Source organism: Dickeya oryzae (assembly GCF_009372235.1).
Classification (GTDB): domain Bacteria; phylum Pseudomonadota; class Gammaproteobacteria; order Enterobacterales; family Enterobacteriaceae; genus Dickeya; species Dickeya oryzae.
This window is the reverse complement of record NZ_ML762923.1, coordinates 1-53,801: the sequence shown is the minus strand read 5'-3', so window position 1 is coordinate 53,801 and position 53,801 is coordinate 1. Positions and strand designations below refer to the sequence as shown.

At 53.2% G+C, this 53,801-nt stretch carries 47 protein-coding genes and 5 tRNA genes; 20 read left to right on the top strand and 32 right to left on the bottom strand.

Features of this window, described 5'->3' with window-relative positions; genetic code table 11:
- The 20 genes from FAZ14_RS09135 to sdhC all read right to left on the bottom strand — a co-directional run bounded on the left by FAZ14_RS09135 (position 1) and on the right by sdhC (position 19,628).
- Positions 1-76 (bottom strand) — tRNA-Lys (locus tag FAZ14_RS09135).
- A 173-nt stretch (positions 77-249) separates the two neighbouring features.
- Positions 250-1,062, bottom strand: coding sequence for a cell division protein CpoB (cpoB, locus tag FAZ14_RS09130; RefSeq protein ID WP_016941931.1), 813 nt, complete (start codon positions 1,060-1,062; stop codon positions 250-252).
- Positions 1,063-1,071: 9 nt separating this feature from the next.
- Complete coding sequence (gene pal, locus FAZ14_RS09125; RefSeq protein ID WP_016941932.1) at positions 1,072-1,578, bottom strand: peptidoglycan-associated lipoprotein Pal; 507 nt, start codon at positions 1,576-1,578, stop codon at positions 1,072-1,074.
- A 39-nt stretch (positions 1,579-1,617) separates the two neighbouring features.
- Positions 1,618-2,904, bottom strand: a complete 1,287-nt coding sequence (tolB, locus tag FAZ14_RS09120; protein WP_016941933.1) for a Tol-Pal system beta propeller repeat protein TolB — start codon at positions 2,902-2,904, stop codon at positions 1,618-1,620.
- A 130-nt stretch (positions 2,905-3,034) separates the two neighbouring features.
- Entirely contained in the window at positions 3,035-4,234 is a 1,200-nt protein-coding gene (gene tolA, locus FAZ14_RS09115) for a cell envelope integrity protein TolA (protein ID WP_016941934.1), read from the bottom strand.
- Between the two features lie 77 nt (positions 4,235-4,311).
- A complete protein-coding gene (gene tolR / locus FAZ14_RS09110; protein WP_012883918.1) occupies positions 4,312-4,737 on the bottom strand; it encodes a colicin uptake protein TolR in 426 nt (141 codons plus the stop codon).
- Positions 4,738-4,749: 12 nt separating this feature from the next.
- Entirely contained in the window at positions 4,750-5,436 is a 687-nt protein-coding gene (gene tolQ, locus FAZ14_RS09105; RefSeq protein WP_012770580.1) for a Tol-Pal system protein TolQ, read from the bottom strand.
- Positions 5,433-5,837 (bottom strand): tol-pal system-associated acyl-CoA thioesterase, encoded by a 405-nt coding sequence (gene ybgC, locus FAZ14_RS09100; protein ID WP_012883917.1) that lies wholly within the window; start codon positions 5,835-5,837, stop codon positions 5,433-5,435. The genes tolQ and ybgC overlap by 4 nt, the downstream gene beginning before the upstream one ends.
- Before the next feature lie 134 nt (positions 5,838-5,971).
- On the bottom strand, positions 5,972-6,262 hold the full coding sequence (gene ybgE, locus FAZ14_RS09095; protein ID WP_016941935.1) for a cyd operon protein YbgE: 291 nt from the start codon (positions 6,260-6,262) through the stop codon (positions 5,972-5,974).
- Positions 6,262-6,375: a cytochrome bd-I oxidase subunit CydX gene (gene cydX, locus FAZ14_RS09090; protein ID WP_012883915.1), complete on the bottom strand. Its 114-nt coding sequence runs from the start codon at positions 6,373-6,375 to the stop codon at positions 6,262-6,264. The genes ybgE and cydX overlap by 1 nt, the downstream gene beginning before the upstream one ends.
- Before the next feature lie 16 nt (positions 6,376-6,391).
- Positions 6,392-7,531, bottom strand: a complete 1,140-nt coding sequence (cydB, locus tag FAZ14_RS09085; RefSeq protein WP_012883914.1) for a cytochrome d ubiquinol oxidase subunit II — start codon at positions 7,529-7,531, stop codon at positions 6,392-6,394.
- Between the two features lie 12 nt (positions 7,532-7,543).
- Positions 7,544-9,109, bottom strand: coding sequence for a cytochrome ubiquinol oxidase subunit I (gene cydA / locus FAZ14_RS09080; RefSeq protein WP_012883913.1), 1,566 nt, complete (start codon positions 9,107-9,109; stop codon positions 7,544-7,546).
- 825 nt (positions 9,110-9,934) lie between these two features.
- On the bottom strand, positions 9,935-10,807 hold the full coding sequence (gene sucD / locus FAZ14_RS09075) for a succinate--CoA ligase subunit alpha (RefSeq protein WP_038925203.1): 873 nt from the start codon (positions 10,805-10,807) through the stop codon (positions 9,935-9,937).
- On the bottom strand, positions 10,807-11,973 hold the full coding sequence (gene sucC / locus FAZ14_RS09070; protein WP_012883910.1) for an ADP-forming succinate--CoA ligase subunit beta: 1,167 nt from the start codon (positions 11,971-11,973) through the stop codon (positions 10,807-10,809). The genes sucD and sucC overlap by 1 nt, the downstream gene beginning before the upstream one ends.
- A gap of 138 nt (positions 11,974-12,111) precedes the next feature.
- Complete coding sequence (gene odhB, locus FAZ14_RS09065; RefSeq protein ID WP_016941938.1) at positions 12,112-13,332, bottom strand: 2-oxoglutarate dehydrogenase complex dihydrolipoyllysine-residue succinyltransferase; 1,221 nt, start codon at positions 13,330-13,332, stop codon at positions 12,112-12,114.
- Positions 13,333-13,349: 17 nt separating this feature from the next.
- Positions 13,350-16,157, bottom strand: a complete 2,808-nt coding sequence (sucA, locus tag FAZ14_RS09060) for a 2-oxoglutarate dehydrogenase E1 component (RefSeq protein WP_016941939.1) — start codon at positions 16,155-16,157, stop codon at positions 13,350-13,352.
- Between the two features lie 239 nt (positions 16,158-16,396).
- On the bottom strand, positions 16,397-17,113 hold the full coding sequence (locus FAZ14_RS09055; protein ID WP_038925202.1) for a succinate dehydrogenase iron-sulfur subunit: 717 nt from the start codon (positions 17,111-17,113) through the stop codon (positions 16,397-16,399).
- 18 nt (positions 17,114-17,131) lie between these two features.
- Positions 17,132-18,898, bottom strand: coding sequence for a succinate dehydrogenase flavoprotein subunit (gene sdhA / locus FAZ14_RS09050; protein ID WP_016941941.1), 1,767 nt, complete (start codon positions 18,896-18,898; stop codon positions 17,132-17,134).
- Positions 18,898-19,245, bottom strand: coding sequence for a succinate dehydrogenase membrane anchor subunit (sdhD, locus tag FAZ14_RS09045; RefSeq protein ID WP_012883905.1), 348 nt, complete (start codon positions 19,243-19,245; stop codon positions 18,898-18,900). The genes sdhA and sdhD overlap by 1 nt, the downstream gene beginning before the upstream one ends.
- Entirely contained in the window at positions 19,239-19,628 is a 390-nt protein-coding gene (gene sdhC, locus FAZ14_RS09040) for a succinate dehydrogenase cytochrome b556 subunit (RefSeq protein ID WP_020477041.1), read from the bottom strand. The genes sdhD and sdhC overlap by 7 nt, the downstream gene beginning before the upstream one ends.
- 677 nt (positions 19,629-20,305) lie before the next feature.
- Here sdhC and FAZ14_RS09035 point away from each other — a divergent pair.
- Entirely contained in the window at positions 20,306-21,592 is a 1,287-nt protein-coding gene (locus tag FAZ14_RS09035; protein ID WP_016941943.1) for a citrate synthase, read from the top strand.
- A 73-nt stretch (positions 21,593-21,665) separates the two neighbouring features.
- On the opposite strand, the gene pxpA is transcribed toward FAZ14_RS09035, so the two are convergent.
- The 7 genes from pxpA to FAZ14_RS09000 all read right to left on the bottom strand — a co-directional run bounded on the left by pxpA (position 21,666) and on the right by FAZ14_RS09000 (position 27,842).
- A complete protein-coding gene (pxpA, locus tag FAZ14_RS09030; RefSeq protein ID WP_016941944.1) occupies positions 21,666-22,403 on the bottom strand; it encodes a 5-oxoprolinase subunit PxpA in 738 nt (245 codons plus the stop codon).
- The gene (pxpC, locus tag FAZ14_RS09025; RefSeq protein ID WP_153508415.1) at positions 22,393-23,322 is read right to left on the bottom strand and encodes a 5-oxoprolinase subunit PxpC; all 930 of its coding nucleotides are present in this window, start codon (positions 23,320-23,322) and stop codon (positions 22,393-22,395) included. Before pxpC ends, pxpA begins: the two co-directional genes overlap by 11 nt.
- Complete coding sequence (gene pxpB, locus FAZ14_RS09020) at positions 23,316-23,975, bottom strand: 5-oxoprolinase subunit PxpB (protein WP_016941946.1); 660 nt, start codon at positions 23,973-23,975, stop codon at positions 23,316-23,318. Before pxpB ends, pxpC begins: the two co-directional genes overlap by 7 nt.
- A 62-nt stretch (positions 23,976-24,037) precedes the next feature.
- Complete coding sequence (locus FAZ14_RS09015) at positions 24,038-24,781, bottom strand: type 2 GTP cyclohydrolase I (protein WP_153508414.1); 744 nt, start codon at positions 24,779-24,781, stop codon at positions 24,038-24,040.
- A 14-nt stretch (positions 24,782-24,795) separates the two neighbouring features.
- Positions 24,796-26,241 (bottom strand): deoxyribodipyrimidine photo-lyase, encoded by a 1,446-nt coding sequence (gene phrB, locus FAZ14_RS09010; protein ID WP_153508413.1) that lies wholly within the window; start codon positions 26,239-26,241, stop codon positions 24,796-24,798.
- 163 nt (positions 26,242-26,404) lie between these two features.
- Entirely contained in the window at positions 26,405-27,364 is a 960-nt protein-coding gene (locus FAZ14_RS09005; RefSeq protein ID WP_038925197.1) for a YbgA family protein, read from the bottom strand.
- Positions 27,365-27,635: 271 nt separating this feature from the next.
- Entirely contained in the window at positions 27,636-27,842 is a 207-nt protein-coding gene (locus tag FAZ14_RS09000; RefSeq protein WP_016941950.1) for a DUF2517 family protein, read from the bottom strand.
- A 332-nt stretch (positions 27,843-28,174) separates the two neighbouring features.
- Here FAZ14_RS09000 and kdpF point away from each other — a divergent pair, with 332 nt between their 5' ends.
- The 7 genes from kdpF (at position 28,175) to FAZ14_RS08965 (ending at position 36,700) form a co-directional block, all read left to right on the top strand.
- The gene (gene kdpF, locus FAZ14_RS20465; protein WP_420890248.1) at positions 28,175-28,342 is read left to right on the top strand and encodes a K(+)-transporting ATPase subunit F; all 168 of its coding nucleotides are present in this window, start codon (positions 28,175-28,177) and stop codon (positions 28,340-28,342) included.
- Positions 28,342-30,027 carry a potassium-transporting ATPase subunit KdpA gene (gene kdpA, locus FAZ14_RS08990; RefSeq protein ID WP_016941952.1) on the top strand — a complete coding sequence of 562 codons (1,686 nt, stop codon included), beginning with the start codon at positions 28,342-28,344 and terminating at the stop codon, positions 30,025-30,027. Before kdpF ends, kdpA begins: the two co-directional genes overlap by 1 nt.
- 14 nt (positions 30,028-30,041) lie before the next feature.
- A complete protein-coding gene (gene kdpB, locus FAZ14_RS08985) occupies positions 30,042-32,108 on the top strand; it encodes a potassium-transporting ATPase subunit KdpB (RefSeq protein WP_038925195.1) in 2,067 nt (688 codons plus the stop codon).
- 15 nt (positions 32,109-32,123) lie between these two features.
- Positions 32,124-32,699 (top strand): potassium-transporting ATPase subunit KdpC, encoded by a 576-nt coding sequence (gene kdpC, locus FAZ14_RS08980; protein WP_153508412.1) that lies wholly within the window; start codon positions 32,124-32,126, stop codon positions 32,697-32,699.
- Positions 32,700-32,749: 50 nt separating this feature from the next.
- Positions 32,750-35,479 carry a two-component system sensor histidine kinase KdpD gene (gene kdpD, locus FAZ14_RS08975; protein ID WP_153508411.1) on the top strand — a complete coding sequence of 910 codons (2,730 nt, stop codon included), beginning with the start codon at positions 32,750-32,752 and terminating at the stop codon, positions 35,477-35,479.
- Complete coding sequence (kdpE, locus tag FAZ14_RS08970; protein WP_029456409.1) at positions 35,476-36,165, top strand: two-component system response regulator KdpE; 690 nt, start codon at positions 35,476-35,478, stop codon at positions 36,163-36,165. Before kdpD ends, kdpE begins: the two co-directional genes overlap by 4 nt.
- A 106-nt stretch (positions 36,166-36,271) precedes the next feature.
- Positions 36,272-36,700, top strand: a complete 429-nt coding sequence (locus FAZ14_RS08965) for an EamA family transporter (protein WP_153508410.1) — start codon at positions 36,272-36,274, stop codon at positions 36,698-36,700.
- A 63-nt stretch (positions 36,701-36,763) separates the two neighbouring features.
- Here the strand turns inward: FAZ14_RS08965 and pgm are convergent, their stop codons facing one another.
- Together pgm and seqA are read right to left on the bottom strand one after the other, a co-directional pair.
- Positions 36,764-38,407 (bottom strand): phosphoglucomutase (alpha-D-glucose-1,6-bisphosphate-dependent), encoded by a 1,644-nt coding sequence (gene pgm / locus FAZ14_RS08960; protein ID WP_153508409.1) that lies wholly within the window; start codon positions 38,405-38,407, stop codon positions 36,764-36,766.
- A 25-nt stretch (positions 38,408-38,432) separates the two neighbouring features.
- Complete coding sequence (gene seqA, locus FAZ14_RS08955; RefSeq protein WP_153508408.1) at positions 38,433-38,969, bottom strand: replication initiation negative regulator SeqA; 537 nt, start codon at positions 38,967-38,969, stop codon at positions 38,433-38,435.
- A gap of 268 nt (positions 38,970-39,237) precedes the next feature.
- On the opposite strand from seqA, the gene ybfF reads away from it, so the two are divergent.
- The gene (gene ybfF / locus FAZ14_RS08950) at positions 39,238-40,008 is read left to right on the top strand and encodes an esterase (protein WP_153508407.1); all 771 of its coding nucleotides are present in this window, start codon (positions 39,238-39,240) and stop codon (positions 40,006-40,008) included.
- Positions 40,009-40,293: 285 nt separating this feature from the next.
- On the top strand, positions 40,294-40,575 hold the full coding sequence (ybfE, locus tag FAZ14_RS08945) for a LexA regulated protein (protein WP_012883886.1): 282 nt from the start codon (positions 40,294-40,296) through the stop codon (positions 40,573-40,575).
- A gap of 81 nt (positions 40,576-40,656) precedes the next feature.
- Here ybfE and FAZ14_RS08940 read toward each other — a convergent pair whose 3' ends face one another.
- Positions 40,657-42,345, bottom strand: a complete 1,689-nt coding sequence (locus FAZ14_RS08940; protein ID WP_153508406.1) for a methyl-accepting chemotaxis protein — start codon at positions 42,343-42,345, stop codon at positions 40,657-40,659.
- 422 nt (positions 42,346-42,767) lie between these two features.
- Here FAZ14_RS08940 and fldA point away from each other — a divergent pair, with 422 nt between their 5' ends.
- Positions 42,768-43,295 carry a flavodoxin FldA gene (gene fldA / locus FAZ14_RS08935; protein WP_153508405.1) on the top strand — a complete coding sequence of 176 codons (528 nt, stop codon included), beginning with the start codon at positions 42,768-42,770 and terminating at the stop codon, positions 43,293-43,295.
- A 532-nt stretch (positions 43,296-43,827) separates the two neighbouring features.
- Positions 43,828-44,274 (top strand): ferric iron uptake transcriptional regulator, encoded by a 447-nt coding sequence (gene fur / locus FAZ14_RS08930; RefSeq protein WP_012770614.1) that lies wholly within the window; start codon positions 43,828-43,830, stop codon positions 44,272-44,274.
- Positions 44,275-44,356: 82 nt separating this feature from the next.
- On the opposite strand, the gene glnS is transcribed toward fur, so the two are convergent.
- Both glnS and nagE read right to left on the bottom strand, forming a co-directional pair.
- Positions 44,357-46,015, bottom strand: a complete 1,659-nt coding sequence (glnS, locus tag FAZ14_RS08925) for a glutamine--tRNA ligase (RefSeq protein WP_016941966.1) — start codon at positions 46,013-46,015, stop codon at positions 44,357-44,359.
- A gap of 167 nt (positions 46,016-46,182) precedes the next feature.
- On the bottom strand, positions 46,183-47,655 hold the full coding sequence (gene nagE, locus FAZ14_RS08920) for an N-acetylglucosamine-specific PTS transporter subunit IIBC (protein ID WP_016941967.1): 1,473 nt from the start codon (positions 47,653-47,655) through the stop codon (positions 46,183-46,185).
- A 327-nt stretch (positions 47,656-47,982) separates the two neighbouring features.
- On the opposite strand from nagE, the gene nagB reads away from it, so the two are divergent.
- The 8 genes from nagB to FAZ14_RS08880 all read left to right on the top strand — a co-directional run bounded on the left by nagB (position 47,983) and on the right by FAZ14_RS08880 (position 53,800).
- Complete coding sequence (gene nagB, locus FAZ14_RS08915; RefSeq protein ID WP_016941968.1) at positions 47,983-48,783, top strand: glucosamine-6-phosphate deaminase; 801 nt, start codon at positions 47,983-47,985, stop codon at positions 48,781-48,783.
- Between the two features lie 22 nt (positions 48,784-48,805).
- Positions 48,806-49,957 (top strand): N-acetylglucosamine-6-phosphate deacetylase, encoded by a 1,152-nt coding sequence (gene nagA / locus FAZ14_RS08910; RefSeq protein WP_016941969.1) that lies wholly within the window; start codon positions 48,806-48,808, stop codon positions 49,955-49,957.
- Between the two features lie 29 nt (positions 49,958-49,986).
- Positions 49,987-51,210 carry a DNA-binding transcriptional regulator NagC gene (gene nagC / locus FAZ14_RS08905; RefSeq protein WP_016941970.1) on the top strand — a complete coding sequence of 408 codons (1,224 nt, stop codon included), beginning with the start codon at positions 49,987-49,989 and terminating at the stop codon, positions 51,208-51,210.
- Positions 51,211-51,504: 294 nt separating this feature from the next.
- Complete coding sequence (asnB, locus tag FAZ14_RS08900; protein WP_016941971.1) at positions 51,505-53,169, top strand: asparagine synthase B; 1,665 nt, start codon at positions 51,505-51,507, stop codon at positions 53,167-53,169.
- A 218-nt stretch (positions 53,170-53,387) separates the two neighbouring features.
- Positions 53,388-53,464, top strand: a tRNA-Met gene (locus FAZ14_RS08895).
- Positions 53,465-53,474: 10 nt separating this feature from the next.
- Positions 53,475-53,559 (top strand) — tRNA-Leu (locus FAZ14_RS08890).
- Positions 53,560-53,612: 53 nt separating this feature from the next.
- Positions 53,613-53,687 (top strand) — tRNA-Gln (locus tag FAZ14_RS08885).
- A gap of 38 nt (positions 53,688-53,725) precedes the next feature.
- A tRNA-Gln gene (locus FAZ14_RS08880) sits at positions 53,726-53,800 on the top strand.
- Position 53,801: the final 1 nt, after the last annotated feature.

The window sequence follows — 53,801 nt, the reverse complement described above, 5'->3', positions numbered from 1 at the left end:
TGGTGGGTCGTGCAGGATTCGAACCTGCGACCAATTGATTAAAAGTCAACTGCTCTACCGACTGAGCTAACGACCCAAACATTCTGCTGCTTTTAGCGATTCAGCATCGCCTTGGCAACGGCGGCATATATTACTAATATAATTTTTCTGTGCAACACATTTTCAGAAAAAAAAGCTCAACTGCTTATCCCTTGAACTCCCCAGCGCAAAAACCACGCATATCGCGCAGTTTTTGTGCCAGAAAGGGAATCACAAACTATCCAAACGCTTCTGAGCTTGTTTTGCACCATCAGTATTGGGGTAGTTTTTTATCACCTGTTGGTAGACTGCCTTGGCTTTATCAGTCTGACCTTTTTCCTGCATGATGAGGCCAACTTTGAACATGGCTTCCGGTGCTTTCGGTGATTTAGGGTAGTTTTTGACAACATTAGCGAAGTAATACGCCGAGTCGTCTTTTTTACCCTTGTTGTAGAACAACTGTCCTAACCAGTAATTCGCATTCGGCTGGTAGGTTGAATCAGGATATCGCTTCACGAAATTCTGAAACGCAGCAATCGCCTGATCATACTGTTTCTTTTCCAGCACCAATGAGGCAGCGGCATTGTAATCGGTATTTGCATCACCCGTCATAGCAGGTGCTGCGGAACTCGTACCGGTATTACTTGCGGCTCCCGCATCGCTGGCTGCCGCTGGTGCAGAGGCCGCAGCATTAGCTGCCGATGAGGCACCAGAAGAGGCTTGACCACCACTCTGAGAACCCAGGCTGTCAATTTGCTGATAGATCTGCTTTTGACGCTCGACGACCTGATTCAGCTGATATTGATTTTCCTGAATTTGGCCGCGCAAGCCATCGATATCGCGCTGAGTGTCGGCGAGTTGTTGCTGAAGTTGGGTTAATAACTGACTATGAGCGTTGGAGATACGCTCCAGCTGAGTGACTCGATCTTCTACCGAGCCTGAGCCGACATTACTGATTGGCGCCTGGGCAGTAGCGACCCAAGGGGCCGCTACGCCAACCAGTAACGACAGACTCAACATGTGATGTCTGAAGTTACTGCTCATGCGATTCTCTTAGTATACCAGAACGGCACGACGGTTCTTGGACCATGCAGCTTCGTCATGACCCAGAACAGCAGGTTTCTCTTTACCGTAAGAAACCACGGAGATCTGATCGGCAGACACGCCTTTACCCTGCAGATACATCTGCACAGCGTTAGCACGACGCTCGCCCAGAGCGATGTTGTATTCCGGCGTACCACGTTCGTCCGCATGACCTTCGATAGTCACTTTGTAAGACGGGTTGCTACGCAGGAAAGCAGCGTGGGCATCCAGCATCTGAGCGAAGTCAGGACGAATGTCATATTTGTCCAGATCGAAGTAAACGATATTGTTGCGCTGCAGTTCCTGCATCTGCAGACGAGCCTGCTCAGCAGAAGACATGTTACCGCCATTTTCCATACCCGCGCCGCCGTTCAGGGAGGACTGGTCATTGTTAGCGTGTTTGTTGGAGCTACATGCGGCAACAGCCAGCACCGGCAGAGCCAACATCAGGCCTTTCAGCACTTTATTGAATTGCATTTCTATGTCCTTTAAATAGGTTATTGTACATATTTTTGATTACATATACGGCGACCAGGTAGGGAATCTCACCTGACCATCGGTTGCCGGAAGACGCGCTTTAAAACGCCCGTCGGTCGAAACCAGTTGCAACACAGAACCCAGGCCCTGTTTGGAGCTGTAGATTACCATGGTGCCATTGGGCGCGATACTCGGCGTTTCATCCAGGAACGTGTCCGTTAACACTTGAACGCCACCCGTTACCAGATCCTGTTTGGCGATATGCTGAGCGCCACCATTGGAGCTGACCATCACCAGGAATTTACCATCGCTGCTGATTTCAGCATCCTGGTTTTGAGATCCTTCCCAGGTCAGACGCTGAGGAGCACCGCCGTTGATACCGATTTTATAAATCTGGGGACGACCGGCCTGGTCAGAAGTATAGGCCAGCGTTTGGCTATCAGGGAACCAGGTCGGTTCAGTATTATTACTGCGACCATCAGTTACCTGAGAAATCTGGCCAGAACCCAGATTCATCACATACAAATTCAGGCTACCACTTTTGGACAGCGCAAAAGCAAGTTTAGACCCATCCGGTGAGAATGACGGCGCACCATTGTGACGAGGGAAAGACGCAATTTGTCTGATATCGCCATTGGCCAGTGTCTGTACCACCAGCGCAGAACGGCCACTCTCGAATGTCACATAGGCCAGTTTGCTGCCATCCGGCGACCAGGCTGGTGACATCAACGGTTCTGGAGAGCGGTGAACCACGAACTGGTTGTAACCGTCGTAATCCGCTACACGCAATTCATACGGATACTGGCCGCCATTGGTTTGCACCACATAAGCGATACGAGTACGGAAAGCACCCTTGATACCTGTCAGCTTCTCGAAGACTTCATCACTGGCGGTATGCGCGGCATAACGCAGCCACTGCTTGGTCACTTTGAACTGGTTCTGCGCCAGCACGCTGCCTGCACTGCCGGAGGTATCTACCAGTTGATAGGAAACCAGATAGCCATCCGCTGTCGGCTGAACCTGCCCGACGACTACCGCGTCAATACCCAGAGCGGTCCAGGCGGACGGCGTCACTTCAGCCGCAGTACCAGGCTGTTGTGGCATACGGCTGGGGTCGATAGGATTGAATTTACCGCTGTTACGCAAATCTGCAGCAACAATACTGCCGATCTCTTCAGGAACTGCGCCGCCCGTCGATTTAAACGGAACCACGCCGATCGGCCGCGCGGAGTCGACCCCCTGAGTAATTTCAATACGGACTTCTGCATGCAACACAGCCGTCCACAGCATCAGAAAACTCAATGCAATTTTTAATGCCTGCTTCATCTCATCTCCCTTATCCCGGCTCCAGAGCCTACGATAACCTGGCAGCGTTTAACAAACCCATATCAACAAACACGATGTACACGGTGACCAGTGAAGTCATAGTCGTAAACTCCGCCAACTGGCAACCGGATCACTGCGGTTTAAAGTCTATCGGTGCGTTCTTGAAAGCCTCATATACATCAGAGGTGGGTGGCTTCGGTATCCGAGCCTGCTTGGCCGCAGCAATTGCCGCCTGGCACAATGCCGGATCGCCGCCCTCACTCTTCACATCGATTAGCAGGCCATCAGGCGCCAGTCGGATGCGTAACGTACAGGTGCGTCCTTTGTAGGACTCCCAGTCATAAAACTTGCTCTGAATCGCGGTGCGAACCTGGCTGCCGTAACTATCCAGCGCAGCGCCTGATGCCCCGCTCTTCTTATTATTCCCTGCCCCGGCAGGTGCATTACTACCGGCTGCATTACCACCACCTTTTGGCGCATTCTTCGATGAAGCCAGACCACCCAGCAGGTCGTCAACCTCACCCGCCTGTTTGGCAGCCGCAGCGGCAGCTTTTTTCTTGTCGTCTGCCGCTTTCTTGGCAGCAGCAGCGGCCTCAGCTTTCTTAGCCGCTTCAGCCGCAGCTTTTTCCTTAGCTGCCTCTGCCGCCTTAGCTTTGGCATCGTCTTCCGCTTTCTGCTTAGCCTCAGCGGCCGCTTTAGCTTTAGCGTCTTCTTCAGCTTTCTTCTTGGCTTCAGCTGCAGCAGCCGCTGCCTTAGCTTTTGCTTCTTCTTCCGCTTTTTTCTTCGCGTCAGCAGCAGCCTGTTTTTTGGCTTCGTCTTCCGCCTGCTTCTTCGCTGCGGCGGCAGCCTTAGCCTGCTGTTCGGCTTCTGCTTTAGCCTTCGCGGCCGCTGCTTCGGCTTGTTTTTGCTGTTCCTTCGCTTTCTGGGCGGCTTCCTCCGCCTGTTTTTGCTGTTGCGCCTGTTCCTGCGCTTGTTGTTTCGCTTCTTCTTGTGCCTGCAGGCGTTCTTTTTCCAGTTCTTTTAGCCGCTGTTGTTCGGCAGCCTGTTTCGCCTGCAACTCTTCAGCCTGCTGATCTGCCTGTTTTTTGCGCAGCTGCTCAGCACGACGGGCGTCACTCTGCTGTTGTTGCTGACGATTGTATTGATCGACCACCGCACTGGGGTCAACCATCACCGCGTCAATGGATGAACCGCCGCCACCACCGCTGGCGTCATCCATCTTCTGGTTCAGTGAACTCAGAATCAGCAACGCAATCAGAATAACGTGCAAAACGACCGAGATTATGACGGCTCGCTTTAGCTTATCGTTTCGTTCGTTTGCCTTTAACACAAAGGATTCCCAAAAACAGTTTTGCCAGACAAATGATGTCTATCCTTCTCAGAAGTCATCATTCACGGACTCGCCGGTCAAATCGGTTGCGTCATCAACCCGACAGATTTGACACCGGCCTGATGCAACAAATTCAGCGCCTTGATGATCTCATCATAAGGAACATCTTTGGCACCCCCGATCAGAAAGACCGTTTTCGGGTTTGCGGTCAGGCGAGACTGGGCTTCAGCCACCACCTGCTCCGCAGGCAATTGATTCATACGGTTATGATCAACGACCAGACTGTATTGCCCTACACCGGATACCTCGACAATCACCGGCGGATTATCGTTGCTGGATACGGTCTTGGATTCGGTTGCATCCGGCAGATCCACTTCCACGCTCTGAGTGATGATTGGCGCAGTTGCCATGAAGATCAACAACAGCACCAACAACACGTCCAGCAAAGGAACAATATTAATCTCGGATTTCAGCGACCGGCGGCCGCTACGCGCACGAGCCATATCACCTCCTGATTAACGGTTGCCTTCGCTGGAGAAAGCCTGACGGTGCAGGATAGCAATAAACTCTTCCATGAAGTTGTCGTAATTCTGTTCCAGTTTATTCACACGCTGGTTCAGGCGGTTATATGCCATAACAGCCGGGATTGCAGCGAACAGACCGATAGCGGTAGCAATCAGTGCTTCGGCGATACCTGGTGCCACCATCTGTAATGTCGCCTGCTTCACCGCACCCAGAGCGATGAACGCATGCATAATCCCCCACACGGTACCGAACAAACCGATATACGGACTGATAGACCCGACAGTGCCGAGGAAAGGAATATGGGTTTCCAGTGTTTCCAGCTCACGGTTCAAGGAAATGCGCATGGCACGGGACGCACCTTCCACCACCGCTTCCGGTGCATGGCTATTGGCCCGATGTAAGCGCGCAAACTCCTTAAAGCCCGCATAAAAAATTTGCTCAGTGCCTGTCAGATTCTCACGACGAGTCTGACTTTCCTGATAAAGGCGAGACAGCTCGATACCCGACCAGAACTTGTCTTCAAACGCTTCGGCGTCACGCGTCGCAGCATTCAGAATACGGGTACGCTGAATGATAATCGCCCAAGAGGCAATGGAAAAACCGATTAAAATTAACATGATAAGTTTAACCAGAAGGCTAGCCTTCAGGAACAAATCAAGAATATTCATGTCAGTCACTGCTTAAACTCCGCGACAATAGACTTAGGAAGCGCAACCGGCTTCATTTGAAATGGATCGATACATGCGACTAAAACCTCGGCATGGCTCAGCAGGGTGCCATACGAGTCAAGAATGCGCTGTGCGAATGTCAGGGAAGCGCCGCGTATCGTAACGATCTCGCTTTGCACTTCCAGTAAATCGTCAAGACGCGCCGGGGCAAGATACTCAATCGTCATTTTACGTACAGCAAAGGCAATATGTTCATTCATGAGTACGCGCTGATGAAAATCGTGCGCGCGCAACATTTCAGTTCTGGCTCGTTCATAGAAGGCCACATAACGCGCGTGATAAACCACACCACCTGCATCTGTATCTTCATAGTAGACACGCACTGGCCAGCGGAACACTTTATTACTCACTCTACATCCCGGTAATGCGATAAACCCCGCTACTATACGCAAGAGGGATAAAGTTGGGAATGGGTTCTATGTACAGGAAGGTAAATAATTATGGGTTGCGGACAACCCATAACCAAAAGGAATGAAAAGCTATCCTACAGGAAGTAGTAATACAATCCTGCGGCCAGGATCACAAAGGCTGGAAGGGGGGAAAAGAAGGTTCGCCAGCGCATTCTCTGCGGACGAAACCCTACACCATGCACGACACCCGTACACACCGCCCAAATCAGCACGATTCCCTGCCAGACTGCCAGTGAGCTGGTGCGAGCGGCAAAACGCGCAGGCTCCCAGAAAACACATCCAGCCAGTAATAACGCCATGATCAGGGAAAGGGCCCGTAACGGGCCCTTATCCATACAGCGGTAAAGACGATCAATAACCATCATTACAGTTTATCTTTATTCGTCTTGGTTGCTTCGCTCTGTTCCAGTGCCAGAGCAGTAATCACGCCCAGCGAACAAGCAAGAAGCGTTCCCAATATCCAGGCAAAATACCACATAAATCAGGCTCCTTACTTAGTACAACGAATGAGAATTCTGCTCGATATGCTCTTTAGTGATGCGTCCGAACATCTTGTAGTAACACCAAATGGTGTAAGACAGCACGATCGGGACGAAGATAATCGCCACCACAGTCATCACTCGAAGCGTCAGCAAGCTGGAGGTTGCATCCCACATGGTCAGACTGACATTAGGTACGGTCACTGACGGCATGATGAACGGGAACATGGCAATACCAGCAGTCAGGATCACGCAGGCGATACTCAGGGAGGAGAACAAAAATGCCATCGCTCCCTTGCCTGCCCGCGCCATGAGCGCAGTCACCAGCGGCAACACCACACCGAGCAGCGGAATAGCCCACAGCACAGGGTGACTATTGTAGTTGACCAACCAGGCACCAGCCTGACGCGCTACTTCTTTATGCAGCGGGTTAGACTCGCCAGCCGTATTAATGACCGACGTTAGTACATAACCATCAATGCCATAAACAACCCATACACCCGCCAGAGCAAACGTCACCGTCAGCGCCAACGAAGCGAACTGAGCGACTTTTTTGGCACGGAACAGCAGGTCGCCGGAAGTACGCATCACCAGGTAAGTCGCCCCCTGTGCCACAATCATGCTCAGGCTGACAATACCTGCCAATAACCCGAACGGATTGAGCAACTGGAAGAAGTTACCGGTGTAGTACAAGCGCAGATACTCATCCACATGGAACGGAACACCCTGTAGCAGGTTACCGAATGCGACACCGATAACCACCGGCGGAACGAAACTACCGATGAAAATGCCCCAGTCCCACATATTGCGCCAGCGCGGATCTTCGATTTTCGAACGGTAGTCAAAGCCAACCGGACGGAAATACAACGATGCCAGAACCAGAATCATCGCGATGTAGAAACCGGAAAACGCAGCGGCATACACCATCGGCCAGGCAGCGAACAGCGCACCACCAGCCGTGATCAACCAAACCTGGTTACCGTCCCAGTGCGGCGCGATACTGTTAATCATCACGCGGCGCTCTACATCATTACGCCCCATGAGGCGTACCAGCACACCGACGCCCATATCGAAACCATCGGTGACGGCAAAACCGATCAGCAGCACACCAATCAGCAGCCACCAGACAAAACGCAAGACTTCATAATCAAACATAGTGGACTCCTGTTACCGTACTTCCTGAGCCGCGATCGGCTGTTCGAAGTGATAAGCACCTGTTTTCAGACTGCTTGGACCCAGACGCGCATACTTGAACATCAGGTATGTTTCAGCCACCAGGAACAGCGTATACAGACCGCAAATCAGTCCCATGGAGAACAGGATGTCTCCCGCAGTTAGCGAGGAGTTAGCGACAGCTGTCGGCAACACTTCACCAATCGCCCACGGCTGGCGACCGTATTCCGCAACAAACCAACCCGCTTCAACGGCAATCCACGGCAACGGGATGCCATACAGCGCGATGCGATGCAGCCAGCGCTTCTGACCAATCTTGTTGCGCAGCACCGTCCAGAAAGACAGGCCGATAATCAACAGCATCAGCACGCCACACGCCACCATAATGCGGAAGGAGAAGTACAGCGGGGCTACACGCGGAATAGAATCTTTAACCGCCTGCTTAATCTGTGCGTCGCTGGCATCCGCCACATTCGGGGTATACCGTTTCAACAACAGACCATAACCAAGATCCTGTTTGTTTTTCAGGAACTCAGTGCGTACAGCCGGGTCGGTGTTACCGGAGCGCAGTTGCTGCAACAGATGGTAAGCCTTCATACCGTTGCGGATACGAACTTCATGCTGCTCCATCAGTTCTTTCAGACCCGTCACCGTCTTGTCGGTAGAACGGGTAGCGATCAGACCCAGCATGTAAGGGATCTGAATGGCATACTTGTTCTCCATCGTTTCCTGATTCGGAACACCGAACAAGGTAAACGCAGCAGGTGCAGGTTGGGTTTCCCATTCTGCTTCGATAGCCGCCAGCTTGGTTTTCTGTACGTCACCCATCTCGTAACCAGACTCGTCGCCCAGCACGATAACAGACAGTACGGCCGCCATACCAAAGCTTGCTGCAATCGCAAAAGAACGTTTGGCAAAAGCCACATCACGTCCTTTCAACAGGTAGTAGGAACTGATACCCAAAATGAACATGGCACCGGTACAATACCCTGCCGCGACGGTGTGAACGAATTTCACCTGTGCAACCGGGTTCAATACCAGATCAGCAAAGCTCACCATCTCCATGCGCATGGTTTCGAAGTTGAAATCCGAAGCAACCGGGTTCTGCATCCAGCCGTTGGCCACCAGAATCCACAATGCAGACAAGTTGGACCCCAACGCCACCAGCCAGGTTACCGCCATGTGCTGCACTTTGCCCAGTCGATCCCAGCCAAAGAAGAACAGCCCGACAAAGGTAGACTCCAGGAAGAACGCCATCAATCCTTCGATTGCCAGAGGTGCACCGAAGATATCGCCGACATAGTGAGAGTAATACGACCAGTTAGTACCGAACTGGAATTCCATGGTCAGACCGGTAGACACACCAAGGGCAAAGTTAATCGCAAACAACTTGCCCCAGAACTTGGTCATATCTTTGTAGATTTGTTTGCCAGACAAGACATACACGGTTTCCATGATCGCCAGCAAAAACGCCATCCCCAGCGTTAAAGGCACGAACAGGAAATGATACATCGCGGTCAAGGCAAACTGTAAACGTGACAGTTCGACTACATCAAACATCTTAACTCCTTGCTCCTCGCAGGAGGGTCTTTAGCTCGCTGTACAGACAAGCCACTAAATACCCGGCAGTTAGTAACCTAAAGAACACAACAATTGCTTTAGCACAGGCCTCAATATGCGCCACCACGTCATCACGACGCATTTGAAAAGTAAGCCGAAGAAAAAATTACAGAATTACGAATACTATACTCAGATATGAGTATAGTTATATTACGCCTCTACAACCTTACAATAAATAGGTTTTTACGTGATGCGGATTGAGTTTTTTGATTTTACGCCAATCGCCACGTTCCGGGCCCTCAAGGGCATAATTGACCCACCGCAATTTAATCTTATTTCCGAACGGATATCCAGTTTAGATTTTTGATCTAAAACAACTATCGTCCCAGATGTTAATAAACATCGCCTTTTATTTTACACATCATTAAATGTTAATTTGATGTAATCATCTGGTTTCTGAAGCGTGCCGTTAATAATGTATTTTTTGTTTTAAATAAAAATAGCATTGGTTGATCTAAAATATGGAAAATTTTAATTTATACACCATGTGTTATTTTATTGTTGCCGGATTGATTAAATATATTTCCATGAAGCTACATTTTTGCGACAAGGTTCAAATATAAAAAAGGCCACCTGAGGTGGCCAAACATGTCGAACCTGGAAGGTCATGACACACTATCCCCGTCATACTTCAAGTTGCAGGTGTGTTGGCTGCGTTCATTCACCCGAATCACTTACCTGAGTAAGCTCATCGGGATTCACTCTCTTGCCGCCTTCCTGCAACTCGAATTATTTTGGGTATATATTCAGTGCAGTGCATTCCGCTTAACGTGACAGCACTGCTTTTACCGCATCACCAATGTCAGCCAGGCTGCGTACTGTCTTCACACCCGCCGCTTCAAGTGCAGCAAATTTGTCATCTGCTGTACCTTTACCGCCAGCGATAATCGCCCCAGCATGGCCCATACGCTTGCCTTTCGGCGCGGTGACGCCAGCAATGTATCCCACCACGGGTTTGGTGACGTGTTCTTTAATGTAGGCAGCCGCTTCTTCTTCAGCAGTACCGCCAATCTCACCGATCATCACGATAGCTTCGGTCTGCGGATCCTGTTCGAACAGCTTGAGAATATCGATAAAGTTGGAGCCAGGAATCGGGTCGCCACCGATACCCACGCAAGTCGACTGACCCAGACCAGCATCTGTAGTCTGTTTTACGGCTTCATAAGTCAGCGTACCGGAGCGAGATACAATACCGACTTTACCCGGCAAATGGATGTGGCCTGGCATGATACCAATCTTACAAGCACCCGGGGTGATCACACCTGGGCAGTTCGGGCCGATCATACGCACACCACTTTGCTCCAGCTTCACTTTCACCGTCAGCATATCCAGCGTCGGGATACCTTCGGTGATACAGATGATCAGTTGGATACCCGCATCAATAGCTTCCAGAATGGAGTCTTTACAGAATGGAGCCGGTACATAGATAACAGACGCCGTCGCACCCGTGGCATCTACCGCTTCGCGTACCGTATTAAATACGGGCAGCCCCAGATGTTCTGTACCGCCTTTACCTGGCGTTACACCACCTACCATCTGCGTACCGTAGGCAATCGCCTGCTCAGAATGGAATGAACCCTGACTGCCGGTAAAACCCTGACAGATGACTTTGGTGTTTTTATCGATCAGAATGGACATTATTTACCCTCCACTGCTGCAACCACTTGCTGAGCCGCATCCGTCAGGCTGGTCGCAGCAATGATGTTCAAACCACTATCCGCCAGTTTCTGCGCACCCAATTCAGCATTGTTGCCTTCCAGACGCACAACGACCGGAACGTTCACGCCCACTTCCGCTACCGCGCCGATAATACCGTCGGCAATCAGGTCACAACGAACGATACCACCGAAAATATTGACCAGTACCGCTTTCACCTTGTCATCAGACAGGATGATTTTGAATGCTTCGGTTACACGTTCTTTGGTCGCGCCACCACCCACATCGAGGAAGTTAGCCGGTGAACCGCCGTGCAGCTTCACGATGTCCATGGTTCCCATCGCCAGACCAGCGCCATTCACCATACAACCAATGTTGCCATCCAATGCGACATAGTTCAGTTCCCACTGAGCAGCATGTGCTTCACGGGCATCTTCCTGGGAGTGGTCACGCATTTCGCGCAGCTCCGGCTGGCGGAACAGGGCATTGCCGTCAGCACCCAGCTTGCCGTCCAGACACACCAGGTCACCTTGTTTAGTGATAACCAGCGGGTTGATTTCGACCAGCGCCAGGTCACGTTCCAGGAACAGTGTCGCCAACCCCATGAAGATTTTGGTGAACTGTGCCACCTGCTTACCGCTTAACCCCAGCTTGAACGCCAGTTCGCGGCCCTGATACGGTTGAGGCCCGGTCAAGGGATCCAGAGCGACTTTATGAATCAGATGTGGCGTTTCTTCAGCCACTTTTTCAATTTCAACACCACCTTCGGTGGAAGCCATGAATACCACACGGCGAGTACCACGATCGACTACGGCACCCAGATAAAGCTCTTTATCAATATCCGTCGCACCTTCCACCAGAATCTGATGAACGGGCTGACCGTTAGCGTCCGTTTGGTAGGTAACCAGACGTTTGCCCAACCAGTTTTCAGCAAAGGCGCGAATCTCTTCTTTGCTGTTCACCAGTTTCACGCCGCCAGCCTTACCACGGCCGCCAGCATGTACCTGACACTTAACAACCCACGGGCCAGCACCAATCTTGGATGCGGCTTCTTCCGCTTCACGCGGTGTTGTGCAGGCGTAACCGGTGGGTGCCGGTAAACCATACCGAGCAAAGAGCTGTTTTGCCTGATACTCATGTAAGTTCATGATGTTCTATCCATTTAAGTTTGAAGATAAGTCCAGAGACTCTCTGTCGTGGATAACGCCGCCGCACAGATGCAACGGCCTGCATAGCACATAATAAAGGCGGCAGGACGCAGGCCAGCCGCCTTTTACTACAAGGGGTTAGACATCCAGCAACAAGCGAGCCGGGTCTTCCAGCATTTCTTTAACAGTAACCAGGAAACCCACTGATTCGCGGCCATCGATCAGGCGATGATCGTAGGACAACGCCAGATACATCATCGGCAGGATGACCACCTGGCCATTCACCGCCATTGGGCGATCTTTGATAGCATGCATCCCCAGAATCGCGCTCTGCGGCGGGTTGATAATCGGGGTCGACATCAGAGAACCGAACACGCCACCGTTGGTAATAGTGAAGTTACCACCCGTCAGCTCTTCGACGGTCAATTTACCGTCGCGGCCTTTCACCGCCAGTTCTTTGATTTTCTTTTCGATCTCAGCCATACCCAGCAAGTCGACATCTTTCAGCACCGGCGTTACCAGACCACGTGGGGTAGATACCGCAATGCTGACGTCGAAATAGTTATGGTAGACCACATCTTCGCCATCAATAGACGCGTTCACTTCCGGATAGCGCTTCAGTGCTTCCACGACAGCTTTAATGTAGAAGGACATGAAACCCAAACGCACGCCATGACGTTTTTCAAACGCTTCGCCATACTGCTTACGCAGATCCATAATCGGTTGCATGTTGACTTCGTTGAACGTGGTCAACATGGCGGTACTGTTTTTCGCTTCCAGCAGACGCTCAGCCACGCGCTTGCGCAGACGGGTCATCGGAACACGTTTCTCGCTGCGGCTTCCCAGCGCGGCAGCAGGCTGTGCGGCGACCGGTGCTGCAGCAGCTTTGCTGGCTGACTTCTGACCAGTCAGGTGTTTTTCCACATCTTCGCGAGTGATACGCCCACCGACGCCACTGCCTTTAATAGCGGAGGCGTCCAAATCATGCTCGGCAATCAGACGACGAATCGCCGGGCTCAGCGCATCGTTATTTTCATCTTCCAACCCGGCGGTGTGACGCTGTGCCGGAGTAGACTCTTTGCTCTGTGCTTTTTCGCTGGTTTCTTTGCCGGAATTATCTCCCGGACGCAAACGCCCCAGAATCTGACGAGATGTCACGGTAGCGCCTTCAGCTTCCAGCACCACTTCCAGTACACCCGCTTCGATCGCCGGTACTTCCAGCACGACTTTGTCGGTTTCAATTTCAACCAGCACTTCATCACGCTGGACGCTATCGCCCGGTTTCTTGTGCCAGGTAGCGACAGTCGCGTCAGCTACAGATTCCGGCAGGTCAGGGACAAGAATATCTACGCTACTCATTATCTATCCTTATTCATTTAATTAACGTTCAGCGCGTCATTAACCAGAGCTTGTTGTTGTTTCTGGTGTACGGACATATAGCCAACGGCGGGTGAAGCAGAGGCCGGGCGACCGGCATACCGCAACGAGGCACCAAAAGGAATCACCTCACGGAAGTGGTGCTGGCTGCAATACCATGCGCCCTGGTTCAGAGGCTCTTCCTGGCACCAGACAAAATCATGTACGTGAGCGAACGGCTCCAGCGCGGCCTGCACCGACTGATGCGGGAACGGATACAACTGTTCGATACGCACTATCGCCACATCGTTCTGTTCATTCTTGCGACGCTGTTCCAGTAAATCATAGTAGACCTTGCCAGAACACAGCACGACGCGCTTCACTGCTTTTGGATCCAGGCTGTCAATTTCCCCTATTGCAGGCTGGAATTGCCCATTAGCCAGTTCATCCAACGTAGACGTCGCCAGCGGGTGACGCAGCAACGATTTCGGCGACATCACAATCAGTGGGCGGCGCATACCACGCAACGCCTGACGACGCAGCATGTGGTAGACCTGAGCGGGTGTGGAGGGAACACAAACCTGCATGTTTTGCTCAGCGCACAATTGCAAGTAGCGCTCCAGACGTGCGGAGGAGTGTTCTGGCCCCTGACCTTCATAACCATGCGGCAGCAGCATGACCAGACCGCACATACGGCCCCATTTCTGTTCGCCGGAACTGATGAACTGGTCAATCACCACTTGAGCGCCGTTGGCGAAATCACCAAACTGCGCTTCCCAGATAGTCAGCGTACGTGGCTCAGCCGTAGCATAACCGTACTCGAATGCCAGCACGGCTTCTTCAGACAGCACCGAATCCCAGACATTGAACACGCCTTGAGCGTTATGCACATAGGCCAGCGGTGTATAGGTAGAACCACCTTTCTGGTTGTGTACCACCGCGTGGCGATGGAAGAAGGTACCGCGACCGGCATCTTCGCCAGACAAACGTACCGGAATGCCTTCGTCTACCAGTGTGGCATAGGCCAGGGTTTCCGCACCGCCCCAGTCAAACAGTTTTTCGCCTGCCGCCATTTCAGCGCGGTCGTTATAAATCTTGGCGACACGCGGCTGCATTTCCAGCGCTTCCGGCACTGTGCTGATACGGCGAGCCAGTTCCTGCAAACGCTTGGTTTCAACTTTATGCGGATACGGCTCGTCCCAATCATGGTTGAGATAAGACATCCAGGTGAAAGAGTGCATGTCCATCGGACGCCACTCGTCTACCACACATTCACCGGCATCCAGTGCATCGCGGTAAAGATTGACCATCTCGGTAGCGTCGGCGAGCGTTGTGAGCTGCTGCTGTTCCAGACGGTCAGCGTAGATTTTACGTGGCGTTGGGTGCTTCTTGATTTTCTGGTACATCACCGGCTGGGTAGCGCTCGGCTCATCGGCTTCGTTATGGCCGTGGCGGCGGTAGCACACCAGATCGATGAAGACATCACGCTGGAAGGTATTACGGAAATCCAGCGCCAGACGGGTAACAAACGCGACGGCTTCCGGATCGTCAGCATTAACGTGGAAGATAGGCGCCTGCACCATCTTGCCGATATCGGTACAGTATTCGGTAGAACGGGCATCGAGAGGGTTGGAGGTGGTAAAACCGATCTGATTGTTGATAACAATACGAATGGTGCCGCCAACTTCGTAACCACGTGCTTTGGACATGTTCAGGGTTTCTTGCACTACCCCCTGCCCTGCGATCGCGGCATCACCGTGAATAGTAATCGGCAACACCAGTGAACTACTGGGGTTATCCAGACGATCGATACGGGCACGTACCGACCCTATGACTACCGGGCTGACAATTTCCAGATGCGATGGGTTAAACGCCAACGCCAGGTGAACCTTACCGCCCTCAGTTTCCATATCGGAGGAGAAGCCCTGATGGTACTTCACATCCCCTGTGCCGAGATGATCTTTGTGCTTACCGGAGAATTCGTCAAACAGATCCTGGGGTTTTTTCCCCATCACATTCACCAGCACGTTGAGACGGCCACGGTGGGCCATTCCCATTACCACTTCACGCGTACCATTTTTGCCCGCGTGACGGATTATTTCCTTCAGCATCGGAATCAGCGCATCGCCACCTTCCAGCGAGAAGCGCTTGGCACCAGGGAACTTGGCGCCCAGGTAGCGTTCCAGCCCTTCAGCCGCAGTCAGTTCTTTCAGGAAGCGCTTTCTTTCTTCAACGCTAAAGCTGGGCTGTCCCACCACTGACTCGATACGCTGCTGAATCCAGCGTTTTTCATCCGTGTTGGTAATGTGCATGTATTCCGCACCGATCGAACCGCAGTAAGTCTGCTTAAGTGCGCTATACAATTCGCCAAGCGGCATGGTTTCTTTACCAATGGCGAATGAGCCAACGTTAAAGCTCTCTTTCAGATCGTCATCGGTCAGGTTGTGGTATGCCAGATCCAGATCGGCTACGCGCTCTTGTTTCCACAATCCCAATGGATCAAGGTTGGCATGTTGATGCCCACGGAAACGGAAAGCGTTAATCAGCTGTAATACTTTGACTTGCTTAGCATCACTGTCAGGATCAGTAATGGAAGAAGTATAACGCGAGGCATCTTTCGCCAGACGGCGAAAATAGTCGCGAGTTTTGGAGTGAAGTTGATCCGGTTTAACCCCAGTGGTAGGAAGTTGTTGAAAAATCGAACGCCAGCTGTGATCGATAGAATCTGGGTCGGTTAAAAAATCTTCATAGAGCTGCTCTATGTAGGACTGGTTCGCGCCCGCCAGATAGGAGGAATCCAGCCAGGCCTTCATTGCGCCGTTCTGCATTGTGATCCCTTAAGCTAATTAGCTTCAGTTTTCGCCGTGGTTAACATGTTCTATGTTGCCGTTATAAAACGGGTTGCCGTAAAACGGTTCACTTGTTGTGCTTAGTTACGCACAATGCGGATAGTCTTATCCTGAAGGAACCTTTAAAAAACGGTTTAAGCGCACAAGCCGGCTTTTAAAGGTTTCCTGCTGTTCCCCCGCCTCGCGACGGGGGAAACAGTGTGCTACAGAGCCAGAACTCAGGCGCTACGCTGCAGCAACATCGACTTGATGTGGCCGATAGCGCGCGTCGGGTTCAGTCCTTTCGGACAAACGCTGACGCAATTCATGATGCTGTGACAGCGGAATACGCTGAAAGCATCGTTGAGATCATCCAGGCGAGCCTTGGTTTCCGTATCGCGGCTGTCAATCAGGAAACGGTAGGCTGCCAGTAGACCTGCAGGCCCGACAAACTTATCCGGGTTCCACCAGAAAGACGGGCAGGATGTCGAACAGCATGCGCACATGATGCACTCGTACAGCCCATCCAGTTTTTCCCGCTGCTCTGGTGACTGCAGATGCTCACGAGAAGGTGGATTCTTCCCATTATTCAACAGGTAAGGCTTAATTTTCTCATATTGAGCATAGAACTGCCCCATGTCTACCACCAAATCACGTACGACTGGCAGTCCAGGCAGGGGACGAATCACAATTTTGTTGTTGCCATTGCGTAGGGAGGACACTGGCGTGATGCAGGCCAACCCATTCTTGCCATTCATGTTCAGACCGTCGGAACCACACACCCCTTCACGACAGGAGCGACGGAATGCCAGTGTCGGGTCCTGCTCTTTGAGGCGGATCAGCGCATCGAGCAGCATCATGTCACGGCCTTCTTCCGCTTCCAGCGTATAGTCCTGCATGCGCGGAGCGCTATCGACATCCGGGTTATAACGATAAATGGAAAATTCAACTTTCATCGCTTTCTCTCCGCAAAATTAATAGGTACGCACTTTCGGCGGGAACGCCGGACGCAGTTTAGGCTGCATGTTTACCTCACGGCGCGTCATGCTTTCGGTTTGCGGTTGATACAGCGAATGGCACAACCAATTCTCGTCATCACGATCAGGATAGTCGAATCGGCTGTGAGCTCCACGGCTTTCGGTACGGAAATTTGCCGATACCGCAGTGGCATAAGCCGTTTCCATCAGGTTATCCAGTTCCAGACATTCAATACGCTGAGTATTGAACTCGCTGGATGTATCATCCAGACGGGCGTTTTTGAGCCGTTCGCGGATCACTTTCAGCTCTTCCAGCCCCTTCGCCATGGCATCGCCTTCACGGAATACCGAGAAATTGTTCTGCATGCAGGACTGCAACGCTTTGCGAATTTCCACCGGGTCTTCACCAGAGCGGGTGTTATTCCAGCGGTTAAGTCTGTCCAGCGACGCGTCGATATCAGAATCGCTGGCATCACGCGTCACGCCCTGTTCAGCTAGCGATTCCTGCAAGTGCATACCCGCAGAACGGCCGAATACCACCAGGTCGAGCAACGAGTTACCGCCCAGACGATTAGCGCCATGTACCGATACACACGCGATTTCACCTACAGCGAACAGACCCGGGATCACCACATCCTCACCCTTCTCATTCACCGTCAGTGCCTGACCGGTCACTTTGGTCGGGATCCCCCCCATCATGTAGTGGCAGGTCGGGATAACCGGAATCGGCTCTTTCACCGGGTCAACATGTGCAAACGTGCGGGACAGTTCCAGAATGCCCGGCAGACGGGATTCCAGTACCTCTTTACCCAAGTGATCCAGTTTGAGCTTGGCATGCGGCCCCCACGGACCATCACAACCACGGCCTTCGCGAATTTCAATCATGATAGAACGGGCTACCACGTCACGTCCGGCCAGGTCTTTAGCGTTCGGTGCATAACGCTCCATGAAGCGCTCACCGTGTTTATTCAGCAGGTAACCACCTTCGCCACGGCAACCTTCGGTCACCAGTACGCCCGCACCCGCGATACCGGTCGGGTGGAACTGCCACATTTCCATGTCCTGCACAGGGACACCAGCGCGCAGCGCCATGCCGACCCCGTCGCCGGTATTAATGTGGGCATTGGTCGTAGATTGATAAATACGACCGGCACCGCCAGTTGCCAGCACGGTAGCACGCGCTTTGAAATAAACGACTTCGCCGGTTTCAATGCAGATAGCCGTACATCCAACCACCGCGCCATCCTGGTTTTTCACCAGATCCAACGCATACCACTCGGAAAACACCGTGGTGTGGTTTTTCAGGTTCTGTTGGTACAACGTATGCAACAATGCGTGACCGGTACGGTCTGCCGCCGCTGCAGTACGGGCAGCCTGCTCGCCGCCAAAATTTTTAGACTGACCGCCGAACGGGCGCTGGTAAATGCGTCCGTCATCAAGACGGGAAAACGGCAGCCCCATGTGTTCCAGTTCCAGAATCGCTTCCGGACCGGTTTTACACATATATTCGATAGCGTCCTGATCACCGATATAGTCGGAACCTTTTACGGTGTCATACATGTGCCATTCCCAGTTATCTTCATGGGTATTACCCAATGCTACCGTAATGCCCCCTTGGGCAGATACAGTATGAGAACGGGTCGGGAACACTTTTGACAACAGGGCACAGGACAGGCCCATTTGGGAAATCTGCAGCGCAGCGCGCATACCTGCGCCACCTGCGCCGACAACAACGGCATCAAACTCTCTGACTGGCAAATTCATCACGCACCCCACACCACAACAGTTCCATAAATGACGTACACCAACAACGCGACGACGATAGCCAGCTGCAACGTCAGCCGGATAGCCAGCGGTTTGATATAGTCAGTCAACACCTGCCACATCCCGATCCAGGCATGAACCAGAATGGCGAACAGCGTCAGCAGGGTGAACACCTTAGTGAGATGCATGGCGAAGAAACCACGCCAGACTTCATACGTGAGGTTACCGGCGCTGGCTACAAAACCAACGATATACAGGACATACAGCACGATGACGATGGCAGAAGCGCGAAGTAATAACCAATCGTGTACGCCATTACGCCCCAATGCGGAGGCATTGCTTACCATACGAGGACTCCAGCCAAAAATGAAAGCACGACAGTAATGATGAAAGAGGTTTTTGCAGTACGTGATCCCGCCTCGAAGTTCTCTTCGATATAGCCGAAATCCATCAACAGATGACGCAGACCACCTACTATATGATAGGCCAGTGCGGTCAAAATGCCCCAGACAACGAATTTCACGATGAAGCTGCCCATGATGGCCGCCGCCTGCGCAAACCCTTCTGGCGAAGAGAGAGACAGGCCCAACAGCCACAATAGAATACCTACAGCAACAAACGTTATAACGCCGGAGACACGGTGAAGAATAGATGCTATCGCGGTAACGGGGAACCGGATCGTTTGCAGATCCAGATTGACAGGTCTTTGTTTTTTCACGAGTTTGCCCACACAGCTTTTATTATTTTCTTCCTCCGGACCTGTTGTGGGGTCAGACAGTGTGGGCGGTGAGATGATGTTTATCTCTGTCAATGTACGGCTGGATACGATCCTTTATTTTCATCCGCACAAACCGATCACACTGGGTGCTCCTACTGCAGGGTATTCCGGAGACCTGGCGGCAGTATAGGCACTTCACATTCTTATTACAATTACCCTACAAACTGTTTGGGCACATTTGCCCTGAACAGTGATTGAGATCACGAATTTCACAATTTATATAAAATTAATTATCTGATTTGACAAATATTAAACATTTAAATTACAACTAGAACCCAAGAAACCTGTTGTCCTGTTAAAGCTCATTGGTAGCTCTTTCCCATTCACCAAAGTTATGTAACAGTGGGAAACAAAGTCCCCGGAAAAATTATAAGTACTGGCTACAATTAGAGCAGGACAGGGCTAAAACCCGAGCTGGGAGATGACGAGTTCATCCTGACTGTGACCGCCTGACAATACGCCTGACGATAATTGTCAACTCTGTACCCGATTTGGTTGCCGACGACAGTCTGGTCTCCAACTACAGGGCGACGTCTGGTCTGTTTACTTTGTCCAGCGTGCGGGCATGACGGTATTTCTGCAGTGACGAATTTTTAAAATTAAAGATTAAAGCGCTAAGGAGACTGTAAATGGCTGATAAAAAAGCAACGCTTACAATAGACGGCAATGAAGCGATTGAGCTGAATGTCCTGTCTGGTACGCTTGGCAACGATGAAATCGATATTCGTAGCCTAGGTTCTAAAGGTTATTTCACATTTGACCCCGGTTTCACTTCCACCGCATCCTGCGAATCCAAAATCACTTACATTGACGGCGATGTGGGCGTACTGCTGCACCGCGGCTATCCGATTGCGCAACTGGCGGAAAAGTCCAACTATCTGGAAGTCTGTTATATCCTGTTGTTTGGCGAAGCGCCGACACAAGAACAATATGACACGTTCAAGACCACCGTAACCCGCCACACCATGATTCACGAGCAGATCACGCGTCTGTTCCACGGTTTTCGTCGCGACTCCCACCCCATGGCGGTGTTGTGCGGCGTAACGGGCGCGCTGGCCGCGTTCTACCATGACTCGTTAGATATCGGAAACGAACGTCACCGTGAAATCGCCGCTTATCGCCTGCTGTCGAAAATGCCGACCGTCGCGGCCATGTGTTATAAATACTCCATCGGCCAGCCGTTTGTGTACCCACGTAACGACCTGTCCTATGCGGGTAACTTCCTGCACATGATGTTCTCAACGCCGTGTGAAGAGTACGTCGTCAATCCGGTGCTGGAACGTGCAATGGACCGCATCCTGATTCTGCATGCTGACCATGAACAGAATGCGTCCACCTCTACCGTGCGTACTGCTGGTTCCTCCGGCGCTAACCCGTTCGCGTGTATCGCCGCTGGTATTGCTTCACTCTGGGGGCCGGCACATGGCGGCGCCAACGAAGCCTGTCTGCGTATGCTGGAAGAAATCAGTTCTGTGGAGCACATTCCGGCCTTTATCAAACGCGCCAAGGACAAGAACGATTCGTTCCGTCTGATGGGCTTTGGTCATCGCGTGTACAAGAACTACGACCCACGCGCTACCGTAATGCGTCAGACCTGTCATGAAGTGCTGAAAGAACTGGGGACAAAAGACGACCTGCTGGAAGTGGCGATGGAGCTGGAAAACATCGCGCTGAATGACCCGTACTTCATTGAGCGTAAACTCTACCCGAACGTGGACTTCTACTCAGGCATCATTCTGAAAGCCATGGGGATTCCGTCTACCATGTTCACGGTGATTTTCGCGATGGCTCGTACTGTCGGCTGGATTGCTCACTGGAGCGAAATGCACGGCGAAGGGCTGAAGATCGCGCGTCCGCGTCAGCTGTATACCGGTCACACCGAACGCGACTTCGAGCCGTCAGTCACCAAACGCTAAGCGTCGTCACGGTTAGTGCAACAAGGTCGGGTATTACCCGACCTTGTTATTTTCAGCGTATGCCCGCATTCCGCTAACGGGCCGTAACCTGTATGCCGTACTGCGTGAAACTCTCCCTAAGCCGACGGGCAAACACCAACGCATGTGCGTTGTCGCCATGCAAGCAAACCGTTTCTGCCTGTACTGAGACCCAGCTACCATCCTGAGCCCGAACCCGCTGACGCTGCACCATCTCCAGCGTCTGAGCCAACGCCAGTTCGTTGCTACTGATCACGGCAGAAGGCTGATCACGCGGCACCAACGAACCATCGGCCTGATAGCTGCGATCAGCAAAAACCTCCTGACGGCACTTCAAGCCGGCGCGTTGACCGGCATGAATCAATTCACTCCCCGCCAGCCCAACCAGACACAACGACGAGTCGACCGCTGCTACTGCACGGGCAATCGCCTCTGCCAGCGCCGGATCGCGCGCGGCCTGATTGTAGAGCATGCCATGCGGCTTCACATGAAACAGGCGCGCCCCTTCTGCCTTAACGATCGCCGCCAGGGCACCAATCTGATACAGCACCTGTGCGTATACCGTTTCCGGCGGTACGTTCATGGCCGTCCGGCCAAAGTTTTCGCGATCAAAAAAGCTCGGGTGAGCCCCGATAGCCACGCCATACTGAATAGCCCAGCGTACCGACTGGCGCATCAAACTGGCATCGCCAGCATGAAAACCACAAGCGATGTTGGCGGAGGAAACCAGTTGTAGCAACGCCTCGTCATGTTGACCGCCTTCTCCCAAATCGGCATTCAAATCAATGACCATGTAACCTCCAGGCAATCTGTTCCAGGTAGCGAGACTGCTCCTGCCATGCTCGTTGAGCCTCATCCAGCGAACAACGAATAAAATGCACCGGCTCCCCCAGACGCAACTGCGCCATGTTGTAAAGATCAGCGTCAATCACACAACCGATACGCGGATAACCGCCGGTAGTCTGCGCATCAGCCATCAGTACGATGGGCTTGCCGTTATGCGGTACCTGAATCACTCCCGGCAACAGGCCGTGCGACAGCATTTCTCGCTGTTTTTCACGAACTAACTCCGGCCCCAACAGACGGTACCCCATACGGTTACTGTGTGGACTTAGGTGCCAACCAGTGCGCCAGAAATTATCGCGCGCCTCTTCGCTAAACTCCTGATATTCCGGCCCTGGCAACACACGTACCCGGTTACTGAACAGCAGTTGCTTCACCCCTACTGAACGTTCGGGTAAACGTGCCGGTTTTCCTAACGGGAGCACATCGCCTTCCGCCAGCAGTCGCCCTTCCAGCCCACCAATCCCGGCTTTCAGGTCAGTACTGCGGGAGCCTAGTATCTCTGGTACGGCAATCCCTCCGGATACCGCCAGATAGCTGCGCATACCGTTACGCGGCGAACGCAGGCGTAGCGTCTGGCCTTTTTGTACCGCAAAACGCCAGCCGGTCCACAACGTTTTACCGTCCAATAAGGCGTGGCAATCGGCACCAGTCAACGCTATCCAGCATGGTGCGGTAAACGTCACCACCAGTTGCCCCAACGTAATCTCCAGTGCTGCCGCATTCGCTTCATTCCCCACCAACAGATTGGCGAGTTTCAACGCTGGACTATCCAGCGCGCCACACTGGCTGATCCCCAATTGGCGCCAGCCGGGGCGACCGAGATCCTGCACAGTGGTTTGCAACCCTGCGCGAATAATCTTCAGCATATTCCCTCCCGCTGGGGTATAAAACGCACCCGGTCACCCGGCCTTAGCAACACCGGTGGCGTTTGCGTCGGCTGGAATAACGCCAGCGATGTCTGGCCAATCAGTTGCCAGCCGCCCGGCGTACTGAGCGGGTAGATACCGGTTTGATTGCCGCCAATCCCGACCGAACCGGCGGGCACCTGCACGCGTGGTTCGGCACGACGAGGGGTAAACAGTGCCTCATCCAACCCGCCCAGATAAGGGAAACCGGGCTGGAAACCCAGAAAATAGACCACATAACGCCCGGCTGCGTGACGTTCTACCACCTGCTTCGGCGTCATACCGCAGTGCTCAGCCACTGTTGTCAGGTCCGGGCCGTAATCACCGCCATACGTCACCGGAATATCAACGTCACGGGCCTGCTCTTGCGCGAAGGATGCACTCTCTTCCCACCACCGTTGCAGCCGCTCGATGGCATCCAGCGCCTGTTTACGGGGATGTTTGAGCACCACCGTCAGGTTATTCATGCCAGGAATGACTTCACTGACCTCGTCATGCCCGGTCAAACGCTCTGCCAGCCCCCAGATCCGCTGCTGGCTTTCCAGTCGTAACGGCGGTTCCAGCTCCAGCACCACCGCTCTCTCACCCAGTAAATAACAGCGTGCACGTTGCATTCCACCTCCCGACTGATGTATCTGCACTATCTCGCGACGGCCTCATCCAAACCGGGTCGGCTCTACGCCGGGTTTGGGATATCGATAAATGTCACGTCAAAACCGTGTTGTGCCGTAAGCCACTCACCTAATGCACGAATACCGGCACGCTCAGTGGCATGATGCCCGGCAGCGTAGAAATGTAGCCCCATTTCACGAGCGGTATGAATCGTTTTTTCCGACACCTCACCGGTGATGAACGCATCAACACCGAAGTCCGCCGTCTGATCGATAAAACCTTGCCCGCCCCCCGTACACCAGGCAATACGCCGGATCTGTGCTGGTGCGTTGTCACCACAGTGCAGCACCGCTCGCTCCAGCACCCCTTCCAGTTTGTGGCGCAACGCGTCACCGCTACACGGTTGAGCGAGTTCGCCATACGGCAACAGCGGCTCAATGTCGCCCAGAACCTGAATATCCAGCATCGCCGCCAGTTGGGCGTTATTACCGATTTGCGGGTGAGCATCTAACGGCAGGTGGTAACCATATAAATTAAGATCATTCGCCAGCAAGGTTTTCAGACGCTGACGTTTCATGCCGCGTACCACCGCCGGTTCGTTACGCCAGAAGTAGCCATGATGGACCAGCACCGCATCGGCTTGCTGCGCGACTGCCGCATCCAGCAAAGCCTGACACGCCGTCACACCGGTCACGATACGCTGCACGTCACCGCGCCCTTCTACCTGTAATCCATTAGGGCCGTAATCCTGAAACGCAGCCACATTCAGAAAACCGTTAATCAGGCTTTCCAGTTCTGTATTACGCATAGCTCTTGTGCTCCTTAATGCTGTTGTGGCGATGATGCCGCTTCCTGCCTGGCAGCCTCGAATGCTGCCAGCGTGCGCGTGCGCGCCTGTTTATGATCGACAATCGGTGCCGGATAATCGATACGCCGGTGCTGGCGGGCAGCCCAGTCATGGGGCTGATGGACCGCCTTGCCCGGAATCTGCGCCAGTTCGGGTATCCAATATCGAATGAACTCACCGTCCGGGTCGAAGCGCTCACCCTGAGTGGTCGGATTGAAAATACGGAAATATGGCGCAGCGTCGGTACCGGTGGAGGCAGCCCACTGCCAGCCGCCATTATTGGCCGCCAAATCGCCGTCCAATAGACGGCTCATGAAATAACGCTCACCTTCACGCCAGTCGATCAGGAGATCTTTCACCAGAAAACTGGCGCAGATCATGCGAAGCCGGTTATGCATCCAGCCGGTCTGATTTAACTGACGCATCGCCGCATCAACGATAGGATACCCCGTTTCCCCGCGCTGCCACGCGGCCAGTTCATCCGGGGCGTTGCGCCAGGCTACGCGCCGCGTCCAGCCAATAAACGGCTGGTGCCGACACAACGACGGGCTAAACACCAACAGGTGGCGGTAAAACTCACGCCATACCAGCTCGTTGAACCAGGTAAACGCGCCGCTTTCCGGCCGGGCCAACCAGTCCGGGTGTTCCATTCTTAACCGGTTGAAACACTGGCGTGGTGACAGCACTCCCAGCGCCAGATAGGGTGATAGCTTGCTGGTAGCAGGTCGCGCAGGCAGGTCGCGTAACTCATGGTAGAACGCCACCCGTTCGCGGCAAAACTGACGCAGACGCTGCACCGCCGCCGTTTCACCAACCGGAAAATCGGCATGCACCTCAGCTTGCGGATAATCGAACGGTGCCAGCGGCACCAGCGTGACATCCCCCTGCTGTCGGGCTACCGGCGCAGGTAACGAGCTGACATCCTGCTGTTGCAGGCGTTTGATAAAGGCAGAGCGGAATGGTGTAAACACCTTGTACATATCACCAGACCCGGTCACCACGCTGCCCGGCGGTAATAACAGGCTGTCATCAAACGTCCGACACACGGTCACACCCGCCAAAGCCTGAGTCAGTTGCTCATCGCGCTGGCGTTCATTCCATTCATACTGGCGGTTGTAAAACAACTGCGTGACCTGACGCTCGCGGCAAAAATCAGCCAGCCAGCGCACACTGGTGGCAAAATCATCACATTGCTGGTAGTGCAGCGGGATGCCTTTCTCCTGCAGTGCCTGTTGCAGACAGCGTAAATTACCCAGTAAAAAAGCGGCCTGACAGGGTGCCATATCATGGCTGGCCCACTGCTGCGGCGTGGCGATAAACACCGCTTCCACCCGCGCGTCAGCATCCTGACAGGCGGCGTGTAACGCCAGATTATCGGTAAGGCGTAAATCGTGGCGAAACCAAACCAAATGTGTGGTCATGAACCATCCTTAACGTCGTACTACTAAAACGCAAACCTGACTTAACGCCTCTCCCGGCAGGCGAGCGCAGCGAATCAACCGGAGCGTACACGGAGTGCGTGAGGATTTCGAGCACTGCCCAGAGCCAAAATAGCACGTGAAATAGCCTTAATGAGACAGGCACTTAGTGACCATAGCGTAACCGCAGTGCTTCCGGGTAAGGATCAAAATAACGCTGCTGCGACAACCACGCATCCGGGTATTCTGTCATGTAATGACGTAACAAAGTAAGCGGTGCCAGTAAGGGTTGGACGCCCTGTCGATAGCGCTCGATCAACTGAGCTAGCTCCTGCCGCTGCCCGGCGGTCAACTGACGGCGAAAATATCCCTGCACATGCATCAACACGTTGGTGTGATTACGGCGAGAAGCGGGATGAGACAACAGCGTCATTAATCGCAACCGGTACTGTGCCGCAAACGCATCCAGAGAATCCCACTGGTCAATTGCGGCGACAAACGGTCCCAGTTCGCGGTACGCCGGTTGCGAGTGCGCCAGTAACAACAATTTATAACGACTGTGGAAGCTCATGAGTGCACTACGGCTCAATCCTCTTTGCCATAGCTGATTGAATTCGTGGAGCGCATAAACCCGGGTAATGAAATTCTCACGCAGCATCGGGTCGTGCAGGCGGCCATCTTCTTCCACCGGTAGCCACGGCAACGTTTGTTGTAATTGGCGGGTAAACAACCCCACCCCGCTTTTACGTGCGTTATTTTGGGCAACCTCATACACCTTCACCCGCTCCATGCCGCAACTGGGTGATTTGGCACAAACAATATAGCCACACAGATGCGCCAGCTCCGCCGTTCTGGCAGCAGAAAACGCGGCCATTTCTTCCGTCGCATCCAGCCCAGAGCCATTGCTGGCTAGCAACCGGATGTCCCCTGAATCCGACTTCACCAGCCGCAATGCCGGGCGCGGTACCGGCAAGCCTATCGCCATCTCCGGGCATGTCGGCTCAAAATGAAAATAAGGCGCTAACTGTTCAACGGCAAAAGCCAGCCGTTTGTGCCCACCATCAAAACGTACCGGATTGCCCAGCAGGCACGCACTAATACCAACGGAAATCAGATCGGCAGTCATGATATCTATCCCCTTGATTAAAAGAGAGTGCTATTGCCATAGCATAGCAGAGCGCAGGAAAACGCCGCACAGAGAAGCGGTCAGAGAATCAGTAAAAGCAGCAGGAAAAAACGGGTGGGCAAGGCGATGAGATAGCAAAAAGCGATTACGCAACGAAAAGCAATGCTAGAGGAAAAAATTACACCACAGGAAAGCAAAAAGACGTAAAAAGAAGCGGCAGATCATCAAAAAGGCGCAACGGTCACCGGGGCTTCCCGTCACACACAGTCAATCAGTAAAAATACCCGGCGGCGTGCTCCGACTGATCCAGCCACACCGGCTTGTCGCTGGTTTTAAGCCATACGCGGTGCAAGTAGCTATAAAAACGCGCACGGCCAGGCCAGAACAGCATGACCGGCAGCGCCAGCATACCCGCCAACACCACGACGATGCGGCGCAGCACAACCCGATACCAAGGATACACAACATAAGACATCATAATTCCCCTTCCAAACACACCATGACCTGATTAAATTCTACACTCATCGGACCAGATAACAACACAAAAACTACCTATTTTTTCATATTCATCAATAAGTTAAATTTAGGTTAATTTTTTAACCCCTGCGTTACACCTCGTTCTCTCGTCTTTGCATCACACGAGAGAGACACGACTAACTCATCACTACCCCACTGTCACTCTGGCGGTAGCCTAACTGACGAATCTTTCACCATTTTTATACTTTTTTTACGCCCGCTCACTGGAAATTTGCACCTTCTTTTTCCCAACCTGCGTAGCCTGAATCATGCAGCAAGACGCCCATTATTCAGGTGTGCGGTCATCAGCAGGATACCGCAGCCGAACAGGGCGACGGCAGGATAAATGTGTCAACACCGTTGGAGGTGACTGTGAATATTGGCCTGGTGGCAGGCGGTATACTGGTGGTTTTACTGCTGGTTTACCTTTTTTATGCATTGCTTAACGCGGAGGAATTCTGATGCCCAGCGATGCTTTTTTACTCATCGTCAGTCTGTTTGCACTCCTGCTAGTGCTGGCACAACCGCTCGGCCAGTTTATGGCCCGGCTGGTGGAAGGGGAAACCGGCGTATTACGCCGTTATGAACTGAGCGTAGCCCGACTGTGCGGCTTTTCAACCCGTGAAATGGGCTGGCAGCACTACGCGATCGCCATTCTGGCGTTCAATTTGTTGGGTATCGTGCTGCTGTTTCTGATACTCCTGTACCAGGATCATTTGCCGTTGAACCCACAACAGATGCCGGGGATGTCCTGGCATCTGGCGCTCAACACCGCAATCAGTTTTGTTACCAACACCGACTGGCAGGCTTACAGCGGGGAAAGTACCCTGAGCTATTTCAGCCAGATGGTCGGGCTGACGGTGCAGAACTTTTTGTCCGCTGCGACCGGTATCGCCGTCGCATTCGTGCTGATGCGGGCCTTTGCTCGCCGCACCACCCATGAATTAGGCAACGCCTGGTTGGATCTGCTGCGTATCAATCTGTATCTGCTGCTGCCGATTTCATTGCTGCTCAGCCTGTTCTTCATCAGCCAAGGGAGCATTCAAAACTTCCTGCCTTACCAGCATATCACCACACTGGAAGGGGCATCTCAGGTGCTGCCGATGGGGCCATTGGCCTCACAGGAAGCGATAAAAATGCTGGGCACCAACGGCGGCGGCTTTTTTGGCGCCAACTCGGCCCACCCGTTCGAAAACCCGAATGCATTGACTAACTTCGTGCAGATGCTGTCCATTCTGCTGATCCCCGCCGCGCTGTGCTTTGCCTTTGGTCGGGTGGTCAACGACCGACGTCAGGGCCATACCCTGCTGTGGGCCATGTCTCTGATGCTGATCGTCGCGACGGTAGTCGTGATGTATGCCGAAGTGAGTGGTAACCCACACCTGCTATCGCTGGGGGCAGACAGTGCGCAAAACATGGAAGGTAAAGAGTCACGTTTCGGAGTACTGACATCAGCCTTTTTCGCCGCCATTACCACCGCCACGTCTTGTGGTGCAGTTAACGCCATGCACGATTCATTTACCGCGATGGGTGGTCTGATCCCGATGTGGTTGATGCAGATTGGCGAAGTCATCTTCGGCGGCGTAGGTTCCGGTTTTTACGGCATGCTGGTGTTCGTTTTGCTGACTGTCTTTATCGCCGGACTGATGATTGGCCGCACTCCGGAATACCTGGGTAAGAAAATCGAGGCCTGGGAAATGAAAATGGCGGCACTGGCTATTCTCATCACCCCAGCACTGGTGTTACTGGGTACGGCACTGGCGCTCAGTACCGAAGCGGGTCGCGCCGGTATTCTGAACCCCGGAGCACACGGTTTTAGCGAGGTGCTGTATGCCTACTCGTCTGCCGCCAACAACAACGGCAGCGCGTTTGGTGGTCTCACCGTCAACACCCCGTTTTACGACGTGACGTTGGGCATCGCCATGCTGGTAGGGCGTTTCTCATCGCTGATTCCAGTGCTGGCTATCGCCGGTTCACTGGTGGCGAAAAAACGCCAACCAGAAACCCAAGGGTCGTTATCCACCCGTGGTCCGCTGTTTATCGGCCTGCTCATCGCCATCATTTTACTGATTAGCGCGTTGAACTTTATCCCTGCCCTGGCACTGGGTCCTGTTGCCGAGCAGTTACAGTCAAGTCTGGTTCACTGAGCCGGAGAAAAAAGATGATTCGTAAACAGCAAACGCTTTTTGATTCCGCACTGTTGCGTAATGCGCTGGTGGATTCAGTAAAAAAACTCGACCCACGCATCCAGTGGCGCAACCCGGTGATGTTCGTGGTGTATATCGGCAGCCTGCTGACAACCGGTATCTGGCTGGCCATCGCCAGCGGCCATACCGATGGTAGTGCCGGTTTCACCGGTGCTGTCGCGCTGTGGTTGTGGGTAACGGTCTTGTTCGCCAATTTCGCTGAAGCACTGGCGGAAGGCCGCAGCAAAGCACAGGCAGAAGCCCTGAAAGGGGTGAAGAAAACCAGTTGGGCCAACAAGCTGACCACCCCGCATCATGATGCGGCAACCCAGCAGGTACCGGCTGATAGCTTGCGTAAAGGTGACATCGTACTGGTGTCCGCCGGTGAGATGATCCCCTGCGACGGTGAAGTGCTGGAAGGTGGTGCCTCGGTGGATGAAAGCGCCATCACCGGTGAATCCGCACCGGTGATCCGCGAATCCGGCGGCGATTTCGCCTCGGTCACCGGCGGTACCCGCGTACTGTCCGACTGGCTGGTAATCCAGTGCACCGTCAACCCCGGCGAAACCTTTATCGACCGCATGATCGCCATGGTGGAAAACGCCAAACGTCGTAAGACGCCGAACGAAGTCGCACTGACTATTTTGCTGGTGGAACTCACCATCATCTTCCTGCTGGTGGTCGCGACGTTATCGCCGTTTTCCTGGTTTAGCGTGCTGGCTAACAACAGCGGTTCAGTCATCAGTATCACCGTTCTGGTGGCGCTGCTGGTGTGTCTGATCCCTACCACTATCGGTGGATTGTTGTCTGCCATCGGTATCGCCGGTATGAGCCGCATGCTCGGTGCCAACGTCATCGCCACCAGTGGTCGTGCTGTCGAGGCCGCTGGCGACATCGATGTGCTGCTGCTGGACAAAACCGGCACCATCACGCTCGGCAACCGTCAGGCGTCAGCGTTTCTGCCTGCACAGGGAGTCAGTGAACAAGCGCTGGCCGACGCGGCGCAACTGGCGTCACTGGCGGATGAAACGCCGGAAGGTCGCAGCATCGTGGTGCTGGCAAAACAACGCTTTGGCCTGCGTGAACGCGCGCTACAGGATTTGGATGCCACCTTCGTGCCGTTCTCAGCACAAACACGCATGAGTGGTGTCAATATCCAGGGTCGCACTATCCGCAAAGGCGCAGTGGACGCACTGCGTCGCTACATTGAAGCCAATCAGGGTCATTTCCCAGCCGAAGTGGACGACGCCGTCACCAGCGTTGCACGACAAGGCAGCACCCCGTTAGTGGTGGCGGAAGGCAAACGCGTATTGGGCGTCGTGGCACTGAAAGATATCGTCAAAGGCGGTATCAAGGAACGCTTCGCTGAACTGCGCCGTATGGGGATCAAAACCGTCATGATCACCGGCGATAACCCGCTGACTGCCGCCGCCATCGCCGCCGAGGCAGGCGTAGACGACTTCCTGTCGGAAGCCACGCCGGAAGCCAAGCTGGCGCTGATTCGTCAGTATCAGGCGGAAGGTCGCATGGTCGCCATGACCGGTGACGGCACCAACGACGCTCCGGCGCTGGCGCAAGCCGATGTGGCGGTAGCCATGAACTCCGGGACTCAGGCGGCTAAAGAAGCGGGTAACATGGTGGATCTGGACTCAAACCCCACCAAGCTTATCGAAGTGGTACACATCGGCAAACAGATGCTGATGACCCGAGGGTCACTCACCACCTTTAGTATCGCCAACGATGTGGCCAAGTACTTCGCTATCATCCCGGCGGCGTTCGCGGCAACCTATCCGCAGCTAAACGCACTTAACGTCATGCACCTGCACTCCCCCGCGTCGGCAATGTTGTCTGCGGTGATCTTCAACGCACTGATTATCGTGTTCCTGATCCCGTTAGCGCTGAAAGGGATTAGCTACAAACCCATGAGTGCGGCGGCATTGCTGAGCCGTAATCTGTGGATTTACGGGCTGGGCGGCCTGCTGGTGCCGTTCATCGGTATCAAGCTGATAGACCTGATCCTGACCGTCACCGGACTGGCGTAACCAAAGGTAATCATCATGAATTATATTCGTTCTTCTCTGGTGCTATTGCTGCTGATGACCCTGATAACCGGCGTGGGTTATCCCTTGTTGGCGACAGCGCTGGGGCAATTGCTGTTCCCGGCGCAGGCCAACGGTTCGCTGCTCTACCAACAGGACAAACCGGTTGGATCGTCACTGATAGGCCAGGCATTCAGCCGTGACGGGTACTTCCAGGGACGCCCGTCCGCGACCTCAGACAGTGCCTACAACACAATGGCATCTGGTGGCAGCAATCTGGCGGTCAGTAACCCGGCGCTGGACAAAGCCATCAGCCAGAATGTCGCCGCCTGGCATCAGCGTCATGGTGATAACGATGCCGTACCGGTCGATCTGGTCACGGCATCGGCCAGCGGCCTTGACCCGCACATTTCGGTACAAGCGGCACGTTATCAGGCCGGACTGGTCGCCAAAGCCCGCGGTTTGTCGCAGGATCAGGTGGATCAATTAATCAATAGCCATACCTACACGCCAATGCCCGCATTTATCGGTGCACCGATAGTGAATGTCGTAGAATTGAATATGGCGCTGGATACGCTTAAACCGCTTCCCTGATTAAAGAACCGCGGTGTCGACAGAACAGACCCGATTGATGAGGAACAGAAATGACCGACGAGGAACAACGTCGACCCGACCCGGACAGCCTCTTAAGCCAGATTGAGGAACAGCCGCGCGGTAAACTCAAAATCTTCTTCGGCGCTTGTGCAGGCGTAGGTAAAACCTACGCCATGCTACAGGAAGCGCAGCGTCTGAAAGCACAAGGACTGGACGTACTGGTCGGGGTGGTGGAAACCCACGGACGCAGCGAAACTGCGGCGCTGGTGGAAGGCCTGCCCTCCCTGCCGATGAAGAAGATCAGCCACTACGGTCGCCATCATCATGAGTTTGATCTGGATGGGGCGCTGGCACGGTGTCCGGCAATCATCCTGATCGACGAACTGGCGCACAGCAATATTCGCGGTTCTCGTCACCCCAAACGCTGGCAGGACGTTCAGGAACTGTTGGATGCTGGCATCGACGTCTTCACCACCGTCAACGTGCAGCATCTGGAAAGTCTTAATGACATCGTCGGCGGTGTCACCGGTATCCGGGTACGGGAAACCGTCCCCGACCCGATTTTTGACGACGCTAACGAGGTGGTGTTGGTGGACCTGCCACCTGACGACTTACGTCAGCGTCTTAATGAAGGCAAAGTTTACCTGCCGATGCAGGCAGAACGCGCCATCGAAAACTTCTTTCGCAAAGGCAATCTGCTCGCCTTACGTGAGCTTGCACTGCGGCGTATGGCCGACCGGGTAGACGATGAGATGCGCGCGATGCGCGCCAGTCAGGGGCGTGAGCGGGTCTGGCATACCCGCGATGCTATCTTGCTGTGTATCGGTCGCGGTGTGGGCAATGAAAAACTGGTGCGCACCGCCGCCCGTCTGGCTGCCCGCCTGGGCAGCATCTGGCATGCGGTGTATGTTGAAACCCCCGGTTTGCATCGTCTGCCAGAAGGCGAGCGACGGGCCATCCTGCGCGCCCTGAAGTTGGCGCAGGATTTAGGGGCGGAAACCGCCACCTTGTCTGACCCTTCGGTAGAGCGCGCGGTATTGCGTTACGCCCGCGATCATAATCTCGGCAAAATCGTCATTGGGCGTCATACCGAGCAAAAACTCGGCTGGTGGCGTCGCACCCGCTTTGCCGAGAAGCTCGGCAAGTTAGGGCCGGACCTCGATTTGGTGGTGGTATCTGTGCAGGACGACACCACGCCACCACCGCCCAAAGCCCCCGATAGCCGAGGCATTACCGACAAATGGCGACTACAGCTCTACGGTTGCGCTGTGGCGATGCTGCTGTGCACGCTGATCACCCTGCTGGCACTGTGGTCGCCCTTCTCAATGCTGGAACCGGCCAACCTGGTGATGCTCTACCTGCTGGCCGTGGTGCTTATTGCACTGTTTTATGGCCGCTGGCCATCGGTCTTCGCCGCCTTCATCAACGTCGCCAGTTTTGATCTATTTTTCGTGGTGCCGAAAGGTACCTTCGCCGTCGCCGACGCACAGTATCTGGTCACGTTTGCGGTGATGCTGACTATCGGTATTCTGGTGGGGAATCTGACGGCCGGGGTACGTTATCAGGCCCGTGTCGCCCGCTACCGGGAGCAGCGGGTGCGTCATCTGTACGAAATGTCCAAAGCACTCAACCGCAGCCTGTCGGTTGAGGATATCGCCAAAGCCAGCCACCATTTTCTGCGCTCCACATTTCAGGCCAAGATAGCCATTTTGCTGGCTGAGCCATTGTCTGCGCCGACAGCAGAGTTACAGCAGGTTGCGCTTGATGAACCTGAGCAGTTGATCGTCGATAAGGCGATTGCTCGCTGGAGTTATGACCATGCCGCACCTGCCGGTGCCGGTACCGCCACACTGCCGGGCGTGCCTTACCAATTGCTGCCGCTGACCACGTCGCAGCTGACGTTTGGCGTCATCGCCGTCGAGCCAGCCAACGCGCGTCAGTTAATGATCCCGGAACAGCAGCGCATGCTGGAAACCTTTACGGTGCTGATCACTAACGCCCTGGAGCGTCTGCATCTGGTTAACAGCACCGAAAATGCACGTCTGGACGCCGAACGCGAGCAACTGCGCAACTCGCTGCTGGCCGCGCTGTCCCACGATTTACGCACTCCGCTGACGGTACTGTTCGGTCAGGCTGAAATCCTGACGCTCAATCTGGCCTCCGAAGGTTCCCCTTATGCCCCACAGGCCAGTCAAATACGCCAGCACATTCTCAGTACCACGCGTCTGGTTAACAACTTGCTGGACATGGCACGCATCCAGTCTGATGGCTTTAATTTGCGCAAAGAGTGGCAAACACTGGAAGAGTTGACCGGAAGCGCATTACGGCAGTTGGAAAACTCGCTGGCAAGCAATACTATTCACTTACGGTTGCCGCAGGACATGATACTGCTGTACTGCGACGCCAGCCTGATCGAACGGGTGCTGATCAATCTGCTGGAAAACGCCATCAAATACGCGGGTGAGCAGGCGACCATTACCCTTTCTGCCAGTCGACTCTCCTCATCAGCGTCCGGCGATATGCTGGAAGTGCAGATTCAGGATAACGGCCCAGGCATCCCCAGCGGTCAGGAAAAAATCATTTTCGACAAGTTTGCCCGTGGGCACAAAGAGTCTTCGATTCCCGGCGTTGGGCTGGGACTGGCGATTTGCCGGGCGATTGTAGAAATTCACGGCGGGAAAATCTGGGCCACCAACGCAGACGAAGGCGGCGCAGTGTTCCATTTTACCCTGCCGCTGGGTGCGCCACCGGCGCTCGAACCTGAAGAGATGGAGTCCTGACCCTGTTACAGACCAACATACTGATCGTAGAAGATGAAAAAGAGATCCGGCGTTTTGTCCGTAACGCGCTGGAAGGTGAAGGCTGTCGCGTGTTTGAAGCCGAAACGCTGCAACGGGGGTTGATTGAAGCCGCGACACGTAAACCGGACCTCATTATTCTTGATCTGGGTCTGCCCGATGGCGACGGCATTGATTACATCCGGGATCTGCGGCAGTGGAGTGCCATCCCGGTTATCGTGTTATCAGCCCGCACCGACGAACAGGACAAAATCGCCGCACTGGATGCCGGTGCCGAGGACTATCTCACTAAGCCCTTTGGCATTGGCGAACTGCTGGCACGTTCACGGGTCGCGTTACGTCGTTTTAGTACTCCCCAGCAGGAAACCCCGCTGATTACCTTTTCCAATGTCACCGTGGATTTGATCAACCGCCAGGTTATCCGCAATCAGCAGGAACTGCACCTGACGCCTATCGAATTCCGGCTGCTATCCACCCTGCTCGCCAGCCCCGGCAAAGTGCTGACACAGCGCCAACTGCTCAATCAGGTCTGGGGTCCTAACGCGGTGGAACACAGCCATTACCTGCGTATCTATATGGGGCATTTACGCCAAAAACTGGAAGATGACCCGGCTCGCCCACGTCACTTTTTGACTGAAACCGCCATCGGCTATCGGTTTATGCCCTAAACACCCAGATACTGACGCCTGACGCAACTGGTGTCCTGCCAGCATCAAGCGTAGCATCCCGGCTTTTAGCCACGAGAAGACCATCAATTAAAGAGAAAATAATCGGATGAGTAGCTGGTTACTTTACGCCTTACTGTCGGCGCTATGCGCTGCGCTGGTGGCGCTGTTTGGTAAAATCGGCCTGCAACAGTTGGATGCCAATACCGCTACCGCCATTCGTGCCGTGATTATGGCGTTGTTTCTGGTTGGCGTGGTGGTGGTGCAAGGCAAGTCCTCACTGTTCGCCACCGTACTGGCCAACCATAAAGCGATGTTGTTTATCGTATTGAGTGGTGTGGCAGGGGCACTGTCCTGGTTGTTTTATTTTATGGCTCTGAAAAGCGGTAGCGTCGCGCAGGTAGCGCCCATCGACAAACTCAGTGTGGTGTTTGCCGTCATTCTGGCTGTGCTACTGCTGGGTGAAAAAATATCGCTGCTGGCGGGAGTGGGTGTCGCGCTCATTTCTGTCGGCGCGTTGCTGGTGGCATTGGGATAAGTCAGGTCACCGCCATAAAAAAGGCGCTGTTTACACAGCGCCCTGATTACCGCTGATGGCTCATTACTTCGCGTTGCTCAGCACCGCGCTAACGATTTCCACCGCTTCTTTCTCGATTTTTTCACGGTGTTCAGCACCGAGGAAACTTTCGCAATAAATCTTGTAAGCCTCTTCCGTGCCAGACGGGCGAGCGGCAAACCAGCCGTTATCGGTCATCACTTTCAGGCCGCCAATCGACGCGCCATTACCGGGCGCAGCAGTCAGACGGGCGGTGATCGGGTCGCCTGCCAGCGTACTGGCGGATACCATTTCCGGTGACAGCTTCGACAAGGCCGCTTTCTGCGCATGGGTTGCCGATGCCTGTAAACGGTTGTAGCTCGGTGCGCCAAAACGTGCCGCCAACTCATCATAATGCTGCTGTGGGTTCTTACCGGTTACTGCAGTGATTTCTGCAGCCAGCAGGCACAGAATGATACCGTCTTTATCCGTTGACCAGGGCTTGCCGTCAAAACGCAGGAACGAAGCACCAGCGCTCTCTTCGCCGCCAAAGCCCAGCGTACCGTCAAACAAACCGTCCACAAACCATTTGAAACCGACCGGCACTTCCACCAGTTTACGGCCCAGGTCGGCCACCACACGGTCGATCATCGCACTGGATACCAATGTTTTGCCCACCGCGACCGACTCACTCCATTGCGGACGATGACGGAACAGATAGTTGATAGCGACAGCCAAATAGTGGTTCGGGTTCATCAACCCAGCCGGGGTGACGATGCCGTGGCGGTCATAATCTGGATCGTTGGCAAAGGCGAGGTCAAATTTATCGCGCAACGACAGCAGACCAGACATCGCCGAAACCGATGAGCAGTCCATACGGATAACACCATCGTGGTCCAGCGTCATAAAGCGGAACGTCTGATCGATAGCATCATTAACCAGTGTCAGATCCAGTTGGTAGCGCTCAGCGATGCGCTGCCAGTAGGCAATACCGGAGCCACCGAGCGGATCCACGCCAAGTTTCAGACCCGCACGCTGGATAGCGGCCATGTCCACCACGTCACCCAACGACTCGACATACGCCTCAACCAGATCACGTTCATGCAGGTGGCCGCTCTGGCGTGCGCGGTCCAGCGACTGGCGCTTCACGTCACGCAAGTTATCTGCCAGCAATGCATTAGCTCGTTCTTCAATCACGCTGGTGAGATTGGTATCCGCCGGGCCACCATTAGGCGGGTTGTACTTAATACCACCGTCTTCCGGCGGGTTATGCGATGGGGTAATCACGATACCGTCCGCCAGTGCACCGCCCTGGCGGTTGTGCACCAGAATCGCGTTCGACACCGCCGGTGTTGGGGTAAACCCGTTATCCTGCTGGATAATGACGTCGACACCGTTGGCGGTCAGCACTTCCAACACGGAAATGAACGCCGGCTCAGACAACGCGTGGGTGTCTTTGCCCACATAGCATGGCCCCGTGATGCCCTGACGGCTGCGCTCTTCAGCAATCGCCTGGGCAATCGCCAGAATATGGGCTTCATTGAAACTGTGGCGGGCGGCACTGCCGCGGTGGCCTGAAGTACCGAACTTAACCGACTGAGCCGGATTGCTCACATCCGGGCTCAACACATAATACTGTGACGTCAACTGTGCGACATTAATCAGGTCGCTTTGCCGGGTAGGTTGTCCGGCTCTTGGGTGATTAGCCATTGGCGTTTCTTCCTGACGCAGTGATTTAAATGGTGCCGCAAACTTTCTCTGTCAGTTCCGGCGGGAACTGCATCGCCAGCATGATGTCTTCAACCATGCTACGTTTACGACCGGTATTGGTATTGGTGATAACCCAGTAAGGCGTGCCTTCAATGAGGCGAGGTTTAGTCTGGGCACCGTGCAGCAACAAGGTCTGCTCGTCAGCCGCAAAATAAACGCGGGTACGACCGTGCAACGATTCAGTAGCCGCCGCAAACTCTTGTGGCGATAAGCTATGCAGGGTAGACAGCACCATCAGGAAACGATTGACCGCCCTACTCTGCTCGGCGTATTCATCCGACAACAGTAACTCGCGCACGGTTCTCACCCGGTCACGCGGCGGCTGCGCAACGGCAGGCTGGGCAATTGTCGACTCTGCTGTCGGCACTACTGCCACCGACGCTGGCTGCGCGTTACTGAATTTCAGCATGCGCCGTAAAATATCTGATGCACTCTCGCCGATATGCTGAGTGTGGCTGGCGATATAACGGTAAAGCTCGTCGTCGACCTCAATAGTTTTCATCTTTATCCAGTACTGTTTTATGTCTTTAATTAATCATCGGGAATTATACAGGCTATGCGCAACCCACGAACAGCAGCAGACAGCGGAGATAACATATTCAGGATTATCCTGAACGTGCTGCGCATCCTGTACATGAACACCCTGCACATGAACGCAGCTTTCCGCCTGCTGCCCCGGCTGACGCAGCCTGAGAGAGTTTACCCTGCGGCGAAGCGACATGGTAAAGTCATGATACCCTAAGCCACTGTCTCTCTGAATGAACTTCACCATGAAATTGAATTATCGCTGGCAAAATGCACAATCCCCGCAAAACCAATTACCCGTCGTCCTCATTCATGGGTTATTCGGTAATCTGGATAACCTTGGCGTACTGGCACGCGATCTGCAAAAACATCACGATATCGTGCAAGTTGATCTGCGCAATCACGGGTTGTCGCCGCGTTCGCCAGAGATGACGTATCCGGCCATGGCGCAGGATGTGTGTGAGCTGATCGACGAGCTGGGTCTGGAGCGCGTCATTCTGATAGGCCATTCAATGGGCGGCAAAGTGTCAATGGCACTGACCGAACGGCTTGCTGAACGCATCGATCGTATCGTGGCAATTGATATTGCACCGGTGGATTATCAGGTTCGCCGCCATGACAAGGTGTTTGCCGCCATTCGTGCCGTCAGTGACGCCGGTGCGACACAACGCTCGCAGGCAGCGGAAATCATGCGGCCTCATCTGCCCGGTGAGGAAGGCGTGGTGCAATTTTTGCTGAAGTCATTTCAGCAAGGGGAGTGGCGTTTTAATGTACCGGTATTGTGGGATCAGTACGCGCATATTGTCGGCTGGAAAGAGGTATCCCCCTGGGCGGGTCCTATTCTGTTTATCCGTGGCGGTGAGTCACCTTATCTCGATGATCGCTATCGCGACCTTCTGGTGCGCCAGTTTCCTGCCGCGAAAGCCCATGTGGTGAGTGGTGCAGGCCACTGGGTGCACGCGGAAAAACCCGACGCGGTGTTGCGCGCCATCCACCGTTTTCTGGACGCTGACTGACAGCGCATTAGGCCATGTAGGAATCTCAACTGCCGGACATCCGCACCAGCCTGCGTCAATCACGGTTTAATTGCGCGCTACGCCTCAGTAAACGTTGTCGCCACCGCAACGGCTGGGGTATTATGGCGCGCTCAGTATGAGGGACGGCTGTATGGCCACTTGCATCGTTAACCACATTTCATCAAAACGCGGCCTGAGTTGCTAAAAGCACCAGATAATCCCGGCGGTCAACCTCCGGAGTTCACACGCGGCGTTTTGGCCGAATTTCTTGCAGTACCACTAGTTATGGCAAAAGAACAAACGGATCGCACCACGCTGGATCTGTTCGCGAATGAGCGTCGGCCTGGGCGGCCGAAAACCAATCCGCTCTCGCGTGACGAACAGTTACGGATCAACAAGCGCAACCAGTTGCGGCGTGACAAAGTGCGGGGGCTTCGTCGTGTCGAGCTGAAAATTAACAGTGAAGCGGTAGAGATTCTCAATGCGCTGGCTGAACAAAAAAACATCAGCCGAAGTGAACTGATAGAACAGATGCTGCTGGCACAGTTGGCAGAGCAACAAGACTAGAACAATACGACACAACTACATAGCAACTACACAGCTACAATGGTGCTGGCGTCATCCATGACGCCTGACGTCCTCAATACATCAGAACGTTTCCCAATTATCACTGCCTTTCTTAGCCGATGTTGCAGCGGGCAATGCTTTGGCTGACGGAGCCGCCACGGCTTTAACCGGTGCCTGACGTTCGCGCCTTGGCGACAGACCGGATGACTGTTCCTCTGAAAGACGGAAGACGGATACCGCTTCGGTCAGCACCATCGCCTGTTCTTCCAGTGAGCGGGTGGCGGCAGAGGCCTCTTGCACCAGCGCGGCGTTCTGCTGAGTCACGCCATCCATTTCCGTAATCGCCTGACCGGCCTGGGCGATGCCTTTACTCTGCTCATCCGATGCGGTGGCGATTTCCGACATAATATCGGTCACATTGGTTACCGCTTTCACAATCTCGCTCATAGTGCTGCCTGCGTCAGCCACCAACGAGGAACCGTTATCCACGCAACGAACCGACTCGGCAATCAGATTTTCAATCTCTTTGGCCGCCTGCGCACTGCGTTGCGCCAGGCTTCTTACTTCACCGGCCACCACCGCGAATCCACGCCCTTGCTCACCGGCACGAGCCGCCTCAACCGCTGCGTTCAACGCCAGAATGTTGGTCTGGAAAGCGATGCCATTAATCACACTGGTAATTTCAGCGATTTTCTTTGAACTACCAGAGATTTCTGCCATGGTTTTCACGACATTGTCGACCAACTCCCCGCCCTTACTGGCTGTGGTCGAAGCCTGATGAGCCAGTTGACTGGCGTGGCTGGCATTTTCCGCGTTCTGTTTCACGGTCGACGTCAGTTGTTCCATACTGGCAGCACTTTCTTCCAACGCCGCTGCCTGCGACTCGGTACGGGCTGCCAGGTCGTTGTTACCGGATGCGATTTCCGACACGCCCTGATAAATGGAATCTGCACTGCTTCGAATCGTACTCACCGTGTTCGCCAGGCTGGTTTGCATATCGCGCAACAGCGGGAACAGTTTACCTACACAGTTGTTACCAAAATCCAGAATCGGTTTGCCAAGACGGCCAGCCGCAATCACCTGGAAGTGTTCACGCAAATCATTGAGCGGGCGCACCAGACAAGCCACCAGATAACGGTCGGTCATAAACAACATCAACAAGCCAGCGACCAGCCCTGCCAGCAAAATGTTCTGTCCGATAGCAGTAATACTTTCCAACCGGTCTCCTGCATCGACGAACATCTTTGACCCGGCTTTGTTGAAGTTAGTGAACGAGACATTGAACTGGCGACTGAACGCGGGCACGATGTCTTTGGCATACTTGTCGTACTCATCGAACTTTTTGTCCGCCGCACGTTGGAACATCGGCTCAACCCCTTGGGTAACCAGGTTGCTCCAGTCACGTGTTACCGCGTCCACCAGTTCCGGCGACATGCCAGCATGATCAATCTTTTTGAAGGCTTCAAGGTTAGATTTCAGTAAATCCAGCGCAGCCTGTGATGATTTTTGCTGTTCGTCCGCTTTTTGATTATCACCATTCTGCCGATAATCAATCGCACGCGCCAGTCGGGTGACCATACGGAAATATTGGTCATTCCCGGTATTAACCAAATTCATATTATTAACCAGCAACGCACTGGTTTTAGACGTTTCGTTCATGGTTTTGAACGAATACATGGTGTAGAGCGAGACCGCAATCCATAACGCACAGAAGATGCCAAGCACCCATAACATAGCAGTGCGAATGGCAATATTTTTTAGGAATTGCATAATTGACTCCATAAACGAGCTATTGATCGAGGAGGTAAGGCTTGTTTTGACTTATGTAATGAGAAACTTTCTCGTTTTGTAAGAAACATTGCTACACATTTACATACATTCAATAAAGCACTATGTTTCGTCATCGTCAAAACTATAAGAATATTTAGTCTTTTCTGTTTTTTTAAAAACTAATAAAAATTAGATATTTAACCAATTACCGATATTTTCAGTTACCTACGGGAATATCGTATTTAAAAAAAATTAAAAAAACATTAAGAAGTCGATGAAAAAAGAATCAATTAATTGTTTTTACAGCACGAATGCAGGCAGCCACAGATACACGTTTATCCGCCAGACAGTGTCTGCTATTATTAGCAGATAGTGGGTGACGCAAGCACCATACCCTTAGGAATCAAGAGGTTATTTAATCTATGGCTCTCATAGGCATTTTTTTTGGCAGTGATACGGGTAATACGGAAAATATTGCTAAAACTATCCAGCAACAACTGGGCAGCGACGTCGCCGAACTGCACGACATTGCCAAAAGCAGCAAAGAGGATCTGGAACGTTTTGACATCCTGCTGTTGGGTATCCCGACCTGGTATTACGGCGAAGCACAGTGTGACTGGGATGACTTTTTCCCAACACTGGAAGAGATTGATTTTTCTGGAAAACTTGTAGCCATCTTTGGTTGCGGCGATCAGGAAGATTACGCAGAGTACTTCTGTGATGCCATGGGCACCATTCGCGACATCATTGAACCACGTGGTGCAAACATCGTCGGTCACTGGCCGACTGAAGGTTACTACTTCGAAGCCTCAAAAGGCTTGGCGGATGACGATCACTTTATCGGCCTGGCTATTGATGAAGACCGCCAGCCGGAACTGACCAGCGAACGCGTTTCCAACTGGGTCAAGCAAATCAGCGAAGAGCTGGATTTGAAAGCCTTACTGGCCTGATTCACCCGTGGCCCTGATGCACCGCTGGTGCCAATATATTCGGGGCCATATCACTCTCGATAAGTAAACATCGACAGGCAAATCGATGGCTAAATCGATAATGAGAGCCATATACCCAAAATAATTCGAGTTGCAGGAAGGCGGCAAGTGAGCGAATCCCGATGAGCTTACTCAGGTAAGTGATTCGGGTGAGCGAGCGCAGCCAACACACCTGCAACTTGAAGTATGATGGGTATAGATAGATAAAACCTATCGCAATCAGTGATACATTTTTTTAACTTTTCATCCTGACAAGGTACAATGTCATCCGCTCAGCCGGATTATGTTTAATGATAAATCCTGGCATACAATTTGTTTCTTATCGATAACCACACTGAATACAGTACGTTAACCTGAATCCTATTGTAAAAGTTCCGTAGTTTTCATTTCGATGGTGCGGTTCTATAATTGAGACACATGACCTTTTTTACGCCGACCGATGATACTAGGCTAATAGCCTCCCAGATAAAGCACGTAACAGGACTAAATCCGCATGACTGACAACAACACCGCATTAAAGAAGGCCGGCCTGAAAGTCACACTTCCACGACTGAAAATTCTGGAAGTCCTTCAGGATCCTCAATGCCACCACGTCAGCGCGGAAGACTTATACAAGAAGCTGATTGATATGGGGGAAGAGATTGGTTTGGCCACTGTCTACCGTGTGCTTAACCAGTTTGACGATGCAGGCATCGTCACCCGCCACAACTTCGAAGGTGGCAAATCCGTTTTCGAACTCACCCAACAGCACCACCATGATCATTTGATCTGTCTGGATTGCGGTCGGGTGATTGAATTCAGCGATGAGTCTATCGAAGCACGCCAGCGTGAAATTTCCGAGAAGCATGGCATCAAGCTCACCAACCACAGTTTGTATCTGTACGGCCATTGCAGTAGCGGCGACTGCCGTGAAGACGACAACGCCCACGACGAACGCTGATTGAGCCTTCTCTTTATTCTGAGCAAAAATAAAACCGCCTCGGCGGTTTTATTTTTATCTTGTACCCACCATCAGGCGGTGATTAACCCGCCCAACTGTCACGCAATCCTACTGTCCGGTTGAATACCAGATGATCAGGACGAGAATACACGCGATCCGCGCAGAAATACCCTTCACGCTCAAACTGATAGGCTTTTTCGACCTCGGCATTACCCAGGCTGGCTTCGACAAAACCCTGAGCAATACTCAGCGAATCAGGATTGATGGTGGAGAGAAAATCCTCCGCTCCGCCAGGGTTCGCCACACTAAACAGGCGATCATACAGACGGAACTGCGCGGGCAGCGCGTGAGCGGCAGATACCCAGTGGATCACGCCTTTCACTTTACGGCCGTCAGCCGGATCCTTGCTCAGGGTTTCCGTATCACAGCGGCAGTAAATTGTGGTGATCACACCCTGCTCATCTTTATCAATACGTTCAGCCTTAATGACATACGCATTGCGCAGACGGACTTCTTTGCCGAGCACCAAACGTTTGTACTGCTTATTGGCTTCTTCACGGAAATCAGCGCGATCGATATACACTTCACGACTGAAGGCAACCTGTCGTGTTCCCATCTCCGGCTTATTCGGATGGTTGGGCATGCTCAGCCACTCTTCATGGCCTTCAGGCAGGTTCTCAATCACCACTTTTACAGGATCCAGCACGGCCATCGCACGTGGTGCATTCTCGTTGAGATCATCACGAATGCACGACTCGAGTGCCGCCATTTCTACGGTGTTATCCTGCTTGGTCACGCCAATGCGGCGGCAGAATTCACGAATAGAAGCAGCTGTATAGCCACGACGACGTAAACCAGAGATGGTCGGCATACGCGGATCGCTCCAGCCTTCGACTATCTTCTCACTCACCAGTTGGTTCAGCTTCCGCTTGGACATGACCGCATATTCCAGGTTCAGGCGGGAAAACTCGTACTGACGCGGGTGAGCAGGAATGCTGATGTTATCCAGCACCCAATCATACAAGCGGCGGTTATCCTGAAACTCCAGCGTACACAGTGAGTGTGTAATACCTTCCAGCGCATCAGAAATGCAGTGGGTGAAGTCGTACATCGGGTAGATGCACCACTTATTGCCAGTCTGATGATGCTCGGCGAATTTGATGCGATACAGCACCGGGTCGCGCATCACGATAAACGGTGATGCCATGTCGATTTTAGCACGCAGGCAAGCAGCACCTTCAGCGAACCCGCCATTGCGCATTTTTTCAAACAGCGCCAGGTTCTCGTCAACACGGCGATCGCGGTACGGGCTATTTTTGCCAGGTGAAGTCAGCGTGCCGCGATATTCGCGAATCTGTTCCGGCGTCAGCTCATCGACATACGCCAACCCTTTATTGATCAGTTCAACGGCATACATATGCAACTGATCAAAATAATCCGACGAATAGCGAACATTGCCGCCCCAGGAGAAACCCAGCCACTGAACATCATGTTTGATGGACTCAACGTACTCGATATCTTCTTTTACCGGGTTGGTATCATCAAAGCGCAGGTTGCACTTGCCGTGGTAATCTTCAGCGATACCGAAGTTCAGACAGATAGATTTAGCGTGGCCGATATGAAGATAGCCGTTCGGCTCTGGAGGAAAACGCGTCTGAATGCTGTCGTGTTTACCGGTAGCCAGATCTTCATCAATGATCTGACGAATAAAGTTGGTTGGGCGGGCTTCAGCCTCACTCATGCTTGGTTCCTCAAATGCGAAAAAACAACCCTTAACCACTAATGATCCAACAAGCCACGCTGGGAAACAACCGTTTGTTTCATGAAAATTCAAGATAAAAAAACGGAGCGTGCTTGCAGGCACACTCCGTTTATCGATATCAGACGGCGATGATGACGCCAGCCGAATTATTCCTGTGAAACCTCACGCAAGGCGGCGGCGATATTCTCGGCCTGGGTGCCAACCACAATCTGCACGCTTTGCTTGTTAAGACGAATCACACCCGCAGCCCCTAACTGACGTGCCGCCGATTCATCCACCAGGCTCGAATCTTTCACGCTCAGGCGCAAACGAGTGATACAAGCGTCGATGCCGGTCAGATTATCTTTACCGCCGATGGCCTGCAAATACCCTTTCGCCACCGATTGGGTATTACCCGCAGGAGCGGTAGTCCCCTCCGTTGAGGACTGGGTCGCAATCGCTTCACGTCCCGGCGTCATCAGGTTAAACCGGGTAATGGTAAAGCGGAACACCACATAATAAATGGCGAAGAACACCACACCCTGGAGCAGCAACATGTACCAATGTGTCGCCAGCGGGTTACGTGTAGAAAGCACCAGGTCCACCAAACCAGCACTGAAACCAAAACCGGCAATCCAGTGCATGCTGGCCGCGATGAATACTGAAATCCCGGTCAACAACGCGTGCAGCACATACAGCACCGGCGCAACAAACATGAAGGAGAATTCCAGTGGTTCAGTAATACCAGTGAAGAAGGCGGCAAACGCTGCTGCCACCATAATGCCCGCCACACGGCTGCGGTTTTCAGGACGCGCACAGTGATAAATCGCCAGTGCCGCACCCGGCAAACCAAACATCATGATAGGGAAGAAACCGGCCTGATAACGCCCGGTAATGCCCGGGATCGCTTTGCCTGCATCAATCGCCTGCTGCCCGCTCAGGAAGTTGGGGATATCGTTAATGCCCGCCACATCAAACCAGAACACTGAATTCAGTGCATGATGCAACCCGACCGGAATCAACAAGCGGTTAAAGAAGGCATAAATACCCGCCCCTACCGACCCCATCTGCTGGATATGTTCGCCAAAGGAAACCAGTGCGTTATAAATCACCGGCCAGACGTACATCAGCACAAACGCCACCACAATCATCAGCACCGATACCAGAATCGGCACCAGTCGGCGACCGTTGAAGAAAGAGAGTGCTTTGGGCAATTCAACCTGGCTGTAGCGGTTATACAACTCGGCGGAAATCACGCCGACCAGGATACCGATGAATTGGTTTTCAATCTTGCTAAATGCCTTGGGTACCTCTGCCAGCGGGATATGCTGAATCATCGATACCGCCGCAGGCGAGCATAGCGTAGTCAACACCAGATAACCGACAAACCCGGACAGCGCCGCCGCACCGTCTTTGTCCTTAGACATACCGTAGGCGACACCGACAGCAAACAGCACCGCCATATGTTCGATAATCGCCGCACCAGACTTGATCAACAACGCTGCCAGCGCGTTTTCACTCCCCCAGCCAACCGGGTCTATCCAGTACCCCACCCCCATCAGGATGGCGGCTGCGGGCAATGTAGCGACCGGCACCATCAACGCACGGCCTACTTTTTGTAAATAACCGAGTGTACTCACCTTCCCCTCTCTTTCCCTTACGGGCAATAAATTGTCTGTCAGCCTTGTTACCAAATCACCCGCCAGCCATGTGGGCCTGACCAGAGTGCCAAAAAAATAATTCGCCACGCAAATTAATAACAGTAATTATGTGATAATAATCACCACAAACGCACATATTAAAAGTTTATGGCGCTACATTAACACAACTTATTTCAAGACTAAAAAAAACACGCTACACTACCCCCAGATAAACACCGACACATCGCATCGGCATAGTACCTGGCAGCCAATCTATCTGGCTGCGACTACCCGATGATAGCTAACCGATTGCCTGAGGAGAGCACCATGAGACTGATTCCACTAACGACCCCCGCCGAGGTTGGCAAATGGGCCGCCCGTTATATTGTCGAGCGCATCAATGCTTTCAACCCAACGGCAGAACGCCCGTTCGTGCTCGGTCTGCCAACCGGCAGCTCACCGCTGGAAGCCTACAAAGCGCTGATTGCGCTATATAACGCAGGTCAGATCAGCTTTAAGCATGTTGTTACCTTCAACATGGATGAATACGTCGGGCTACCGGCGGACCACCCGGAAAGCTACCGCACCTTTATGTACCAGAATTTTTTCAATCACGTTGATATTCCGGAAGGAAACATTAACCTGTTGAATGGCAACGCGGAAGATATCGCTGCTGAGTGTCAGCGTTATGAAGAAAAAATCAAGTCTTACGGCAAGATTCATCTGTTCATGGGCGGCGTCGGCAACGATGGTCATATCGCTTTTAACGAACCGGCGTCTTCTCTGGTATCCCGTACCCGTATCAAAACGCTGACGGAAGAGACCCGTATCGCCAATTCCCGTTTCTTCGACGGCGATGTTAGCCAGGTGCCTAAATACGCCCTGACAGTCGGCGTGGGTACGCTGCTGGATGCAGAAGAAGTCATGATTCTGGTTAGCGGCCGTCATAAGGCACAGGCGCTTCAGGCGGCGGTAGAAGGCAATGTGAATCACATGTGGACCATCAGTTGCCTGCAGTTGCACGCTAAAGCGCTGATGGTGTGCGATGAGCCTTCCACCATGGAATTAAAAGTGAAGACCGTGAAATATTTCCGCGAGCTGGAAGCTGAAAATATCCAAAATCTGTAATCGGTGAGCCAGGAGCTTAGAGATGTTCGCTTTAATCAATGGTCGTGTTTTTACCGGCCACCAGATCCTTGACGGTTATGCCGTCGTCGTCGCCGATGGATTGATCGAGGCGGTATGCCCGGCACATGAACTGCCTGACACGCTACCCCGGCGTGATCTTGCCGGTGCGCTACTGGCCCCTGGCTTTATCGACCTGCAATTGAATGGCTGCGGCGGCGTTCAGTTCAATGACGCGCTGAGCAGCCTTTGCGTCCAAACACTGGAAGCCATGCAGAAGGCCAACGAAAAATCCGGCTGCACCAGTTTCTTACCGACGCTTATCACCTCCTCTGATGAATTCATGCGCCACAGCATCGGCGTCATGCGTGCCTGGCTTGCTCAGCACCGCCATCAGGCGCTGGGGTTGCATCTGGAAGGCCCGTGGCTTAACCCGATAAAAAAAGGCACCCATGACGCCAGTTTTATCCGCCAGCCGGACGATGAGCTGGTGGCTTATCTGTGTGACAATGCCGATGTCATTAGCAAGGTCACGCTGGCACCGGAAATGGTGCCAGACAGCGTGATAAGGCAGTTGAGCGATGCAGGTATCGTCGTATCCGCCGGGCACTCTCATGCCACCTGGGAACAGGCCAAAGGGGGTTTTGCTGCCGGGATCCGCTTTGCTACCCACCTGTTTAACGCCATGCCCCCCGTTACCGGCCGTGAACCCGGTCTGGTCGGTGCCGTCTATGACGCACCAGAAGTCTATTGCGGTATCATTGCCGATGGTCATCATGTCAGTTGGGCGACTATCCGTAACAGCAAACGCATCAAGGGCGACAAGCTGGTGCTGGTCACCGACGCTACGGCACCTGCGGGTTCCACTATCGACCAGTTCACATTTGCCGGTAAAACCATATACTACCGCGACGGCATCTGTGTAGATGAGAATGGCACCCTGAGCGGTTCGGCTCTCACCATGATCGATGCCGTACGCAATTGCGTAGAACACGCGGGTATCGCTCTGGATGAAGCGCTGAGAATGGCAACGCTCTATCCGGCAAGAGCCATCGGCGAAGCATGCCGACTGGGAAGCATTGAAACAGGAAAAGTAGCAAACCTGACGGCGTTTACCCGCGATTTTGACATCCTCAGTACGTTTGTGAATGGTGAAGAAGTCTTTCGCAAATCGTAAGCGTATTGCATCGACACGAGTAACGCGTCATGACCACAGGCGGACAAACCCAGATAGGGAATATCGATCTGGTTAAACAACTCAACAGTGCGGTCGTGTACCGCCTGATTGACCAGCAAGGCCCTATCTCCCGAATTCAGATTTCAGAACAGAGCCAGCTTGCTCCCGCCAGCGTCACCAAAATTACCCGCCAGTTGCTGGAGCGTGGTCTTATCAAGGAAGTGGATCAGCAGGCATCAACCGGTGGACGTCGCGCTATTTCCATCATTTCTGAAACACGACCGTTTCATACCGTGGCAGTGCGACTCGGTCGCCACGATGCCACCCTCGCCTTATACGATTTACAGGGCAAACGGCTGGAAGAAGAGCACTGCAACCTGCCGGAAAATACCCAGGAAACGCTGGAAAGTGCTTTATTCACCGTGATTGATCAATTCATCACCCGTCATCAGCGCCGAATCCGCGAATTAATCGCGATTTCAGTGGTGTTACCGGGGTTGGTGGACCCGATTGCCGGTGTAGTACGTTATATGCCGCATATCAGTGTGGATAACTGGCCGCTGGTTGACAACCTCGAACAGCGTTTTAACGTACACAGTTTTGTTGGTCACGATATCCGCAGTCTGGCTCTGGCCGAGCACTATTTTGGCGCCACCCGCGACTGTCAGGACTCGTTACTGGTGCGGGTTCATCGCGGCGTAGGTGCCGGTATTCTCGTCAACGGCAAAATCTTCCTCGGCAGCAACAGCAATGTGGGGGAGATAGGTCACATCCAGATTGACCCCTTGGGTGATCGCTGCCACTGCGGCAACTTTGGTTGCCTTGAAACGGTAGTATCCAACGGTGCGCTGGAACAGCGGGTTCGTCATTTGCTGCAACAAGGTTTCCCCAGCAAACTGACGCTCGATGACTGCCAGATTGCCTCCATCTGTAAAGCGGCAGTCAAAGGCGATCGCCTGGCCAAAGAACTGATTGAAGCCGCCGGGCAGCAACTGGGCAAAGCTATCGCAATTGCCGTTAACCTGTTTAACCCCCAACGGGTCGTTATCGCCGGTGAAATTACCGCCGCAGACAAAATTCTGTTGCCAGCCATTGAGCGTTGCATCAATACGCAGGTGCTAAAAGATTTCCGGCAAAACCTGCCCGTCGTCGTCTCCGAATTGCAGCATTTGTCTGCCATCGGCGCTTTTGCGCTGGTAAAACGCGCCATGCTTAATGGTGTATTGCTGCAACGTCTGCTTGAAAATCAGTAAGTTTTGGTTTTTGCTATAAGGCCGGATTATGAGATCGCTAAAAATCCGGCCTCTCTTTTCAGTCATTGTGAATAAACCACAATAAATCACGTCCAAAATTACATATTCACCATCACAATGGCTTTTTTCATTAAATGATATTGAATTAGCATCCCCTTTTGATGCTAAATCAGTGTTACCGACACGGCGGCGACCGACCCATAGCAATACTACCCGGTAAGGAAAACCGCTGCTTACAGCCATACACTTTGACAGTTTTCACGTTGTGATGCGTGAATATAGGGAGCCTTTGGTATGTGTTCTATTTTTGGTGTGCTTGATCTGAAAACTGACCCGGTTGAACTGCGTAAAAAAGCGCTGGAGTTGTCCCGTCTGATGCGCCATCGCGGTCCAGACTGGTCCGGTGTTTACGCCAGCGACAAAGCCATTCTGGCGCATGAACGTCTGTCTATTGTCGACGTCAACACCGGTGCGCAGCCCCTTTACAACCAGGCGCACACCCACGTTCTGGCCGTGAACGGTGAAATTTATAACCATCAGGCTCTGCGTCAGCAATATGGCGACCGCTACCAGTTCCAGACCGGTTCCGACTGTGAAGTAATTCTGGCGTTGTACCAGGAAAAAGGGCCGGAATTCCTGGACGAACTGCGTGGTATGTTCGCCTTCGCGCTGTATGACAGTGAAAAAGACGCTTACCTGATCGGTCGCGATCACCTGGGCATCATCCCGCTGTATATGGGTTATGACGAGCACGGCAACTTTTATGTCGCCTCTGAAATGAAAGCGCTGGTGCCGGTATGCCGCACTATCAAAGAATTCCCGGCAGGTAGCTACCTGTGGAGTCAGGATGGCGAAATTCGTGAATACTATCGCCGTGACTGGTTCGAATACGACAACGTAAAAGATAACGTCACCGACGCCGCCGAACTGCGTGAAGCGCTGGAAGAGTCCGTGAAAAGCCACCTGATGTCCGATGTGCCTTACGGCGTACTGCTGTCCGGTGGTCTGGATTCGTCCGTCATTTCCGCCATCACCAAAAAATTCGCCGCCCGCCGCGTGGAAGATGACGAGCGCAGCGAAGCCTGGTGGCCGCAGCTTCACTCCTTCGCTGTTGGACTGGAAGGCGCGCCTGACCTGAAAGCAGCACGTGATGTTGCCGAACACCTCGGCACGGTGCACCACGAAATCCATTTCACGGTACAAGAAGGTCTGGATGCTATCCGCGACGTGATTTATCACATCGAAACCTATGACGTCACGACTATCCGCGCCTCGACGCCGATGTACCTGATGTCACGTAAAATTAAAGCTATGGGCATCAAAATGGTGCTGTCCGGTGAAGGTTCGGACGAAGTTTTCGGCGGTTATCTCTACTTCCACAAAGCGCCGAACGCGAAAGAGTTCCATGAAGAAACCGTGCGTAAACTGCTGGCACTGCACCAGTATGACTGCGCCCGCGCGAACAAAGCGATGTCGGCCTGGGGTGTTGAAGCACGCGTACCGTTCCTGGATAAGAAATTCCTGGACGTCGCCATGCGTATCAACCCGAAAGACAAAATGTGCGGTAACGGCAAAATGGAAAAACACATTCTGCGTGAATGTTTCGAATCCTATCTGCCGCACAGCGTGGCCTGGCGCCAGAAAGAGCAGTTCTCCGACGGTGTTGGCTACAGCTGGATTGATACGCTCAAAGAAGTGGCCGCTAAACAGGTTACCGACCAGCAACTGGAAACCGCACACTTCCGTTTCCCGTACAACACGCCGACCAGCAAAGAAGGCTACCTGTACCGCGAAATTTTTGAAGAACTGTTCCCGGTTCCAAGCGCGGCTGAATGCGTCCCTGGTGGTCCGTCAGTAGCCTGTTCGTCAGCTAAAGCCATTGAATGGGATGAATCCTTCAAAAAGATGGATGACCCGTCAGGCCGTGCCGTCGGCGTGCACCAATCCGCCTACCAATAACCCGCTTTATTTTACTGTTTTAAACGGGCCAATCGCGGCCCGTTTTTCTTATGTAATACCGTTAAAAGCCTGCTTTCTGACGCTTTTCTCACCAGACTGTTCATAACCCAAACAAACAATTCGAATACGCCGTTTTTAGGGAAAAAATGTGTTGACGCCAAAAGGCCAACTCCGCATAATGCGCCCCGCAACGCCGATGAAGGTGACGCGGAAAAGATGGCTACGTAGCTCAGCTGGTTAGAGCACAGCACTCATAATGCTGGGGTCACAGGTTCGATTCCCGTCGTAGCCACCATTTTTTCCCTGCGGGAGTGGCGAAATTGGTAGACGCACCAGATTTAGGTTCTGGCGCCGCAAGGTGTGCGAGTTCAAGTCTCGCCTCCCGCACCATTGTCTTAATCGGTATGAAAACCGAATCGTCAACTCGGGTTGCGAAAATTTATTGGGGTATCGCCAAGCGGTAAGGCAGCGGGTTTTGATCCCGCCACTCCCAGGTTCGAATCCTGGTACCCCAGCCATATATTTAGTGAGACACATCTTACGATGTGCACCCTGTTGGGGTATCGCCAAGCGGTAAGGCAGCGGATTCTGATTCCGCCATCCCGAGGTTCGAATCCTCGTACCCCAGCCAT

What these genes read in the sequence shown, in the direction of transcription:
- fur (WP_012770614.1), top strand. Translation starts at nt 43,828, where the DNA reads ATGACTGACAACAACACCGCATTAAAGAAGGCCGGCCTGAAAGTCACA.
- sucC (WP_012883910.1), bottom strand. Translation starts at nt 11,973, where the DNA reads ATGAACTTACATGAGTATCAGGCAAAACAGCTCTTTGCTCGGTATGGT.
- kdpD (WP_153508411.1), top strand. Translation starts at nt 32,750, where the DNA reads ATGACCGACGAGGAACAACGTCGACCCGACCCGGACAGCCTCTTAAGC.
- FAZ14_RS09015 (WP_153508414.1), bottom strand. Translation starts at nt 24,781, where the DNA reads ATGCGTAATACAGAACTGGAAAGCCTGATTAACGGTTTTCTGAATGTG.
- sucD (WP_038925203.1), bottom strand. Translation starts at nt 10,807, where the DNA reads ATGTCCATTCTGATCGATAAAAACACCAAAGTCATCTGTCAGGGTTTT.
- FAZ14_RS09055 (WP_038925202.1), bottom strand. Translation starts at nt 17,113, where the DNA reads ATGAAAGTTGAATTTTCCATTTATCGTTATAACCCGGATGTCGATAGC.
- ybfF (WP_153508407.1), top strand. Translation starts at nt 39,238, where the DNA reads ATGAAATTGAATTATCGCTGGCAAAATGCACAATCCCCGCAAAACCAA.
- glnS (WP_016941966.1), bottom strand. Translation starts at nt 46,015, where the DNA reads ATGAGTGAGGCTGAAGCCCGCCCAACCAACTTTATTCGTCAGATCATT.
- tolB (WP_016941933.1), bottom strand. Translation starts at nt 2,904, where the DNA reads ATGAAGCAGGCATTAAAAATTGCATTGAGTTTTCTGATGCTGTGGACG.
- kdpA (WP_016941952.1), top strand. Translation starts at nt 28,342, where the DNA reads ATGCCCAGCGATGCTTTTTTACTCATCGTCAGTCTGTTTGCACTCCTG.
- tolR (WP_012883918.1), bottom strand. Translation starts at nt 4,737, where the DNA reads ATGGCTCGTGCGCGTAGCGGCCGCCGGTCGCTGAAATCCGAGATTAAT.
- phrB (WP_153508413.1), bottom strand. Translation starts at nt 26,241, where the DNA reads ATGACCACACATTTGGTTTGGTTTCGCCACGATTTACGCCTTACCGAT.
- nagA (WP_016941969.1), top strand. Translation starts at nt 48,806, where the DNA reads ATGTTCGCTTTAATCAATGGTCGTGTTTTTACCGGCCACCAGATCCTT.
- seqA (WP_153508408.1), bottom strand. Translation starts at nt 38,969, where the DNA reads ATGAAAACTATTGAGGTCGACGACGAGCTTTACCGTTATATCGCCAGC.
- FAZ14_RS09005 (WP_038925197.1), bottom strand. Translation starts at nt 27,364, where the DNA reads ATGACTGCCGATCTGATTTCCGTTGGTATTAGTGCGTGCCTGCTGGGC.
- nagB (WP_016941968.1), top strand. Translation starts at nt 47,983, where the DNA reads ATGAGACTGATTCCACTAACGACCCCCGCCGAGGTTGGCAAATGGGCC.
- sdhD (WP_012883905.1), bottom strand. Translation starts at nt 19,245, where the DNA reads ATGGTAAGCAATGCCTCCGCATTGGGGCGTAATGGCGTACACGATTGG.
- pxpB (WP_016941946.1), bottom strand. Translation starts at nt 23,975, where the DNA reads ATGCAACGTGCACGCTGTTATTTACTGGGTGAGAGAGCGGTGGTGCTG.
- fldA (WP_153508405.1), top strand. Translation starts at nt 42,768, where the DNA reads ATGGCTCTCATAGGCATTTTTTTTGGCAGTGATACGGGTAATACGGAA.
- asnB (WP_016941971.1), top strand. Translation starts at nt 51,505, where the DNA reads ATGTGTTCTATTTTTGGTGTGCTTGATCTGAAAACTGACCCGGTTGAA.
- cydX (WP_012883915.1), bottom strand. Translation starts at nt 6,375, where the DNA reads ATGTGGTATTTTGCCTGGATATTGGGAACGCTTCTTGCTTGTTCGCTG.
- FAZ14_RS09000 (WP_016941950.1), bottom strand. Translation starts at nt 27,842, where the DNA reads ATGATGTCTTATGTTGTGTATCCTTGGTATCGGGTTGTGCTGCGCCGC.
- FAZ14_RS09035 (WP_016941943.1), top strand. Translation starts at nt 20,306, where the DNA reads ATGGCTGATAAAAAAGCAACGCTTACAATAGACGGCAATGAAGCGATT.
- FAZ14_RS08965 (WP_153508410.1), top strand. Translation starts at nt 36,272, where the DNA reads ATGAGTAGCTGGTTACTTTACGCCTTACTGTCGGCGCTATGCGCTGCG.
- nagC (WP_016941970.1), top strand. Translation starts at nt 49,987, where the DNA reads ATGACCACAGGCGGACAAACCCAGATAGGGAATATCGATCTGGTTAAA.
- odhB (WP_016941938.1), bottom strand. Translation starts at nt 13,332, where the DNA reads ATGAGTAGCGTAGATATTCTTGTCCCTGACCTGCCGGAATCTGTAGCT.
- pgm (WP_153508409.1), bottom strand. Translation starts at nt 38,407, where the DNA reads ATGGCTAATCACCCAAGAGCCGGACAACCTACCCGGCAAAGCGACCTG.
- pxpC (WP_153508415.1), bottom strand. Translation starts at nt 23,322, where the DNA reads ATGCTGAAGATTATTCGCGCAGGGTTGCAAACCACTGTGCAGGATCTC.
- cydA (WP_012883913.1), bottom strand. Translation starts at nt 9,109, where the DNA reads ATGTTTGATGTAGTCGAACTGTCACGTTTACAGTTTGCCTTGACCGCG.
- FAZ14_RS08940 (WP_153508406.1), bottom strand. Translation starts at nt 42,345, where the DNA reads ATGCAATTCCTAAAAAATATTGCCATTCGCACTGCTATGTTATGGGTG.
- ybgE (WP_016941935.1), bottom strand. Translation starts at nt 6,262, where the DNA reads ATGATGGTTATTGATCGTCTTTACCGCTGTATGGATAAGGGCCCGTTA.
- ybfE (WP_012883886.1), top strand. Translation starts at nt 40,294, where the DNA reads ATGGCAAAAGAACAAACGGATCGCACCACGCTGGATCTGTTCGCGAAT.
- sdhA (WP_016941941.1), bottom strand. Translation starts at nt 18,898, where the DNA reads ATGAATTTGCCAGTCAGAGAGTTTGATGCCGTTGTTGTCGGCGCAGGT.
- cydB (WP_012883914.1), bottom strand. Translation starts at nt 7,531, where the DNA reads ATGTTTGATTATGAAGTCTTGCGTTTTGTCTGGTGGCTGCTGATTGGT.
- pal (WP_016941932.1), bottom strand. Translation starts at nt 1,578, where the DNA reads ATGCAATTCAATAAAGTGCTGAAAGGCCTGATGTTGGCTCTGCCGGTG.
- kdpB (WP_038925195.1), top strand. Translation starts at nt 30,042, where the DNA reads ATGATTCGTAAACAGCAAACGCTTTTTGATTCCGCACTGTTGCGTAAT.
- kdpC (WP_153508412.1), top strand. Translation starts at nt 32,124, where the DNA reads ATGAATTATATTCGTTCTTCTCTGGTGCTATTGCTGCTGATGACCCTG.
- sucA (WP_016941939.1), bottom strand. Translation starts at nt 16,157, where the DNA reads ATGCAGAACGGCGCAATGAAGGCCTGGCTGGATTCCTCCTATCTGGCG.
- cpoB (WP_016941931.1), bottom strand. Translation starts at nt 1,062, where the DNA reads ATGAGCAGTAACTTCAGACATCACATGTTGAGTCTGTCGTTACTGGTT.
- pxpA (WP_016941944.1), bottom strand. Translation starts at nt 22,403, where the DNA reads ATGGTCATTGATTTGAATGCCGATTTGGGAGAAGGCGGTCAACATGAC.